This window comes from Ancylomarina sp. YFZ004 (assembly GCF_054254355.1).
In genome coordinates this window covers 346,028-403,698 of sequence record NZ_JBTCHQ010000001.1, presented here as the reverse complement: position 1 = coordinate 403,698, position 57,671 = coordinate 346,028, and the positions used below count along the sequence as shown (strand labels likewise).

General features: G+C 36.2%; 35 protein-coding genes (1 of these 35 cut by a window edge). 21 read left to right on the top strand and 14 right to left on the bottom strand.

What is annotated here, in order from left to right:
- Positions 1–272, bottom strand: the 5' portion of a protein-coding gene (locus tag ACXR6G_RS01650; protein WP_458359656.1) for a TraR/DksA family transcriptional regulator. It extends 64 nt beyond the left edge of the window; 272 of the gene's 336 nt are visible here — the first part of the coding sequence; it begins with the start codon at positions 270–272; the stop codon falls past the left edge of the window.
- Positions 273–709: 437 nt separating this feature from the next.
- Here ACXR6G_RS01650 and ACXR6G_RS01645 point away from each other — a divergent pair, with 437 nt between their 5' ends.
- The 4 genes from ACXR6G_RS01645 to ACXR6G_RS01630 all read left to right on the top strand — a co-directional run bounded on the left by ACXR6G_RS01645 (position 710) and on the right by ACXR6G_RS01630 (position 5,171).
- On the top strand, positions 710–1,861 hold the full coding sequence (locus ACXR6G_RS01645) for an iron-containing alcohol dehydrogenase (RefSeq protein WP_458359655.1): 1,152 nt from the start codon (positions 710–712) through the stop codon (positions 1,859–1,861).
- Positions 1,862–2,295: 434 nt separating this feature from the next.
- On the top strand, positions 2,296–3,114 hold the full coding sequence (locus ACXR6G_RS01640) for a sulfide/dihydroorotate dehydrogenase-like FAD/NAD-binding protein (protein WP_458359654.1): 819 nt from the start codon (positions 2,296–2,298) through the stop codon (positions 3,112–3,114).
- Positions 3,115–3,155: 41 nt separating this feature from the next.
- Positions 3,156–4,646, top strand: a complete 1,491-nt coding sequence (gene gltA, locus ACXR6G_RS01635; protein ID WP_458359653.1) for an NADPH-dependent glutamate synthase — start codon at positions 3,156–3,158, stop codon at positions 4,644–4,646.
- A gap of 66 nt (positions 4,647–4,712) precedes the next feature.
- Positions 4,713–5,171 carry a ferritin family protein gene (locus tag ACXR6G_RS01630; protein WP_458359652.1) on the top strand — a complete coding sequence of 153 codons (459 nt, stop codon included), beginning with the start codon at positions 4,713–4,715 and terminating at the stop codon, positions 5,169–5,171.
- 111 nt (positions 5,172–5,282) lie between these two features.
- Here the strand turns inward: ACXR6G_RS01630 and ACXR6G_RS01625 are convergent, their stop codons facing one another.
- Positions 5,283–5,645 (bottom strand): hypothetical protein, encoded by a 363-nt coding sequence (locus ACXR6G_RS01625; RefSeq protein WP_458359651.1) that lies wholly within the window; start codon positions 5,643–5,645, stop codon positions 5,283–5,285.
- A gap of 180 nt (positions 5,646–5,825) precedes the next feature.
- Here ACXR6G_RS01625 and ACXR6G_RS01620 point away from each other — a divergent pair, with 180 nt between their 5' ends.
- The 6 genes from ACXR6G_RS01620 to ACXR6G_RS01595 all read left to right on the top strand — a co-directional run bounded on the left by ACXR6G_RS01620 (position 5,826) and on the right by ACXR6G_RS01595 (position 24,690).
- On the top strand, positions 5,826–6,395 hold the full coding sequence (locus tag ACXR6G_RS01620; protein WP_458359650.1) for an HD domain-containing protein: 570 nt from the start codon (positions 5,826–5,828) through the stop codon (positions 6,393–6,395).
- A gap of 184 nt (positions 6,396–6,579) precedes the next feature.
- Positions 6,580–8,637 carry a hypothetical protein gene (locus tag ACXR6G_RS01615; protein WP_458359649.1) on the top strand — a complete coding sequence of 686 codons (2,058 nt, stop codon included), beginning with the start codon at positions 6,580–6,582 and terminating at the stop codon, positions 8,635–8,637.
- Between the two features lie 750 nt (positions 8,638–9,387).
- Positions 9,388–20,772: an InlB B-repeat-containing protein gene (locus ACXR6G_RS01610; RefSeq protein ID WP_458359648.1), complete on the top strand. Its 11,385-nt coding sequence runs from the start codon at positions 9,388–9,390 to the stop codon at positions 20,770–20,772.
- A 181-nt stretch (positions 20,773–20,953) separates the two neighbouring features.
- The gene (locus ACXR6G_RS01605) at positions 20,954–21,592 is read left to right on the top strand and encodes a class I SAM-dependent methyltransferase (RefSeq protein ID WP_458359647.1); all 639 of its coding nucleotides are present in this window, start codon (positions 20,954–20,956) and stop codon (positions 21,590–21,592) included.
- 293 nt (positions 21,593–21,885) lie between these two features.
- A complete protein-coding gene (locus ACXR6G_RS01600; protein ID WP_458359646.1) occupies positions 21,886–23,955 on the top strand; it encodes a tetratricopeptide repeat-containing sensor histidine kinase in 2,070 nt (689 codons plus the stop codon).
- Between the two features lie 12 nt (positions 23,956–23,967).
- Entirely contained in the window at positions 23,968–24,690 is a 723-nt protein-coding gene (locus tag ACXR6G_RS01595) for a response regulator (protein WP_458359645.1), read from the top strand.
- 168 nt (positions 24,691–24,858) lie between these two features.
- Here the strand turns inward: ACXR6G_RS01595 and ACXR6G_RS01590 are convergent, their stop codons facing one another.
- Positions 24,859–26,277 (bottom strand): SDR family oxidoreductase, encoded by a 1,419-nt coding sequence (locus ACXR6G_RS01590; protein WP_458359644.1) that lies wholly within the window; start codon positions 26,275–26,277, stop codon positions 24,859–24,861.
- 242 nt (positions 26,278–26,519) lie between these two features.
- Between ACXR6G_RS01590 and ACXR6G_RS01585 the strand changes: the two genes are divergently transcribed.
- From ACXR6G_RS01585 to ACXR6G_RS01575, 3 genes are all read left to right on the top strand, one after another.
- The gene (locus tag ACXR6G_RS01585) at positions 26,520–27,482 is read left to right on the top strand and encodes an NAD(P)H-dependent flavin oxidoreductase (protein ID WP_458359643.1); all 963 of its coding nucleotides are present in this window, start codon (positions 26,520–26,522) and stop codon (positions 27,480–27,482) included.
- Between the two features lie 249 nt (positions 27,483–27,731).
- The gene (locus tag ACXR6G_RS01580) at positions 27,732–28,193 is read left to right on the top strand and encodes a hypothetical protein (RefSeq protein WP_458359642.1); all 462 of its coding nucleotides are present in this window, start codon (positions 27,732–27,734) and stop codon (positions 28,191–28,193) included.
- Positions 28,194–28,254: 61 nt separating this feature from the next.
- Positions 28,255–28,683: a DUF6789 family protein gene (locus ACXR6G_RS01575; protein ID WP_458359641.1), complete on the top strand. Its 429-nt coding sequence runs from the start codon at positions 28,255–28,257 to the stop codon at positions 28,681–28,683.
- Between the two features lie 217 nt (positions 28,684–28,900).
- Here the strand turns inward: ACXR6G_RS01575 and ACXR6G_RS01570 are convergent, their stop codons facing one another.
- Together ACXR6G_RS01570 and ACXR6G_RS01565 are read right to left on the bottom strand one after the other, a co-directional pair.
- Positions 28,901–29,104 (bottom strand): glycoside hydrolase family 97 C-terminal domain-containing protein, encoded by a 204-nt coding sequence (locus tag ACXR6G_RS01570; protein WP_458359640.1) that lies wholly within the window; start codon positions 29,102–29,104, stop codon positions 28,901–28,903.
- Between the two features lie 83 nt (positions 29,105–29,187).
- Positions 29,188–31,434, bottom strand: coding sequence for a spermine/spermidine synthase domain-containing protein (locus tag ACXR6G_RS01565; RefSeq protein ID WP_458359639.1), 2,247 nt, complete (start codon positions 31,432–31,434; stop codon positions 29,188–29,190).
- A 769-nt stretch (positions 31,435–32,203) separates the two neighbouring features.
- Here ACXR6G_RS01565 and ACXR6G_RS01560 point away from each other — a divergent pair.
- Positions 32,204–33,325, top strand: coding sequence for a hypothetical protein (locus tag ACXR6G_RS01560; RefSeq protein ID WP_458359638.1), 1,122 nt, complete (start codon positions 32,204–32,206; stop codon positions 33,323–33,325).
- A gap of 383 nt (positions 33,326–33,708) precedes the next feature.
- Here the strand turns inward: ACXR6G_RS01560 and ACXR6G_RS01555 are convergent, their stop codons facing one another.
- The 6 genes from ACXR6G_RS01555 to ACXR6G_RS01530 are packed head-to-tail and all read right to left on the bottom strand — an operon-like array spanning position 33,709 to position 40,790.
- A complete protein-coding gene (locus ACXR6G_RS01555) occupies positions 33,709–35,211 on the bottom strand; it encodes a TolC family protein (RefSeq protein ID WP_458359637.1) in 1,503 nt (500 codons plus the stop codon).
- 22 nt (positions 35,212–35,233) lie between these two features.
- The gene (locus tag ACXR6G_RS01550) at positions 35,234–35,953 is read right to left on the bottom strand and encodes an ABC transporter ATP-binding protein (protein ID WP_458359636.1); all 720 of its coding nucleotides are present in this window, start codon (positions 35,951–35,953) and stop codon (positions 35,234–35,236) included.
- A gap of 12 nt (positions 35,954–35,965) precedes the next feature.
- On the bottom strand, positions 35,966–37,204 hold the full coding sequence (locus tag ACXR6G_RS01545; protein ID WP_458359635.1) for an ABC transporter permease: 1,239 nt from the start codon (positions 37,202–37,204) through the stop codon (positions 35,966–35,968).
- Positions 37,205–37,262: 58 nt separating this feature from the next.
- Positions 37,263–38,468: an efflux RND transporter periplasmic adaptor subunit gene (locus ACXR6G_RS01540; RefSeq protein WP_458359634.1), complete on the bottom strand. Its 1,206-nt coding sequence runs from the start codon at positions 38,466–38,468 to the stop codon at positions 37,263–37,265.
- Between the two features lie 14 nt (positions 38,469–38,482).
- The gene (locus ACXR6G_RS01535) at positions 38,483–39,703 is read right to left on the bottom strand and encodes an efflux RND transporter periplasmic adaptor subunit (protein ID WP_458359633.1); all 1,221 of its coding nucleotides are present in this window, start codon (positions 39,701–39,703) and stop codon (positions 38,483–38,485) included.
- A gap of 10 nt (positions 39,704–39,713) precedes the next feature.
- Complete coding sequence (locus ACXR6G_RS01530; RefSeq protein WP_458359632.1) at positions 39,714–40,790, bottom strand: efflux RND transporter periplasmic adaptor subunit; 1,077 nt, start codon at positions 40,788–40,790, stop codon at positions 39,714–39,716.
- Positions 40,791–41,561: 771 nt separating this feature from the next.
- On the opposite strand from ACXR6G_RS01530, the gene ACXR6G_RS01525 reads away from it, so the two are divergent.
- Complete coding sequence (locus tag ACXR6G_RS01525) at positions 41,562–43,457, top strand: helix-turn-helix domain-containing protein (protein ID WP_458359631.1); 1,896 nt, start codon at positions 41,562–41,564, stop codon at positions 43,455–43,457.
- A 477-nt stretch (positions 43,458–43,934) separates the two neighbouring features.
- Positions 43,935–44,642: an energy transducer TonB gene (locus ACXR6G_RS01520; RefSeq protein ID WP_458359630.1), complete on the top strand. Its 708-nt coding sequence runs from the start codon at positions 43,935–43,937 to the stop codon at positions 44,640–44,642.
- Positions 44,643–44,830: 188 nt separating this feature from the next.
- On the opposite strand, the gene ACXR6G_RS01515 is transcribed toward ACXR6G_RS01520, so the two are convergent.
- Positions 44,831–45,844: an aldose epimerase family protein gene (locus ACXR6G_RS01515; protein WP_458359629.1), complete on the bottom strand. Its 1,014-nt coding sequence runs from the start codon at positions 45,842–45,844 to the stop codon at positions 44,831–44,833.
- Between the two features lie 229 nt (positions 45,845–46,073).
- On the opposite strand from ACXR6G_RS01515, the gene ACXR6G_RS01510 reads away from it, so the two are divergent.
- The 5 genes from ACXR6G_RS01510 (at position 46,074) to ACXR6G_RS01490 (ending at position 53,328) form a co-directional block, all read left to right on the top strand.
- A complete protein-coding gene (locus tag ACXR6G_RS01510; protein WP_458359628.1) occupies positions 46,074–47,087 on the top strand; it encodes a GntR family transcriptional regulator in 1,014 nt (337 codons plus the stop codon).
- A gap of 26 nt (positions 47,088–47,113) precedes the next feature.
- The gene (acs, locus tag ACXR6G_RS01505; RefSeq protein WP_458359627.1) at positions 47,114–49,024 is read left to right on the top strand and encodes an acetate--CoA ligase; all 1,911 of its coding nucleotides are present in this window, start codon (positions 47,114–47,116) and stop codon (positions 49,022–49,024) included.
- A gap of 215 nt (positions 49,025–49,239) precedes the next feature.
- Positions 49,240–50,394, top strand: coding sequence for a galactokinase (locus ACXR6G_RS01500; protein WP_458359626.1), 1,155 nt, complete (start codon positions 49,240–49,242; stop codon positions 50,392–50,394).
- A gap of 132 nt (positions 50,395–50,526) precedes the next feature.
- A complete protein-coding gene (locus ACXR6G_RS01495; RefSeq protein WP_458359625.1) occupies positions 50,527–51,570 on the top strand; it encodes a UDP-glucose--hexose-1-phosphate uridylyltransferase in 1,044 nt (347 codons plus the stop codon).
- Positions 51,571–51,666: 96 nt separating this feature from the next.
- Positions 51,667–53,328 carry a sodium/sugar symporter gene (locus ACXR6G_RS01490; protein WP_458359624.1) on the top strand — a complete coding sequence of 554 codons (1,662 nt, stop codon included), beginning with the start codon at positions 51,667–51,669 and terminating at the stop codon, positions 53,326–53,328.
- A 665-nt stretch (positions 53,329–53,993) separates the two neighbouring features.
- Here the strand turns inward: ACXR6G_RS01490 and ACXR6G_RS01485 are convergent.
- The gene (locus ACXR6G_RS01485) at positions 53,994–54,494 is read right to left on the bottom strand and encodes a hypothetical protein (protein ID WP_458359623.1); all 501 of its coding nucleotides are present in this window, start codon (positions 54,492–54,494) and stop codon (positions 53,994–53,996) included.
- Positions 54,495–54,972: 478 nt separating this feature from the next.
- Positions 54,973–57,003, bottom strand: coding sequence for an AAA family ATPase (locus ACXR6G_RS01480; protein ID WP_458359622.1), 2,031 nt, complete (start codon positions 57,001–57,003; stop codon positions 54,973–54,975).
- Between the last annotated feature and the right edge of the window lie 668 nt (positions 57,004–57,671).

Here is a 57,671-nt window from a genome sequence, read left to right as displayed (position 1 = left end):
ATTTCACGACCACATTTAATACATTTACCAAAACCAGGATCACTCAAATGATTCAGTGTGTACTCCAGAGCTTTAAGCTGATTCTTCTTTTGTCGTAGAGCGGCTTCGTTTACGCTTTTGTTGTTTATAGCATCCATTCGACTGATTCGTCCGATTGCAGAATCTGGTGAAATAGGTTTTGTTAAATCGACTAGCTTAAGAATGTCATCTTTAAATTTTATAATTTTTTCTTCAATTTGATTTTTAATATTGATTTTTTCGTCTTGTGTCATGTTATTCTAATTTCAGGTTAATCAAAGATAATAGAATTAGGACGATATGATATGACTTGTAAGCTGAATTAATTCAGGTTGTAAATTGTGATTTAGCTCTAACAGGTCTTTATTTGAATTAAGTTTTTTGTCATCTTCTGAGTTTTTGTTTTGTCTATATAGTAAAGGTGTGTATTTAGTCCAGATGGGAGTGTTATAGTTTAGCAACTTCCTATACATAGGGTCTTTTAGTGTTTGAAAATATGTAAGTAATGATCGATGATTGAAATTTGACCTTTTTTAATAAGCAGATGAACTTTTTCAGTAAGCATACTGAAAGAGTCTTGCCCTACTTTTGTCAGCGTAATCATTAAGCAAGTGTTCACGATTGAAACCTAATTTCAATAGAACTTCTGTTTTGAACTGATAAAAAAAACCAAATATAAAAAAATAAAATTATGGCAAAATTTGTTGTACCAAAGGAGATTTTTCACGGACTAGGAAGTCTTGAAAACTTAAAAGGATTAAAAGGAAAAAAAGCAGTTATCGTAATTGGTGGTAACTCTGTAAAAGCAAACGGATCTTTCGAAAGAACAGAAATCTACTTGAAAGAAGCAGGTATGTCAACAGTTGTATTTTCGGGTGTTGAAGCTGATCCATCAATTGAAACAGTATTGAAAGGTGCTGATTTCTTTACTCAAGAGCAACCTGATGTAATTGTTGGTTTAGGTGGCTGCTCTGCTATCGACGCAGCAAAAGCAATGTGGATCTATTATGAGTATCCAGATTCAACTCTAGAAGAATTAGCTGCTCCATTTGCAGTAAAACCAATGCGTAACAAAGCTTACTTTGTAGCAATTCCTTCTACTAGTGGTACAGGTACTGAAATGACAGGTCTTTCTGTAATTACTGACAGAGAAAAAGGAACTAAATATCCAATCGTTTCTCACGAGTTAACGCCTGATGTTGCTATTATCGATGGTGAGCTTTGCGAAAGTATGCCAGCACACGTTACAGCTAACACTGGACTAGATGCTTTGAGTCATGGTGTTGAAGCTTACGTTTCAAACATTGCCGACCGTTACAACGATGCATTGGCAAAAGGTGCTATTGATTTAGTATTCAAAAACATTAACACAGCCCACACAGAGCCTAACAATAAGGAAGCTCGTCAGGCAATGCACGATGCATCATGTATGGCAGGTATGGCTTTTACTAACGTATGGTTGGGAATTGTTCATTCTATGTCTCACCAAATTGGTGGTACTTTCGGTATTCCTCATGGTTGTGGTAACGCAATTTTAATGCCTAACGTAACTCGTTACAACTCAAAAGTAACAGACAAATATAATGACCTAGCTGAGCTTTTTGGTAAGTCAACAGCTGAAGACTTTGCTCAAGAAATCGAAGCTTTACGTGCATCTGTAGGAGTTGTAGGTTCTATCAAGGAGTACGGTGTAAGTCAAGAAGATTGGGATGCGAAGTTGGATACATTAACGCAGAATGCAATGGATGATCCTTGTTCTCTTTTCAACCCAAGAAAACCTAAGTTCGAGGAAATCAAAGCGCTTTACCAAGCTTGTTACAATGGAACTAGTGTAACTATTTAATTTCAGATTTATCTGATTGGATTAAGGTAGAGGGGGAAGCTGTAAAGCTTCCCCTTGTTTTTTTTATTTAATTTAGTTCTATGGATGAAATCAACATATTTAATAATTATTTCTTCAATATAAAGCCTAATAGCTATATCTAATTTGTGTTTTTATTATTTATTGTGTTGATGCTTTGTTTTTTGGCTAGATATATAAATCTATCTAAAAGCCTAGTTGATTAAAGAAAAACATCGCTATTGAGTGTTAATTTAGACTCAAACTAAAATATTTTTAGACAGTAAAAAAAAACTATAAAATGAAGGGTGATTAACACTTACTCTTTACATTTGAAGTCTTAATTATTATTGATTGCATGGAGTTAAATCTCTTAGTATTCAGTAGTTTGATTGAAATTTGAAAGTTAAAATTTATTTATTTTATCATAGAAAGTGATGAACAAGATAGTTGAAAAAGAACATTTTTCAGAGAAAATCGTAAAAATCGTTGTAGAAGCGCCTTTGATTGCAAAGTCTCGTAAGCCGGGAAATTTTGTAATTCTACGTGTTGGTGAAAAAGGAGAGCGTATTCCTTTGACCATTGCTGGTGCTAATGTAGAAAAAGGAACAATTGACCTAGTTGTACAAAAAATGGGTGTTTCTTCTACCAAATTGTGTGATCTTGAAGTTGGTGAATATATTACTGACTTAGTAGGGCCACTGGGTAAGCCAACAGAGATTCACAAACTAGGTACAATCCTATGTTGTGGTGGTGGTGTTGGAAATGCACCTTTATTGCCTATCGTTGAAGCTTATAAAAAAGCTGGAAACAAGGTGATTACTATTTTGGCAGCTCGTAATAAGGATTTAATCATTCTTGAAGATCAAATGCGTGAGCATTCTGATGAGTTGATTATCATGACTGACGATGGTTCCTATGGTAAAAAAGGTTTAATTACTGAGGGAATGGAAGAAGTTATTAAGAGAGAGAAAATTGATGAGTGTGTGACTATTGGTCCTGCAATCATGATGAAATTCTGTTCTCTATTAACTAAGAAATATGAAATTCCTACTGTTGCTAGTTTAAATAGTATCATGGTTGATGGTACAGGTATGTGTGGCGCTTGTCGTGTTACTGTTGGTGGTAAAACCAAATTTACTTGTGTTGATGGTCCTGAATTTGATGCACATCAAATTGATTTTGAAGAGATGATGTCACGTCTTGGTGGTTATAAGCAGGAAGAAGTTGACATGTTTGAGAAATTTCAGAAATAGAGAATTCATTCTAAGAATAGCAACACAAAAATACCTGGACAATGGAACGGTCTGAAGAATATATAAAGAACGAGAGAAAACAAGACTGGAGAGTAGCTCTTCAGAAGAAGATAAAAGCTAAAGATCGTATGTCGATTGAGAGAGCACTAATGGCTGAAACAGCGCCAGAAGTACGTATCCAATCACAACGTATCGAAGTTAATACCGGTTTAACTAAGGAGCAAGCTTTAGTTGAGGCGAGCCGATGCATGGACTGTGTGAATCCAACTTGTATGGAAGGATGTCCAGTAAGCATTAATATTCCTAAGTTTATCAAGTATATTGAGAGCGATGATATTCTTAAAGCTGCCTCAGTATTGAAAGAAACATCTGCATTGCCAGCTGTTTGTGGTCGTGTTTGTCCACAAGAGTTACAGTGCGAGCAAAAGTGTTTTTACGTAACGAAATTAAACCAGCCTGCTGTTGCAATTGGTTACTTGGAGCGTTTTGCTGCTGACTTCGAAAGAGAGTCAGGACACGTTTCTACACCAGAAATAGTTGTTGAAAATGGAATTAAAGTTGCTGTAATTGGTTCAGGTCCTTCTGGATTATCATTTGCTGGCGATATGGCTAAATTAGGTTATGACGTTACTGTATTCGAAGCCCTTCACGAAATTGGTGGTGTATTGAAATATGGTATTCCTGAGTTTCGTTTACCAAACGCAGTAGTTGATGTTGAGATTGAAAGTTTACGTCGTATGGGTGTGAAATTCATCACTAACTATATCGTAGGTCAAACAGCTAGTATTGATGATTTAAAGGCTGACGGTTATAAAGCATTTTACGTAGGATCAGGTGCTGGTTTACCACGCTTCATGAATATTCCTGGTGAGAATGCTAATGGTATTTTATCATCAAATGAGTATTTGACTCGTGTGAACTTGATGGGTGCTGATAGCGAAGAATCTGATACTCCTGTATTAAGAGGTAAGAACGTTGTAGTTGTTGGTGGTGGTAACACGGCTATGGACTCAGTTCGTACTGCTAAGCGTTTAGGTGCTGAGCGTGCTATTATCGTATATCGTCGTTCGGAAGAAGAGATGCCTGCTCGTGCTGAAGAGGTTCACCATGCTAAGCAAGAAGGTATTGAGTTCATGACATTGACTAACCCAATTGAATATATGGCTGACAAAAATGGTCGTGTATCTCAAATGAAGGTTCAGAAAATGGAATTAGGAGAGCCAGATGCTTCAGGACGTAGAAGACCAGTTCCAGTTGAAGGATCAGAGTGTATTCTAGATTGTGAAGTTGTGGTTGTGGCTGTTGGTGTATCACCAAACCCATTAATCCCTAACTCGGTTGAAGGTCTTGATGTTTCTAAGTGGGGAACTATTGAGGTTGTAAAAGATAAGATGCAGTCATCTATTCCAGAAATGTTTGCTGGTGGTGATATCGTTCGTGGTGGTGCAACTGTTATCCTTGCAATGGGTGATGGTAGAAAAGCTGCTAAGAATATGAATATCTATTTGACTGAAAAATATCTGTCTAACTAATTGGAATAAAAAGTGTAAGTTTAATACGCACACTTATATATAATACTGATTTTAAAAATTCTTAATATGAAAGAGTTCAAATCAATAAACGACATTCTTGATTTCGCCATCAATGAAGAAATTATGGCGGCTGAATTTTATACAGCTCTTGCAGCTAAAATGAAGCATAAGCAAATTAAGGAAACATTTGAGCAATACGCTATCGAAGAGATGGGACACCGTGCTAAACTTGAAGCTATCAAGAATGGTAAGGGACAGAAATTTTCGGAGACTAAGGTTGCTGATATGAAAATTGCTGATTACATAGTTGAAGTAGACGAAGATAAAGCAAATATGACTTATCAGGAAGCTTTAATTATTGCTATGAAGAAAGAGAAATCTGCTTTCAGATTATATAGCGACTTGGCTGCTGCAACTACTGATGAAGTTGAGAAGAAGTTATTCTTAAACTTAGCACAAGAAGAGGCTAAGCATAAGTTAAGATTCGAAGTAGAGTACGATGATAATATTCTAACAGAAAATTAAAAATCTGTTCTTCACATAAAAGCCCCGATTTTGTCGGGGCTTTTTTTATACTTAGTCGATTGAGAATCCTTATGTCTTAAAGAAATTCTTTCTTATTGAGCTTAAAAATGGTTAGGCTTCAAGCTCACTGCTAATGCTATCCGATAAACGCATAGATAATTGAATGTAACGTTGTTTAAAAGTATCGTCATTTAAATAGATTGCAATCTTCTCTTGCCAGTCTTTGGCTTGATGCGAAAGATCCATAATGCGATGTTTGTTGGCCATATTATTTTTATCAGATTTTTCTTTCTCAACAACGCTGATGTATTGATTTACCCAATTTTCATAGTTGTTTAAAAACCTTGATCGCTCTATATCCTTACCTGTTTGCATATTGGCAACCGATGCCATTGCTTCGCTATCTAAAAGTGCGCTTGCACCAACTGTTACTCCTAATTTTTGTATAAATTTTCTTCTGTTGTCTTTCTTCATAAATAATATAATAAGATTTGAAGGTCTTAATATACTTAAAATAAACTGTTTTTAAAAATGAATGATCATAATCGGCACTGAAAAAGTAAAGGTTTTGTGATTTAATTGTGTAGAATAGGCTTGAGGATAAAACTTTTAGATATTTTAGGGGATCATTCATAAAATCAAACAGTTTATAAGATGGAGAAACATATACCAACCCGCAATGAAGCTTTCGAACTCGTAAAGCAATATATCAAGACAGATAGTTTAGTAAAGCATGCCTTGGCAGTAGAAGCCGTTATGCGTTATTATGCAAAAGCTCATGGAGAGGACAAGGAGAAGTGGGGTATCATTGGGTTGGTTCACGATATGGATTGGGAGGTAGCACCAGATAGACATACTATCAAAACCCGTGAGATTTTAGAAGCGGCTAATTGGCCAGAGGATTATATTCGAGCAGTAGAGGCTCATGCTTTTGAATCGTGCACCGAAGTTGAACCTCTTTCACTCTTAGAGAAAACCTTATATACTGTAGATGAACTTACGGGTTTGATTACTGCAACCGCACTGGTACGTCCATCTAAATCGATAATGGATGTTAAAGTTAAATCGGTAAAACGAACCTGGAAGACAAAGAACTTCGCTGCGGGCTGTCATCGTGAAACAATTGATAAGGGTGCTGAAATGTTGGGACTTGAACTAGGAGAGCTAATTGAGGGTGTATTAACAGCTATGCAGGGAATTGCTGATGAACTAGGCCTTGCATAATTATGAATTATAAATGATGATTTATGAATGAAGAATCTATAAGTATCGAAAATCAAATTATAATTTATAACTCTTAATTCATAATTAAAATTCCTGAGCCCTGTCATTTTTACACTTGGTAGAAAACTCTATCTTTAGCGGGAATCAAAACAACTAGCTCAAAGGAGCACCTAATCTAAATACAATGAAAAAACTACTTCTGTTTGTATGTACGGCCTTATTTTTCACGGCTTGTCAACCAAACGAAACAACAACAAAGACGACTAGTGTTGAAAAATCGAATATCGATAAATCGACAGTTGATGCAACAGTTGGTGCTTTAAAAGCAAAATACCCTCAGGCTGACGCTAGCCTTTTAGCTAGAGGAGTGAAGCATGTTGCTAATCTTTGGATTGCAAATGATGGTTCTGCCGCAGAGTTTAAAACTTTTTGTGAAGCAAACTTCGTTGCTGATAAAGATGAACGTGAGTTGGTATTCAATAAAATATCGCGAAATATCGAGATTATTACAGGCTACTTTAATAAGATCACTCTTGATTTATTAGAGCCTGTACATTTAAACACTTTTGAGAAGCACGCTATCGATAATGAGTTTGGAGCTTATAGCGTTGATGCGCATTGGCAAGATGATTTTTACAAGAATAAAATTGCATTTATTATTGCTCTAAACTTTCCTCCTTATAGTCTTGAAGAGAAAGAAGCTTTGGCTGGGAAATGGAATCGTCAACAGTGGGCTTATGCTCGTTTAGGTGACTATTTTACGGCTAGAGTTCCTGCCGAATTATTGCAAAATGCGAATAATGCAGCCGCAGGAGCGGATCTTTATATCGCAGACTACAATATTTTTGTTGGTCATTTGACTGATGCTAATGATAAACGTTTTTTTCCAGAGGATAAGGTTCTTCTTTCGCACTGGAACTTACGTGACGAAATTAAAGCGAATTATGCAAATTCGGTAGATGGACTTGATAAGCAGAAGATTATCTATCAGGTGATGCAACGAATTATTTCTCAAGAAATCCCTGAAAAAGTAATCAATAGTGGAAATTTCGAATGGGATCCCTATACAAATGTGGTATACCAGAATGGTAAAACTATTGAAGCTACTCCAGAACCTAATGAGAGATACCAGCAGATCTTAAATAATTTCCATGCTAATAAGGCTATCGACCCATATTACCCAGGTGAGAGTACTTTTATCGAAAGACAGTATGCCGGAGCAAAGGAGATTTCACACCAAAATACCGAGAAAATTTTCACTGATTTCTTAAGATCAGAGGAAACTCAAAAAGTGGGTAAATTTATTAAGGAGAGATTAGGACGTGATTTGCAGCCATTTGATATTTGGTACGACGGTTTTAAAGCGCGTAGTGGTATGGATGAGTCTAAGCTTGATGCTCAGACTAGAAAACTGTATCCTAATGCCGCAGCTCTTGAAGCTGACTTGGGTAACCTATTAAAGAAATTAGGCTTCTCTGAGGGCAGATCTAAATTTCTTGCCGACCATATTGCTGTTGATCCAGCCAGAGGTTCAGGACATGCTTGGGGTGGTGCTAAAAAAGGACAAAAAGCTCATTTGCGTACCAGAATTGGTGCTAAAGGAATGGACTATAAAGGCTACAATATTGCGATTCATGAATTTGGACACAATGTTGAGCAAACAATTTCTTTATATGATGTTGATAATTTCATCATGAATGGTGTGCCAAATACAGCATTTACTGAGGCTTTAGCTTTCATCTTTCAAAAGAGAGATATGCTACTTTTAGGTAGAAATGATGAATCTGATCAGAAAGATGCTTTGAAGAAACTGGATTTATTCTGGAGTGCCTACGAAATTATGGGTGTATCAGTTCTTGATATCCGTGTTTGGAAGTGGTTATATGCAAATCCAGAGGCAGATGCAGCTCAACTTCGCGATGCAACTATGCGGATTGCCAAAGAGGTGTGGAATGAGTTTTATGCTCCTGTTTATGGCATGAAAGATCAGACCATTTTAGCTGTATATTCACACATGCTAAATAGCCCGCTATATTTATCAAACTATGCTTTTGGTAATGTAATTGAGTTCCAATTAGAGGAACAACTTAAAGGTAGAAGCTTCCCTAATGAAGTTGATCGTATCTTTAAGCAAGGTAAATTAACACCTAACCAGTGGATGATAGAGGCTACAGGTAGTAAACTATCTACTCAGCCATTGATTCAGGCAGCTAGTGAATCGTTAAAGAGATTAGCAAACTAATCAACTTAGAATATAATTTTAAAAGGGCATCCCGTATGGGATGCCCTTTTTTTTATATGATAATAAAAAGCTTGATGAAATCAAGGATGAGTTTAAGACGTTAAGTTTTTTTTTAAAAAAACTAATAAATAGTTATGTGTTATTGTTGTTGTAGGGACAGGCAGAGGGTTTGTTTAATAGAAATTCAGATTATTTTGATTTGTATATTGCAAATTACATCAATGATTTTTTTTTAATAATGACCAATTATTCTATGTTTTAATTTAATATTGAAGCATTGTGTTATTATTTTATGTTATGTGTTACGATCTGTATTGTGAAGTTTATTTTGGTGACTTGTTGTTTTGGTTTGCTGTGGCTTTTCAATTGGTTATTAAATTATTTATTCTATTACATGTTGTTTTGTTTGTATGGTAAGTTTTGAGTTTTCGTATTTGCAATGTTACCTATAATACTTATAAATAGCATTGTAGTAATTTGTTGAATTAATTAGGTGTTTTCACTAATAGTCTCATTTTAAAGATATTGCATGTCTTGCTATTCTGTTATATTTAAAATTAAGTTATGTAGGTGTCTGGTTTTCTGAATGTTCACTATTAAGTATTGTAATTTAATATGTAAGGTTTTATTATTCGTAATATTTAATATATTGCATTGCTTTTTCGAAGTATGATATTTGTCATGTAATTGAGTTTATTTTACATCATATCGTATTTACGATAAGTACCTAACTAACTATAAATATTACATATGAAAAGAGTTTATTTATTATGTGTGCTATTGTTTTTTGCACTCCAAAGTTTCTCCCAAAAGGAGATACTGGTGGGAGAGGGTAAATACAAAGCCGAACAAAATGTCGAAGAATATATTTCAGGCAAAAGGAAATTGCTGGATGCGAGTTCTTATAAAGGCAAAAATTATGTATTGCTTCAGTTTAGGGGTATTCCTACTGAGGTCGAAAAAAAACGTTTAAAAGCTAAAGGTATTGAATTGAATTCCTATGTTCAAAACAATACTTATTATGCGCAAATTAAGAAAGGTGAGTTAGCAGATCAGCTTTCTTCCACTTCAATTATTTCAATTCATGAAATAAATGCATTGAGTAAAACATCTAAAGGAGTTTTGGAAGGGAATATTCCTGCCCATGCAAAGGTGAATGATGTTATTGCTAAAGTTAATGTTATTTACTTTGATGGAGCTCAAGTAGCGGATATCAAGAATTTTCTTCAGTCCCACAATATGAGACTAAATCATATTGCTGAAGAGTTTAATGTGATTACTATCGATATGCCTATAAAATCTGTCAAAAAATTGGCAGTTCAGCCTTGGGTTAAATGGATAGAATATATTGCTTTACCTGAAACTATCGATAATATTCAGGGGCGCACAATGAACCGTAATACTATACTTAGTGAAAATGGCTTAGGTGGTCGTAATTTAACAGGTAAAGGTATTAGCGTTGGTGTTTGGGACGGTAGTGTTCAGCAACATCCTGACCTGGGGAATCGTTTAAATGCCATGGAGTATGAGCGTCCAAGTGAACATGGAATGCACGTTTCGGGAACAGTAGCTGGTGCTGGTATAATTGATCCTAAAGCCAAGGGAATGGCTCCTGAGGCAACGCTTTATACTTATAATTTTGGTGGTCCTCAATCTAATAAAATGACTTCTCAACAAGAGATGTTATATGCAGCTAAGAACTTTGATATTGATGTGACTCAAAACTCATATGGTATTAGCCTGCGTGGGAATTGTGATTATTTAGCTAAATATTCAGCTAGCGATGCTCAATTAGATCAAATCGTTAATCAGTTTTACCCTACTTTAACTCATGTTTTCTCAGCAGGGAACAATCAGAGCGATTGTCCTCCTTCTCACTATTCAACATCAACAAAAAGATCTAAGAATGTGATTCTTGTTGGAGCTTTGGATGAAGCAACCGAAATGAGTTATTTCAGTAGCTGGGGGCCTATGGATGATGGTCGTTTATTACCTCATATTTGTTCGTTTGGTGTCGATACTTATTCAAGTGTTTATAACAATGAGTACGGTTTTATGAGTGGTACTTCTATGGCTACTCCAGCTGTATCGGGAACACTTGCTTTGCTGTATCAGCGTTACAATGAATTAAAAGGGGAAAAGCCTCTAGCTTCACTGGTTAAAGCAGCTGTTTGTAATACTGCTGAAGACAAGGGGAATCCTGGTCCTGATTATTCTTATGGTTATGGTATTATTAATGCATTAAAAGCTGTTAAAACTTTTGAGAAAAATCAGTTCGCTATCGGATCTGTTGAAAATGGTGAAGATTTCACTTTTACCATTCCAGTTCCTACCAATGCTATTGATTTAAAAGTCATGTTGGTTTGGAGTGATTACTATGGTACAGTATCAACAACTAAGGCACTTGTTAATGACCTTGATTTAACGGTTCTAAAAAATGGTAAAGAAACAAAACCATGGATTTTAGATGCTAACGATCCGACCAAAGAAGCGGTAAGAGGTATCGATAATCTTAATAATGCTGAGCAGGTGACTATAAATAAGCCTGAAGCTGGAGATTATACCATTAAGGTTTCGGGAACTGAAGTGCCAAAAGGGCCTCAGCAGTTTTCAGTGGTGTTTTATTATAACACGCAAGACTTAATGATGGTTTATCCTAATGGTGACGAGAAATTTGCACCTGGAGATGATGTTGCTATTCGATGGGAATCATCGGGATATACAGGTACGCAAACGATTGAATTTTCTGGAGACAATGGTGTTAGCTTTAAAAGTATTGCTAATAATGTTCCCAATGGAACTCAGGATTTAGTGGTTACGATTCCTGATGTGACGACGAGTAAAGGATTACTTCGTGTGGTTCAGGATGGAACTATGGATGTGTGTAATGCTGCCTTTAGTATTGCTGCTGTCCCAACAGATTTAAAAGTAACTGCTCCCGATTGTGGAACTGATGGATGGAGTTTGTCATGGGTACCAGTTGAAGGCGCTGATAAATATCAGATTCTAAAAGCTGATGTAAATCAAGGAATCTATACTAAGATTGGAGAATCTGCGACTCCGAATTTTGATTTGCCAAGTTTAACCGAAGAGCGAAATATTTTCTCAGTAGCTAGTGTTTTTGGTGAGACTGTAAGTGAGAGATCTTATGCACTGATTGTAAATCCATCTCTTCCACTTGATTTAACTGCAGCAAAGCTTCCTTTTAATGAAAGTTTTGAACACTATCCTAGTGATTTTGTACGTGTGAATAATCAGACTGGAACAAATTTTGGTTATACACCTACTGTTTTTACTTACGAACAGGCCCATTGTTTATATATGGCTGGTTCTGAAGATACTGAAGATTGGGATGCAACTGGCGATGTTTTCGAAAATAACCCAGAGGATGTTATTTCTGCTAAAATTTGCCAGCTTAATACTGCAGGTATTTCTGGAGAGCTTTGGATGAGAACTGCCGCTCAAATGTTTAATTCAGGCGAGGAAACAAATGCTAACTTTCGAGTTTTAGTTGATGGAAACCCATTAACGAATACATTAGGGAAAAGCGTGATTAACACCATTGAATCAGGTGAATATATCATGTATTGGAATCTTAGTGACTATGCCGGAAAATCATTCCCATTAGAATTTCAGGCAGCACTAAGAAATCCTAAAGATTCTATACAGTTGGGTCATATTAAAATCTATCAGCCCAAATACGATATTTCTCTTTCTGCTCTTGCTTCATCCGAAAAGGCAACAACCCTATCAGCAAGTAACGATGTAACAGTAAAAGTGAAAAATAACAGCGGACAGGCTATTTCTAATATTCCTGTTAGTTATTCGATTAATGGAGGTGCTCCTGTTTATGAGGTGATAGCTGGTCCTATTGCACCCTTTACAAGAATTGAATACACATTTACAAAGAAGGCCGATTTTTCAACCTCCGACAGAGCTTATGCTATTGTAGCTACAGCTGCATTGGCAGGCGACAAAGATGATACAAATAATACATCAGAATTTAGCACTGCTAATTTGGGTGATTATTTTTTCATGCCTGATACAAAATCAGTATCTAATACCAAGAAGGTGACTTCTGATATTTTAAAATTCACCGATGATGGGGCTAAAGTGTTGGATTATTCTAACAGTTTTAGTGGATCTGTCACATTTAAGCCTACCACAAGTGGTTCTAAGGTGAAGATTAAGTTTATCGATTTAGACTTGGAAGACAGTTACGATAATTTGGATATTCTGGATGGAAATTCGTTCAGAAGCTCACCAGTTATCGCTACGCTTACAGGTAATCCTGATACTTCTGATTTAGAATATACCGCTACAAATGACGATGGTGAAATGACCATCGTATTTACTTCGGATTCTAAAAACAGTAAATCTGGTTGGTACGCCGAAGTTACTGAGGTCGATGCCTCTGAAGTGGTAACGAACAATATCCTTACCCTTAGTAATATTACCAAGTACAATGGTTATTACCCTGAAGCGACTTCTCTTAAAATTAATGTCAAAAATAACAGTGCGACTGATGTAGAGGAAGTTTTGGTTCAATACAAAATTGATGATAACGAATGGCTAGCCGAAGAAAATATGGGTGCTATACCTGCTGGTACCGAAGGTTCTCATACTTTCTTAGTACTTGCAAACTTACTACCTGTTGGCGCAAGACATGACATTTCAGCAAGAGTTGTAAATGTTGATGATAATATGGACGATAATTTAATCACTCGAACCATAATAAATGATAATTATTGTCTTTCTTATTCAGCTGCATCTTACTCTGCGGGTTTTTTCTTTTTAACCAATGTATCTAAAGGTGATGTTAGTAATCCTACATCAACAACAGAACAAAGCAATTCCGGACCTGGTTATTACAGATCAACCGTTTTCCCATTGTATAACGATATTACAACACAATCTATTGAGGTTGAGGTTAATGGTCATGTTGATGGTGGGAAAATTGCTGTTTGGATAGATTGGAACGACGATGCTGACTACTCGAATGATGGCGATGCTTGTAGCGTTGTTACAAGTGATGGTGTTCAGACTTATGCTATTCCAATAACAATTCCTGAAGGTGCCACATTAGGACAGAAATACATGCGTGTTAGAGCAACGACAGCAGATGTTCTAGATCCTTGTTCATCGGAATATAGTAATAATGGCGAGGTTGAAGATTATATGATTAATCTGATTCCTGCATATCCAATTACCATTGATTTATCTGTAACAGAAACAGGTTTGAATTCAGGTGTTGGACTTTCAACTACTGAAGTGGTAACAGCTACCATCAGTAATAATTCTACACAGGCTATCTCTGGTTTCGATGTGGCTTATAAAATTGATGGGGGAGCAGAAGTCAAAGAAACAGTTGCAGACGAAATTGCTGCTTTTAGCACTTTTGAGTACACATTTACTACAACAGCCGATCTTTCTGTTCAGGGTTCACATTCAGTAGAGATTTACAGTCTTGCTGAAGGCGATATGGATCCTGAAAATGATAAGCTAAATAAAACGATCAATACTTCGGTAATTGCGGTTGACGGATTTTATGCCCTTAATTTCGATGGGGTAGATGATTTGGTAGATGCAGGAACTCTTAATGATGTCAACATTCAAGATTTTACTTACGAAGCATGGATCAATCCTCAGTCATATGGAGGATATGGTGGTCCAATAGGTTTCGGTAGATTGTTCCAAGGTAAAGCAGCTACTATTTTCCTTCATGGCGAAACAAATACCAATTACCCTAGTCACTGTTTAGTGGTATCTCTTGGTGGTGGAGCTGTGTATACCATGTTAAATTCTGTAGAATTAAATAAGTGGCAACATGTTGCTGTTTCGTTTAATAGCACCAGCAAGGAAGTTAAGGTTTATATTGATGGTGTTGAGGAAATTACAGTTGTTAAATCAGTACCTGGCGAAATAGCTGATAATTCTGATTCTCACCTTTATATTGGTAATAATGCGAGTTTGCAACGTGCCTTTAAAGGGATGATGGATGAAGTTCGTGTTTGGTCTGATGTGCGTTCTGTAGATGAGGTAAAGTCAGGCTTGTATAATCATGTTGCTACTGATGCAGCAGGTTTATTGGCTCAATTCAGTTTCGACGAAGGCTTTTATAATTCAGGTGTTTATTCTGGAGACATATCAGCAAGCATACAAAATGCTGAAGTCACTGATGTCGATGGTAGTATTTGGGCAGAGCCAAGCCAACTTTTACATGAGATCAAGTTTAAAGATCAAGTTTGCGAGTTGACGGATTTAGGAGGCAATCATTTTGAGACTGAAGTTCCTAAAGCAACTGATTTGGCTACTATAATTACTGAGTATAAGTTAACTTATCCGAATGTTTCAGTAACAATTAACGGTGTTGAACAAACATCGGGCATTACTGAAAATGATTATTCTAATTCGAAAGTTAGTCCTTTACAAATCGATTTTAAAGCTATTATGTTTGGAAAAGCGCTTTCCGAAACTTATAAGTATAGCATAAAATCGGAGTTAGGTGCCGAATGCGAATTGGAAACATTTAGCTTCGTGCAGGCTGCTAATTCATTATTAATTACGGATTTAATTGCTTCACCTGTTCAACAAACAATGACATTCGATGTTGATGCAGCTCTAGAAGTTACAAGTCTTAAGCCTACTTTCACGATTTCGGCAGGAGCAAGAGCTTTTGTAAATGGAACTGAAATTACAAGCGAAACAACTTCTCTTGATTTTACAGAACCAATCGTAATCACTGTTAAGGCAGCCAATGGACGAGCATCCAATAATTATTCTGTTGCTCTACGTAAATCGCAAACTATTAACTGGACAGTTGTCACTGATAAGGTTTATGGCGATTTAGATTTCAACTTAGGAGCCACTGCGACATCTGGATTAGATGTGAGTTTTGCTTCGAGTAATACCGATGTCCTTCTTGTTGCTGGTGGTGCTACTCATATTGTAGGAGCCGGTAATGCAACTATTACAGCCACTCAAATAGGTAACAACAATGTTCTTACAGCAACTGCTATTGAGAAGATATTCACAGTAAATAAAGCTGAACTTACAGCTACTGCTGATGATAAATCTGTTGATTATACATTATCTATTCCTGAATTGACTGTTTCTTATAAAGGATGGGTAAATGATGAAATGGTCGATGTACTTGATGAGCAACCAGTTTTAAGTACAATTGCTGTTCAGAACAGTTTGCCTAATGATTATGCTATCACTCTAACAGGAGGTCTTGATAATAATTACGACTTGACTTTAGGAGATGGTACATTAACCATTAACGATATTGCAGCTTATGATGTTACATTTAATGTAACAGAAGGTAGTAATGCGATTGAAGGTGCCAATATTCAAATTAATAATCAAAACCTGACTTCTGCTGCTAATGGCGAACTTGTTGTAAAGTTGATTAATGGAACATACAATTATGTGGTGACTAAGGCGGGTTTTGCTGATTATTCAGGAATCCTAATAGTTGCTGATGCTAATATAACTGAGAATGTTGTGTTAACATTGCCATTGCCCGTTTACACACTTAGCTATACAACTGATGGGAATGGAATCATTATTGGTGATAATTCTCAGGAAGTAGAGCAGGGTAGTGATGCAACTGAAATTATTACGACAGCCAATGCAGGCTATCATTTTGTACAGTGGACTGATGGTGTTAAAACTGAAACCCGTACAGATGTAAATGTTCAATCTGACATTTCTGTTGAAGCTCAGTTCGAAATCAACACTTATACATTAACTTATCATGCAGGTACAAATGGTTCTCTAACAGGAGAAACAGCACAAAGCTTGAACCATGGTGAGACAGGAACAGAAGTTGAAGCTGTTCCAGAAGATGGATATTTGTTTGTTCAGTGGAGCGATGGCGTAAAAGATAATCCTCGTACTGATGTTGGTGTTACAATGAGTCTTAATCTGACTGCTGAGTACACTAAGGTTTATGGTTTGCCTTATACTCAATCATTCGACGAAACAACTTTACCTGTTGATTGGTTAAATCTAAGTAATAATACAACTTCTGATGTATGGGAATTTAAAACCAAGACTACTGGTTTGAAAGGAAGTACTGGTAATTTTGCCATTCTTGACAGTGATGACTATGGTTCTGGCGATGGTCAAGATGCTGACTTAATCAGTCCTATCTTCGATTTATCAACATATACAGGTGTTAACCTTAAGTTTACCCATTATTTCAGAGAATACAGTTCGTCGGCAGCTACGCTTTCGTATCGTATTGGCGAAGGTGATTGGGTACAGATAGAAACTTGGACTGGTGCAAGTACTGATAATCCTGCAACTTTTGATCAAACAATTGCCGAAGTAGCAGGACAATCCAATGTTCGTTTTAAATGGAACTACAAAGGATCTTTCGCTTACTACTGGTGTGTCGATGATATTGAAATATCAGGAGTTGACCCTAATGCTAGTTTTACTTTAAATTATGTTGCGGGTGCAAATGGTTCTTTATCTGGTGTAACTACACAAACTGTAAAAGTTGGTGAATCAGGTACAGCAGTAGAAGCGACTCCTTCTGTTGGATATGCTTTTATTCAGTGGAGCGATGGCGTTAAAGATAACCCTCGTACCGATGTGAACGCAAGTAAAGATATCACTGTTACTGCTGAGTTTTCTAGAGTTTATACCTTACCATATACTCAAAGATTCGATGCCACTACAATGCCTGTTGATTGGCAGAATGTGAGTAACAACGGAGGAATTGAAGTGTGGGAATTTAAAACAAAAAGCAGTGGCTTAAGTGGAACCACTGGAAACTTTGCGATTCTCGATAGTGATGAATATGGTTCTGGTGACGGACAAGATGCGGATTTGATTAGTCCTGTATTTGATTTATCAGAATGTTCAACAGTGAATCTTAAATTCGCTCATTATTTCAAAAAATACTCTTCGTCTGCTGCTACACTTTCGTACAGTGTTAATGGCGCTGATTGGATTGTTATTGAAACATGGACGGGAGCTAATACTGATAATCCTGCTACATTCGATCAGGAAATTGCTGCAGTTGCAGGAAAATCTAACGTTCGTTTTAAATGGAATTATGTTGGCTCTTACGCTTATTACTGGTGTGTTGATGATATTGAGTTAACTGGAACAGCTCCTTCGTCAAATTATACAGTAGTTTATGAGGCTGGTTCTAATGGAGAATTAACAGGTGATCTTAATCAGACTGTTGATCATGCTGCCGATGGTACAGCAGTTACCGCAGTTGCCAATTCGGGATATTTGTTCTCACAATGGAGTGATGGAAAAACTGACAATCCTCGTACAGATGTTAATGTGACTGCAAATATTAGTGTTACAGCGATGTTTACAAGAGATTGTACACCAATAACATCTTTACCATATCTTGAAGATTTCAATGCTTCCACATCTATGCCAAGTTGTTGGTCAAATCCTGCAACAGAGAAAGGATATGTATGGGAGTATGGTACTTTTGAATATTATAGTTCTGCTAAGACGATAGGGACTACTGGAAATAATGCTTATTTTAATAGTTCAGCAAATTATCATAAAACTTCGCAAACTGCTGATTTAATTAGTCCAAAATTTGACTTAAGTGGATATTCAACCGTTTACCTGTCCTTTACTCATCTCTTTAAAAATGATGATGATGCCTCAGCTTATGCTGAAGTTTCTTATAGTATTGATGGCGAAACGACTTGGGAATCTGTTAATAAATGGGATACGACGCTTAGCGAAGCCGAAGCTTTCAATCAGTTAATTGATGGAGTTGCTGGACAATCAAATGTCAAGTTTAAGTTTACGTATCAGGGAAAATGGGATTTTGGTTGGATCATTGACGATATTAAGTTAGATGAAACCGCTCCAATTGACCAATATTCATTGACTTATGTAGCAGGTGCAAATGGAACATTAATAGGAAATCTAACTCAAACTGTAGAAAAAGGTTCTGATGCAACAGCAGTAATAGCTGTAGCTGATACCGGTTATCACTTTTCTCAATGGAGCGATGGAAGTACTGTTAATCCACGTATTGATGAGTCTGTTAATGCTGATATTACGGTATCTGCCGAGTTTGTAATTGATGAAACATCAGAGTATACCTTAACTTATACTGCAGGTGTAAACGGTTCATTAGAAGGTACTCTAGTTCAAACTGTAGAGAAAGGATCTGATGCGACAGCAGTTTCTGCCGTAGCAGACGCTGGTTACCACTTTACAAAGTGGAGCGATGGTAGTATTATCAATCCTCGTACCGATGTCGATGTACAATCAGATATGACAGTAACCGCTGAGTTTGAAAAGGATGCTGTTGTTGTTATTCAGTACATGCTACTATACACTGCCGGTCCAAATGGATTTCTAGAAGGCAATGTTGACGGAGGTATTGTGCTTGAAGTTAACAAAGGCGAAGATGGTCCTTCTGTTTTAGCTGTTGCTGATGCAGGCTACCACTTCTCCAAATGGGAAGATGGAAGAACTGACAACCCTCGTATCGACAAGGCTGTATCTGATGATATTTTTGTGGGTGCAGAGTTTGAGAAAGACGCTGTAGTTCTTTACACCTTAACTTATATTGCAGGTGCAAATGGAACACTTGAGGGCTCAACGCCACAAACTGTAGAAGAAGGATCTGATGCGACTGCTGTTAAGGCAATAGCTGATGCCGGTTATCACTTTACTCAATGGAGCGATGGAAATACTGTTAATCCACGTACTGATATCGATGTACAGTCTGATATCACAGTGACTGCAGAGTTTGTGATTGATCCAACTCCAGAGTATACATTAACATATGTAGCAGGTGCAAACGGATCATTGACAGGAACTCTAGTTCAAACTGTAAAAGAAGGATCTGATGCGACTGCTGTTAAGGCAATAGCTGATGCAGGTTACCACTTCACTAAGTGGAGCGATGGAAGTATTGTTAATCCACGTACAGATCTTAATGTACAATTGGATATGACAGTAACCGCTGAGTTTGTAATTGACCCAACACCAGAGTATACTTTAACATATGTAGCAGGTGCAAACGGATCATTGACAGGAACTCTAGTTCAAACTGTAGAAGAAGGATCTGATGCGACTGCTGTTAAGGCAATAGCTGATGCAGGTTACCACTTCACTAAGTGGAGCGATGGAAGTATTGTTAATCCACGTACAGATCTTAATGTACAATTGGATATGACAGTAACCGCTGAGTTTGTTATTGATCCAACACCAGAGTATACATTAACATATGTAGCAGGTGCAAACGGATCATTGACAGGAACTCTAGCTCAAACTGTAGAAGAAGGATCTGATGCGACTGCTGTTAAGGCAATAGCTGATGCAGGTTACCACTTCACTCAGTGGAGTGATGGTGTTAAAGCTAATCCTCGTACTGATGAAAATGTACAGTTAGATATAACAGTAGAAGCCCAATTTGAAAAAGATGCGCTTCCACAGTTTACTTTGACTTATACAGCAGGTGAAAATGGAATACTTACGGGTTCAACTTCACAAACAGTAGAGAAAGGTTCTGATGCGACAGCTGTTACCGCAGTTGCCGATGCCGGTTATCACTTTACTCAGTGGAGCGATGGAACTATTGTTAATCCACGTACCGATATCGATGTACAATCGGATATGACAATAGAAGCTCAATTTGCTGCTAATGTTTATAACTTAAAGTTCGTTGTTAGTTCTACAGAGAATTTCCTATCTGGTGTTATTATTGATATTAACGATCAAGAGTTGACGACAAATACTCTAGGAGAAGCAGAGATTAAGTTGGAAGACGGAACTTACGATTATTCGATTCTTATTGATGGCTATTCTGTTTTTAGTAGTAGTCTTACAATAAGTGGAGAAGATATGCTTGAGACAGTCACTATAGCCACAACTGGAATAGATGAAGTGTCGATTGAAGAGATTCGTGTTTATCCAAATCCTGTTATTGATCAATTGATTTTAGAAAAAACACAAAATGTAAAATCAATAAGCGTTAGAAGTATCAATGGACGAACCATTGATATTATAAACCCTAATGGTTCAGATAAGGTTTATTATAATACAAGTAATTTGTCCTCTGGAATGTATTTATTCTGTATAGAATATGCAGATGGAAAGAGAATAGTACGAAAAGTAATTAAGAAATAATACTTAATTGACTTAAATATTAGCCCTTAGGAATTTTCCTAAGGGCTTTTTTTTTGATTATAAGAGTCGTCCTGAATTGCTTTGCCTTTTTCCATGGATACAATGAGTTTCTGTGTTTCCATCTCTTTTTTCTTACTTTTGGCAGTCAGAAGAATCTAATTACCTAATCGAGTCTTTCCTTATGGAGAATCAATTTAAAAATAATGCCATACGCGGACCAATTAATTCATGGCTCTTAAGAATCATGTCGACTTATATGCATTATAAGTTTGGCGATGTGAAAAACGCCATGTTTAAAGATCATCCTGAAAGGCTTGTAGAGATTGGTTCGGGAACAGGTGAAAATATGCGCTATTTGAGAAGAGGTACACATCTTATTGCCATCGAACCCAATGTGCACATGCACGAGAGTTTGAAGAAAACGGCAGATAAGTATGGCATCAATCTAGAGATTCGTTCATTGGTTGGAGAGGCTATTGACTTGGAGGATGAATCGCACGATTTTGTTATGAGTACACTTGTTCTTTGTACCGTTAATGACCTTGAAGAATGTTTGAGACAAGTGAAGAGAATTTTGAAACCTTCAGGGAAATTTGTTTTTATTGAGCATGTTAAAGCCAGAGAGAATTCTGTCCTATCAAGGATACAGAACTTGCTTCACAAACCCTGGCACTATTGTTTTGAAGGTTGTCATACCAATCGAGATATTCAGCCTTATATTGAATCTGCAGGATTTTCTGATCTACGAGTTGAAACATATAATCTGTATTCTCCTATTGTTCCTATCATTCCGCAGATTAGAGGTGTGGCGATCAAATAAGATAAGGATTATATGATGCTATGTCAGATATTGATATGTAAACGCACAAGAATGCTTGTAAAGAATATAAAGGTGTGGTCGGGAGGCTACACTTTTTTAGCTTGTATTGAGGTTGACTATTCTCATTTAGCTTGATTTTAAGATAAGGCATTTTTTTTTATTCAGCCCCTGGGAATCTGATTAAGAAACAGATGTTTTTTGCTATTTTTGAGACCCTTAATTTATTTGATTTTGGAGTTGCTATTTACAAGGGCAGTGAGTTAAGGTATAATTATTTTAATCAGATGGATTCTATGAAATACAGTATAAATACTTATTTAGCTTTCTTAATTTTTTTATTGAGCATAAGTTCAACTTCCTTATTCGGGCAGAATCAGTCTGTAGAAGAGTTGGCTGAAGCATCGTTTATTGATATATCAAAAGATATACGTGCCAAAAAATTAGATTCCTCTTATATAGAAATTCAAAAGCTTCATAAAATTTCAACAGATAATAAGCTTCCTTTATATATAGGAAAAGCTGAAAGTTTGTATGGCGAATACTATTTGAAAAAAGGAGATAAGGATTCATCACTTTACCATTTTGAATTGGCAGAGAAAATCTTTGAATCAGAAGAAGATTTTTCAATGCAAGGTAAAATGGATGTTAAAATCGCCGTGATCTATAAAAGTATTGGCGAAATTGAACTTTCTATTAAGTTTTACGAAAAATCGACAAGCTTACTTCAAATTAATGAGGATACTTTATGGTATGGTATCGTAAGTAATAAATTAGGAAGGATATATTACCATAGACTGGATTATGTAAATGCATTAAAAAACATGCAGAACTCCATTAATGCCTTTAGACTACTTGACGATCATTCAAGAATAGGTAGTACTTATAATTCTATGGGCTTAATATATAGAGAAACCAATAATAAGGCAAAAGAAAAAGAGGTGTATTTAAAAGGTATTGAAGCCTATAAAAAAATAGATGAATCAAAGGATATAGGAGTCTTATATAATAACCTTTCGGAGTTGTACTTAGATGAGGGGAATGTAGCGCTTGGTTTGGAAACGCTAGAAAAAGCTAAAACAATTTATGAGAAAGCCAATTATGAAAAAGGATTGATAGGTTATTATTCTGTTTTAGCATATTATCATTTTACTTTGGATACACCTAATTATGAAAAAACGATAGAATATAGCATTAAAAAAATTGCACTCTCGGAAAAATTCAAATCATATATTCAATATGCCGATGGTATATTTTTTCTTGGCACATCGTACATCCATACCAATCAGTATGAGAAAGCTAAAACAATTCTAGAAGAAGGCTTAGATGTAGCTGAAGAACTAGGCTATTATGAAGAGATTAAAAATATTACATACCCATTAGCAGATGTATATAATAAGCTTGGTATGAAAAATAAAGCTTATTATACCTTGGAAAAACATATACGTTTTAGAGATAGTATTTCAAGCGAAGAAAAGATTCAAGAATTCACCAGACTCGATGAAAAATTTAAGTATGATCAACAAATACTTAGTGATAGCTTGGCGCGAGTTCAGGTAGATTTTGAATTGCGTTACAAACATCAACAAGAAATTCAAGAACAAGATAGAGCCTTGATAATCATTGGATTCATTGCTCTTTTTCTATTGGGAACCGCAATATTTATATTTATCTATGCAAGAAGAAGGAAAAAGCAAGCCAAGGAGTTAGACGAAAAGAACATCATAATCAATAAATCACTTTCTGAGAAGGAACTTCTGCTAAAAGAAATACACCATCGAGTAAAGAATAATCTTCAGATTGTATCTAGTTTACTCGATTTGCAATCCAGTACCATAAACGACGAAGCTACACTTGTTGCTATAAACGATGGGCAAACCAGAATGAAAGCCATGGCCTTGATTCACCAGAACCTTTATCAGAACAAACATATCGAAAGTATCTCGTTTAAAGATTATATCGAGCAATTGGTAATACAAGTAGGTGAGGGGAATAAGATAGAACAGGAAGTAGAACACAGTATTGAAATCGAAGATATCAATTTTGATATTGACACTGCCGTGCCGCTGGGTTTAATTGTAAACGAATTATTAACCAATGCCTTTAAATATGCTTTCTCAAAACAACATATTGGACAACTTAATATCAAATTAGAGCATAATCAGGATTATTATAAGCTCTCAATTAAAGACAATGGGAAAGGCTTACCTGAGGGTTATAATTTCGATAAGTCGAAATCACTTGGTTTAAGGTTGGTGCGCCGACTTAGTAAACAGCTTTATGGAAAAGCTGAATATACCTACGATAATGGTTCGGTATTTACCATTTATTTTAAAGATACAGTTGCCCGAAGAGAAATTTCTTAATTAATGTGTGCCATGAATAAAGTGAAGATATTAGTAGTTGAAGATGAGATTATAATTGCAGATAATATTTGCGATATTTTGGAAAACTTGGGCTACGAGGCTTTGGAACCAGCTATCAATTATACCGAAGCCATTGAAACCATTGAGAACGAGAAGCCTGATTTAGCAATTCTTGATATTCAGTTGGCTGGCAAGAAGGATGGGGTGGATTTGGCCTGGACCATTAAGAAACAGTATGATATACCTTTTATCTTCCTTACCTCAAACGCTGACCCAGCTACCATAGAAAAGGCCAAAAAGGCAGAACCTCCAGCTTACCTAGTTAAGCCTTTCAATAAGGATGATTTGTATACCTCCATTGAGATTGCCCTTTATAATTTCAGTAAAAAGAGTAAAGAAGCAGAAGAGGAAAATATTATCGTAAAAGATGCCCTCTTTTTTAAGAATAAAAATGTTTTCCATAAGATTAAGTTTGAAGATATTCTCTATCTAAAAAGTGATCACGTGTACGTTGAGATCCACAACACAAAAGGGAAACATTTTGTGCATAGGGGAAGCATTAGTTCCTTAATGGGAAAATTGCCTCCAAATTTTTTTCGAACACACCGAAGCTACGTTGTTAACCTGGATTATCTGGAAAGTATCAATGAACAAAGTGTGCTTGTAGAGGGGCATGAATTACCTATAGGGAAAACATTCAGAAACGATTTGGTGAACCAGATTAGCATTGGTTAAGAACAAAGGAATAGGTTTTTGAAACCAAACTTATAAGAGCATAATGTCTGATTCCAACGGTTTCTCCTTACGATCTGCGACCCCATATTGATAGTGTTGATTTGAAAGGGACTACCGATTTTGTAGTCCTTTTTTTGAGCATATATTCTAACAAGTATTAAGATATCGTTATTTCCCTGCTAATCTATTTAGCATTCCCTTAAAAATGAAACCATGAAATGGGTATACAATATACCAATATAGTCTACCAGATAAGCCAATAGGTCTGTATGTGGCTGTCTGGATGAGTTTACCGTCTTTAAGTTCAAATTCTAACCAGGCTTCACCTGGAATTTTCATTTCTGCAAACAAGAGTAATCTCCCTTCTGTTTTGTTGGCGTACAGAACGCGCCAAAAGTCAACCGCATCTCCTGCAGTCAGTTCTTCTTCGTTGGTTCGTCCTCTTCTTAATCCAACGCCACCAGCCAAACGATCTAAGTAGCCTCTGAATTGCCATAATCTGTTGGCATAATACCAGCCCGTATTACCACCTATACGCCATATTCTATCCAGGCATTGTTGTCTGTCGGTATAAACTCGGCTTCGTTTATCAGTCAGGCAACCAAAGCGTGGTACATTAACAAAATCCGAAATTTTAATGTTGAGTCTACCACTAATCAGAGAATCTTTCCAGCTTGAAATCACCTCATTACTTTCAATCTTAAGAAAAGCCTTTGATAAAGCTTCTTCATAAGATAGGGGGGTAATCCCGAGAATGTTATTGAGTTTATGATTCCTGCAAATCACTTCTATTTTCATGCTATTAACCAAAGCAATGGCTAATTTGTAAGAGGTTGTTGTTACAAAATAAAGCCAATATGACGAAAGGTGAGGCGTCATGACAGGAACAATATAAATTCTGCGTTTTAAGTTTCTTGCTTTAGCGTATACTAGTAGCATATCCTTATACGAAAGAATATCAGGGCCACCAATATCAAAATCTTGATTGTATGTTTGTGTATTGAACAAGCTTTTTGAGAGAAAACCGATTACATCTCTTATAGCTATAGGCTGACATTTCGTTTTTAACCATTTAGGGGTGACCATAATGGGAAGTTTTTCAACCAAGTCACGAATGATTTCGAAGGAGGCACTACCAGAACCTATAATAATTCCTGCGCGCAATGTTGTCAGATTGTATTTACCCTTACTCAATTCTAATTCAACATTTTGTCTTGATTTCAAATGTTTTGATAAAATTGATTCATTGATTATTCCACTGAGATAAATAACCTGTATCGCTTGCGTTAGTTCAATTTCTTCTCTAAAATTGATGGCTGACTGTTTTTCTAAAATTTCGTAATTACTAGATGAAGACATGGAATGAACCAAATAATAAGCAGCATCAATATCTTTTGGAATTCGTGTTAATGAGGCTGAGTCTAATAAATCAACTTGGATGACTTCGATATGGGGTAAGAGTGAGGGAGGAGGATTAAAGCGTTTTAGATCTCGAACACAACAAACAACCCTGTGCCCATTCTTAATCAGAATAGGTAGGAGTCTTTTGCCAATATAACCTGTTGCCCCAGTCAGTAGAATTTTCACCTTACCTTATTTACGTTAATTTTTTTTGTTTGTAAAATACAGTTAATTAAGATACTATTATTTCAAGGAGTATCCTAAAGTGTTCTTCCGGAAAGAAATATTGCTATTATTTAGGATAAATATGAGATGATTTTATTCTTTCAATATTGAATCGTATCATTAGAATTAAATCTTTCAAGCTGAATATTCCTTTTCATTTACAATAAATGACTAAATTGAAATAAGCTTATAAAAGGATTAAAATGAACATACAAGAATTAAAATCGAGTTTGACATTGCCCATTATTATAGCACCTATGTTCCTGGTTTCAGGAACTGAGTTGGTGATCGAATCTTGTAAAAAAGGCGTGTTAGGTACTTTCCCTTCCTTAAATGGAAGAACACCTCAGGATTTTGAGCGTATGTTGATCGAAATCACATCAGCATTAGAAAGCTTCAAATTAGAAACAGGAATAGAACCTGCTCCTTTTGCTGTGAACCTGATTGTAAATAGAACAAACTCCAGACTGATACCAGATCTACAGCTCTGCGTCAAGTATAAAGTACCATTGGTGATCACATCATTGGGAGCATCCAAAGATGTGGTCGATGCCATTCACCAATATGGCGGTTTGGTTTTTCACGATATCATAAAAAAGAGACATGCCGAAAAAGCGATCGAAGTAGGTGTTGATGGCATCATTGCTGTTGCTGCTGGAGCAGGAGGTCATGCAGGCACAGCAAATCCATTTGCTTTAATTGATGAAATCAGATCTTTTTATAAGGGTCCTTTGGTTCTGGCAGGAGCGATCAACAGCGGGAAAGACATTTTAGCAGCAGAAAATATGGGAGCTGATTTAGCTTATATGGGTACGCGATTTATAGCTACAAACGAAAGCTTGGCAACTGATGAATACAAGGCTTCATTGATTGATTCACATATCGACGATGTTTTATATACAGATGCCGTTTCGGGTGTTTATGGCAATTTCTTAAAATCTAGTATCGAAAAAGCTGGCATTGATCTTAACCAAAAAAAAGAAGAATATTTTTCTGAACTTTCGGCACAAGATGATAAAGCCTGGAAAGATATTTGGTCTGCAGGGCAGGGTGTTGCAGGGATTAATGCGATCATTACTGTGAGCCATCTACTCGATCAAATTAAAAGGGAGTATACAGAAGTTCTCATTCAAAATGTGAAAAAACTAGAAAAATTAAAAAGTTAATAAAGCATTATATTCATTTTCAAGTACTTAATAAAGCTTAATCTTATTTAGCGTTTTGTTATATCAAGAACAGCTTGCCTGAATGGAACAACTGGTAAAATCGTTTCCAGCTTGTCATTTGTCATCTATACACTAAGCTCTTATTGGCTTCATACTCATTGTTTTTTTTTATTTAACTGTCAGGTTTTGTAACTTGTTGCGACTATTGGTTTGTAAATCAGAGTTGTTAGATCACTAAAATCAAACAAAATGAAACATGTATTTCTTGCAATCGCAATCTTAATCGGTCTTTCTGCAGCAGCTAATGCTCAAACGACTACAGAAAAGCTTAAGAAAGAAAAATCAAAAATGGAACAGAAAGCCCATGTATGTACAAAGGCGTGTGCCAGCGGTGTTCATATGTATGCACACGGAGAGAAAGAGCATAAGTGTACAGCCGAGTGTAAAAAGGCCAACACTAAAATGGAGAAAATGCAAATGAAAGCTCATGTCTGCACAAAGGCGTGTGCCAAGGGCACCTGTATTTATGCACACGGAGAGAAAGGGCACAAGTGTACAGCCGAGTGTAAAAAGGCAATGATGGATTCTGCTTCGGAGAAAATGGAAATGAAAGCCCATGTCTGCACAAAGGCGTGTGCCAAAGGTACCTGTGTTTATGCACACGGAGAGAAAGGCCATGTTTGTACTAAAGCATGTAAAACAAAGATGTAAGGACTAGAGACTTGGCAAGAGACAGCCTTCTGTTTTTTATAATTACCAAATAAAATTCACTATGATACTTAAAATTCAAAAAGGCCTTGTGGGCGGAATTACTGGAACAGCCGCTATGTCTCTATTCATGATGCTGGCACCCTTGATGGGAATACCCAAAATGAATCCAGCCCAAATGCTTTCAAGTATGATGGGGTTTCCAATACCGGTAGGTTGGCTGATGCACTTTATGATAGGCGTAACATTTGCCATGGCTTATGTATTCCTATTAATAAATCTGGTATCTAAAATTAAAAGTAGAATTCTAAAAGGGACAATCTGTGGATTGGCCATATTCATCTTCGCTCAAATTATGATGGGCATAATGGGAGCGGTAATGGGAGGTATGCCACCCATGGAAGGGAATATGGTATTAATGATGATAGGGAGTATCGCTGGGCATATCATTTTCGGAATTGTTGTTGCGCTGGTTATCAAAGAAGTTGCTTAGAACCAGTTTCAAATATTTAAATTAAGGTTTCTGATAATGAATCAGAGACCTTTTTTCTTTCTTCAGTATAAGCATGACCGATGAATATTTTCAAATTTGAGAACAGAATAGCGGACTAAAGCCAGTGGGACCGTAAAAAATAGATACAAAAATGGAGCTACCAATTGATATCGGGAGCTCCATTCTCATTTTAATCACATTTACATTATCTACTCTTTCAGATTAAAGTGATCAGTCTGGAAAGCCAACCGTCACCATGTGCTAACTTAACGGTTAGCTTATCATTTGCTAGAACTGTATTCTCTTCTTTTTTATAATCGATGGCAATACGGTTGGTATCGTCATCATCGCGGTAAAGGATCATTTTATATTTCTCTTCACCCAAAAAGGATAGGTTAAAAGCCAGATCGAGCTTGCCCAATCTTAGTTTGTCGAAGTATTTACGATAAACACAAAAATCCCAATCATGATGACTGGGATTTTTGTTGTTTATTCATGGTACAATTAGTCCTCTGTTTTAAGAGGCTTACGCAATAGGAAATAGGCTATCAGGTAGAAGATGATGGCGAGTATTAAGCCGCTTGAAAATCCGTAATTGAAAACAGGTATCAAAACCAATGTGCTACCTATAACCGAAGCTGCTCCATTTATGGCAAATCCCCAGTCAATCAGTTCACCCGTTTTCGCACTTCCTTTTACAAATGGCATTCCCATAAAGAAACCCAAAGGTGCAATAAGTGCACAGGTGATGATAATCCGCCAGATTATACCCAAGCCTGCTAGCGATGTGGTTATATAAGGGAATACTAGAATCTCCGCAATGAGCCATAAAGCAATAAACAGGAAGGGAATATGCTTCTTAAATTTTGGACTCATCAAACTACCAACTCCCGAACTGGCAAGGAGTACAAAGAGTATGGTCATAAATGTGTAAGAAGAGGAACCAATAAATAAGGTGTATTTTTGTATTAAAACGACCTCTACAGCCATAAAAGCAATCCCAATTGTGAAAAAATAGAACCATCCTGCAGCTTTGAGTTTTGACCCCTTTTTGAAGTAAGGCAGTAGGTTAAGTGGTAATATAAGAATTGCGACAATAAACAGAATAACCAGTATTATTACTTTAGCCAGTGGGAATCCCTGGAATTCATAAGGCATAAGTCGCTTCTTGATCTTTTCTATAGAAAGATTTTTCATCATGCCCAGTTGAGCTATAAATGGTTGATTGTCGTAGCAAGGTGATATATTACTTGGTAATTTTGCTTGTTGCTGCTGCCAGCCATTTACGATAATTTGATTGATCATGTTGTTTTTTACAGAATCAACAGCTGGGTACATTAGTCTGTAGTACGGGTAGTTCTCTTTATTTGCTTCATAAATGGCATCATGAATAAGTTCTTTACTTAGAGCTTGTTTCCCCATCAGAATTATTTGACGACGAAATGTGGGGAAATTATAGACTGCTATGTGAGATTTAGGATTTTCAATACCTTCACGCTTCAGTGCTTCCAATACTTCTGAAACCATTCTCGGAACATAAAACTGGTGTTCCATTAACAGATAACCTTTAGTCGATAAGGCTTTGTAATAATCTTGAAAAGCTTCGGTTGTAAATAGATAATTCTCGGCAAGGGCAAAGGAACCTGAAGCTAGAGCCGCGAAGCTGTTTGAGCTCCGTGAGTAGATGACATCAAAATGATTATCGAAACGTCGCACATAGGATCGTGCGTCTTCGCTTACGACTTTCACACGAGGATCGTTATAGATGTTACCTGAAAAATCTTTTAGAAAGCCCTTTGTCATCATTTTATTGATATGGGGATTGACTTCCACTGCATGTACTTCAGTAGCACCATCCTGTAAGGCTTGCAATACATCACCGCCTGCTCCGGCACCTAGTGACAAAAATCGACAAGAGTCGAATTGGCTTGTTAGATTGTGAGCATGAATTGTGAATTGAACTTTAAGGGAATCAGGACGATCAAAATTACCATCAAATTTAAATACGGGTGAATTGGCTGCATCGTCGATGTTTAAACCCCAGTTTTCTTCATCGTACTTAAATATTTTTAAGCGAGCCATGGCATCCCAGTGTGTGTAAATCACTTCTGCTCTTTCTTTTTTAGGTCGAGTCAGAAGTTCTGAACTATATGGCAAAGCAGTAAAGCTGGCAAGAAGAAGAATGATAGGGATGATTTTAAACCAGCGGGGAATGCATAATAATGCTGAAAGAAGGACAGGTAATGTGATCATCAAAGCAGCTTTGTCAGTCCCTATTGTATTCATCAGTAGGACAGAAATAACCACACCCATTGCTGCGCCAATTAAATCAGCCATATATAGGCGAGGCATATCTCTATGTGCTTTTCGGAAGATACTACTCAAAACAATACCGCCTGTAAAAAACGAAGAACCTAAAATAAGTATGGTGGCAATAAGTTTTAGTACCATCCAATTATCACTTAATAATTGAGTGAAATCAAGTTGTAAATGAAGAACCAGTGGGGGACCAATCAACATTAGTCCAGCCGTAATACTTAATAATCCACCGTAATTATTGATGTTTGTCAGCCATTTACTCATACGCAAGGATAAAGCTCCGAGTCCTAAGCCCAGAATACTTACACTCAATATGAGGAAAGCAAAGGTGTAAAAATATTCCGCTGAGAAAATTCTCGACCAAATAATCTCCATTGAGATTAAGGCCAGCGATAGGAGAAAGACGATTAGATTTTTGTTTGTGAGTTTCATTGACATGTAAATTAATGGAGTTTGGGTTAATTAGAACTCAATAAGGGCAATAAATAGGCCTAAGTGTTTATTAACTTAATAATCAGACTAATTACACATAAGTAATTTTATTATTGCTATTGTTTATGTTCGGTAACGGGCAGCGTATTGTTCATAATTGAACAGATTTATTGCGATGAATTGTCATTCTATTAGGTACACTAGCCTGATAGGGATGGCTAAGATCTAATTTAAACAGTATTTTGATGGGATTGCAAAATCTCTATACTCGAAACCTGAACATTGTAGTTCTGAAGGAGCTTCTACGGAACTTCAGTAGTAGCGTTTTTTTTAGTATTTATATCCACAAATAAAGCATTGCTGCTTCAGATTTGTAATCCGGGTTTAAAGAGTTGGTGATTTTCAATTTCTTTATACTACACGCATGTTAAGAGTTTTATATTCTAATATTTATATCATTAGACTTTTGTTGTATTCCACAGGGCAATAGCTATATTACCTGAATTTAAGTCTTATAGGATTGAAACTATTTCATTTGAGCATTTAAAAAGAACGAGGCCTTTTCGCTTATTTTCGGATGAATTTTCACTCACTACCCAATACATCATAAAAATTAGAAATACTGATGTTAGCTTTAAAAGTTCTAAATTTAGCCAGCCTTAAAAAGCAAGGGTGATATTGCTATGAATTCTGTATTTTACGCCCCAATTTTGATTTTTCGCTTAGAAAAACGAAATTAACCAGTTAAATTATAACATTACGAGTAATTATGACCATTCAGATTGTAGAAGTTCAGAAACAGAGTCATCGCAAAGTTTTTGTAAACTTTCCATATAAGTTGTATAAAGGTAATGAGTTCTGGGTTCCCCCTTTAAAATCAGGAGAACTGGAATTATTGATGGAAGATAAAAATCCTGCCTTTGATTTTTGCAAGGCAAAATTTTGGTTAGCCTATCAAAATGGAGAAGTTGTAGGACGTATTGGTGCCATTGTGAACATATTGGCCATCGAAAAGCAGGGTGAAAAGATTGGAAGAATTACCCGTACGGAGTTTGTTGATCAATTTGAAGTTTCAGAAAAGCTTTTTTCGGTGGCAGAAGAGTGGCTAAAAAAAGAAGGAATGATTGGGGTCAGTGGACCTCTGGGGTTTTCCAACTTGGATCATGCTGGACTCTTAATCGAAGGTCACGAGTGGCTTCCTTCCATGGCTTCGGATTATCATTTTGAATACTATCAAAATCATTTTCAAAGATTGGCTTACGAAAAGGAAATTGATTGGCTTGAATTTAGAATCAGCCTGCCTAAAACACCTCCTGAGAAAGCCAAGCGTGTTGCCGAGTTAATTAAGAAAAGATATGGTTTACAGACTGTAAGCTTCACGACCAAAAAAGAACTTGATCCCTACAAGGAGAAAATATTCAAAGTGTTTAATGATGCCTTTGCCGATTTATTCGGGACATTCAAATTGCCCGAAAAGCTCATCAGGTTTTACATCGCGAAATATTTCCCAATTCTTAATCCCCGCTATGTAAAAATCATTTTAGACAAAGAGGATAAATTAGTAGGCTTCATTATTGCTTTGCCTTCTTTATCGAAGGCGCTACAAAAAGCTAAGGGTAAACTATTGCCTTTTGGATGGTGGCACCTGAAAAAAGCCCTTGAACATCCTACCGAAATGGATTTAATGCTTACGGGAGTTGATTACGATTGCCAAAAGCTGGGCTATGTATCCATACTGATGAGTGAACTGTTGGAAACATCGAACAGCGATGGGTTGAGATTTGCAGAAACAACCGGAATGCTTGAAAATAATCATGTTGCCATTCAGTTATGGAAGTCATTCGATCATGTTCAGCACAAACGCAAACGCTGTTATCGAAAAATGTTTTAGTCTTCCGAGATTCCCATGATCAGCAACCAATACCTAAGGATGCCTCGTGTGATATTCTGAATAATTATGAAGCTGACTCTACGAGCCGGCTTTTTTCATCCTAATCTTTTTATTGCCTGCTGTCCCCACTTTTCGGCCCTTACTACTCTTGGTTGTTGGGAATGAAAAGTGCTTTTGCTTGTTTGCTCTGAAACAAGGTTCAAAGCTCCTGTAAATAACAGGCTTAAGGGACAGACAAGCTTTTGCAGTCAACAGTAAGTAGTCTATAGCAAGACACTGCCCTTGGTTCCATTTAAAGAATGGATCAAGGGCAGTGTTGATTGTGAGAGTTGATGTCAACGAAATTAATAAATCTACTGAAGCAATTCTTAAGCTTCCTTACCTTAATAAATCACATCCTGATTTTTCTCGAAATCGTAAAAAGTTTTACGCATAAGGTCAGCCAATTTTAGTTTGTAATCGATAAAAGCTCTTAGGTGCGATTCGTTGGTTTTGTCTAAACGTTCACGATCAAGTGCCAGTGTTTGACTATCGATATCGCCATTTGAAAACCTGTTCTGTGATATGGAAAAACTTTTTTCAGCTATCACTTTGTTCTTTTTTAACAGCTCTAATCGCCTTAGAGTGCTGTGTACTTCGTTTACTGTTCTGATCACCTGACTTTCAATTTCGACAGTTTGAGCTTCTTGCTGATAAACACTTTGTCTGATTCTTGCTTTTACAGCTTTTACACGTGATCGGTTTTCCCCCCAATCGAGAATAGGAATTTTCAGCTTTAATAGGACTCCAAAGTTGGCAGGTCTGTCTTTTAGAGTTCCCCATGTTCCATTAATGGCACCTCCCAAATTCTTTTTGATATCGTACTTATCCATGCCAACAAAATCATAGTAGGCTTCTAAATCACCCGATATGGTTCCTTTCGATTTAATGCGTTTTAATTCAATATTGGTTAGATCGATTTGTAGTTGTTGTTCTTTCAGTTCTAATCTGTTTTCCATTGCCTTTTTCAAAGCGATCTTAATGTCAATTTCTATAGGCTCGTAATCAAAATTACTTTTTAATTCAATGTTTTCAGACAGAGGGAGGCCTAAAACTTGCTTAAACACATTGAGTTGTGAAGAATGGTTTACTGTTGCAAGATCGTATGTATTTTGTGCTTCTCCCAAATCGACTTCCATTTGTAAGGCTTCAACTTCTCTAATTAAGCCCGCTTTGTATTTGTTTTGAGCAATTTTATAGGCTTCCGTAAGTCGGTCCATCGACATTTTAGTAATGCTCATATGTTCTTTTGATGCATTTAGGTCGTAAAAGGCTTTGCTTACTCTATAAATTAAATCAAGTTCATTTCTTTTTAATCGTTTGCTGGTTAAATCGTAATTCAAACGTGCCTTCTCATATTCAGATTTTATAGAGTTGTAAGCGTATAGAGACTGAATAGGTTGTGTTAATCCGATTCTGGTCTGTAGTTTCAAGAATTTTTCATCCTGATCGTAATCATCGGTATTGTATATGCCCGAACGTACAAACAGGCGTCCATCAGTAGGTAAGGGTTGATCGATGGTCAGACTTCCAGAGTAGGACAGTTGTTTGTTCGAAAAATAAGTCATACCCTCGCTATCCTGAAAATCAACAATTGATTCTGAGTAATTCGGAGCTGTTATATCCATATTGATATGAGTCTTGAAAGAACTGTTTGCAGCTTTTAGTTGATATTGAGCTGCATTTAACCCCTCTTTTAACATCAGCATTGTGTAACTCTGATTTTTGGCAATCTTAATACTGGTTTCTAAATCCAGTTTAATAACTAAAGTTTCTTGAGCCTTAAGTGTGATGTTGAAGGAGAAAAATAGAAGTAAAATGGCTGTTATTCTTTGTAGATTTATCATTTTTTTGCTCTTTTTGAACGGCTTATATTTGAGTTAGAATGGCGTTGCTGGGACTAATAATTGTTGTATTGAGTGCATCTTTGGTGATCAGGCCGTCGCGAATGATAATGCCACGGTCTGCCTGTTCTGCAATTTCGGGTTCATGAGTAATCAGAATAATGGTATTGCCTTCCTGATGCAGCTCTTTAAAAATCCCCATAATTTCGAATCCGGTTTTAGTATCCAAATTTCCTGTAGGTTCATCAGCAAGTATAATCCCTGGATTGGTAACCAGAGCACGAGCTATGGCTACGCGCTGTCTTTGTCCACCCGACAGTTCGTTAGGTTTGTGATTCATTCTATTTTCTAAACCCAGCCTTTTCAATGCCTTTTTAGCGAGATCTTTCCTAAGGTGTTTTTCAACGCCTGAATAGATTAAGGGTAACTCGACATTTTGCAAGGCATCCAGCTTGGGTAGAAGGTTAAAGGTTTGGAATATGAAACCAATTTTTTGATTACGAATCTCAGAGAGCTCATCGTCTGTGCGAGATGAAATATCGATGGAATCGAAGAGGTATTGTCCCGAACTAGGTGTATCCAGACATCCCAGAATATTCATAAGTGTCGATTTCCCAGAACCTGATGGTCCCATGATAGACACAAATTCGTTGGTCGCAATGTTGAGATTGACGCCTCGTAGAGCTTCAACCTCCATTTCTCCCATGATATATTTTTTTCTTAAGTCTTTAATTTCGATTAGCATGATTCAGGGGATTTATTCGTAACGAATGGATTCAATAGGACTCAAACGGGCTGCTTTTCGTGCTGGTAAATAGCCAAAAGTGACACCCACAAGTACTGAAAATAAAAAGGCTATAAGAACTGAGTATAATGTAACACTTGTTGTAATAGCTGTGGATAATGAGATGGTAATAGAGAGAGTTAAGCCTAAAATAACGCCTATAATTCCCCCTGTAATACTTAGCACCAGTGATTCGGTAATGAACTGTGAAAGAATATCATCTTTCTTTGCACCAATGGCTCTACGGACACCAATTTCTCTGGTTCGTTCCATTACTGTAGCTAGCATAATGTTCATAATACCAATGCCACCTACCAATAAAGAAATAGCAGCAATCGACCCAAGGAGAATATTATAAATGCGTCGTTCTTTTTCTTCCTGTTTCAATAATTCAATTGGGATTACAATACTAAAATCCTTATTGTTGAAATGATGACGGTTTACCAGGTTCTCAACAATTTTAGATATTTGGGTAATGTTCTCAGATCCTTCTAGTTTTATCGTTATTTGTTTTAATTCGCTGGAAAGTAATTTTTCTTTATCGAATCGTTTGTGAAAAGTAGAAAGAGGGATGTAGATATCTGAATTTAAATCCCGTGAAGCAAGTTCACCTACGGTTTCAGTAAAAAGAGATTTGCTCTTCAATACTCCAATCACTTCCAGCCATTGGTCATCAACCTTAATGCTTTGTCCTATAGGATCGTCAATAGTGAAAAATTTTGATGCGATATCCATCCCAATCACGCAAACCTTTAATTGCCTGTTCTGGTGATCTTTGTTAACAAAACTCCCACTTTCGGTTGAATAGTTGAGTATTTCTGAATAACTGGGCGTTACACCAATCAAGGTTGCTTTAACAGATTTGTCTTGGTATTTAACGTCGGCTTTTTTCTCTGCTTGTGGGGCTAAATCAACAATCTGAGGAACTATATTTCTAATAGCCCGTGCATCCTTGAGAGATAAGCCTGGAGAAAATTTGGCACGCATACTTTCCAATTCTTTATCTGAAAGATCCATGTCACGAACGATAATATTATTGACACCTAATTGTTGGTATTTTTTGATGGCCTCACGTTTGGCACCTTCACCAATGGATAGCATGGCTATGACTGAAGCTACGCCGAATATGATACCCAGCATGGTCAGAAAGGATCTGAATTTGTGCTCTCTCAAGCCGTTAAAGGCAGCTTGTACGTTTTCTTCTAATTGCATAAAGATTCTATTATTTTGACAATTAATTGGGATGTTTCAGTGATGTGATCTTAAGGGTTTAAGCTTCTTGTTCACTTGTTGGCTCTTTCTTTCTGTTGGCCTGAAATAAGGCTTGTCCCTCTATTTGTTTGCCAAGTATAAGCGTGTAATTATTATTTGAAAAGCCTATTTTGACTTCCTGCTTTTCACCCTTTTCTGGGAAAATGTAGTATTTACCCTTTTCGCGTAGTAAACAATCGTTATGCACATATATCACATTTTGATAATCGGCATAAAGAATCTGACAACTAACAGTCATTCCTGGCTTTAATCGTTCGTCATTATTAATGATTGTGATTTCAGCATCAAACACCTTAATCTTGCTGTCTTGCTCTTTAGGTTTACTGAGTTTGCCTAATGAGCTGATCTTCCCTTCAAATATAACTTCGGGTAGGGCATCTAATCTAACCTTAACCTTTTGTCCTAATTGTACTTTTTTATAATCAAGTTCATTGATACTGGTTTTCACCTTCATAGAATTGATATCTGGAACAAGTGCAAAAGACTGATTTAAGAAGATTTCATCACCAACCTTATAATTCTGTTTGGATCTTCTGTTTTGCTTGAGTTGAACAATACCATTTATTGGACTGACTATATCCAGTTTTTTGATGGCGATGTATGCTTGCTCAATCTCCAGTCTAATTTGATTTACCTTTAATTTTTGAATTTTAATTTGATTTTCTTTGATGATCTTTTGGCGCTGAATGTTACGAATGGCTTTTGTTCTGTTAATCTGAACCTGTTCAAATTCAAGCTTCTTGATCTTTCTTTTTCGTGGAGACTCAAATTTAAAAGTTTCCATCTCGAGCTCTTTCAATTCATAATTGGCCTGTTCTTCTTCAAGGGCTATTTCTAAGCTTTGCACTTGATTATCCTGCTCAATTATTTGTTTGTTTAAATTGGCTTGCTCCAGATTATATTGCGTTTCAAGTTCAATGATTCTTTTACCAACTGTTGCTTCATCTATTTTAGCAATCTTATCACCAAGCTTTACAATGGTACCATTGTCAACCAATTCGATAATTTTAAATCGAAAGCCATACCTAAATCCGATTGATGGCATGTTGATACTGACAGCATTAATGGCTAGTAATTCACCAGTTTCTGTTATTGAAGCATTAAAACTGCCCTTTTGGATTTTAAATTCAGAGTCTTTATTAGTCTTGCTGCAGGAAATGAAGAATAGCATTCCCGCCAGTAATAAGATTTTTACTTTTTCCATAATGAAATTGGGGTTTATAATTCGTCCTGCTTATTCTTTGATTCATTTTCAGGAAAGGGATTCGATAATGCGAGCTGATCTCCTTCTTTTATGCCTTCTTTTATAATGATATAATCGCTATTTGAAGCACCTATCCCCACATTTGTTTTTTTGAAGCTACTTCCTGATTTTAAGTAAACCCAGTGTAGGTTTTTTTCAGAATACAAGGCGTCTAGGGGTATGAGAAGTTCATCTTTTATTTCGTCAATCATTATTTTACAGCTAACAGTCATTCCTGGTAGCAATTTTGGTGATGTTCCATTAATTAGGGTCTCTATGGGAAAAACCTTGATCTTATCTTTACCATTTTTGCTTTCGGCTAAATTGGCAATTTTAGTTACTTGTGCAGAGAAAATGGTATCAGAGTAGGCATCTAATTTAATCTCAACCTTTTGTGAGGAACGTATCTTTGAAATATCAATTTCGTTAATCTTTACTGTAGATATAATTTGACTTAGATCAGGAAGACTAATCATAGGATTACCCGACCAAGTTTGATCCCCAACTTGCCATTTATTGTTAGTGCTCCAGTTTTTTGTTAAAATGGCTATACCTGGCGCTGGGCTAATTATGGTAAGACTTTCAAGTGCATCTTTAGCTTCAATTACCTTAGCTTCTAATTGTTTAATTTTAAGGAGAGACTGTTGTAACTCTTCGTGCTGAATTTTTTTCGTGTTTAAGATTTCTCCTTTGGCTTTACCCAATGATATTTTAGCTTTTTTAAGTTTAAGCTCAATCTCTCTTTTTGTTATTTCAGCTTCATATTCAGCCAGCTCGAAATTTATTTCGGAAATGCGATGTGAGATTTCTGTGATCTTAAAATTCGATTCTAACTCTTCCAATTTGGAGGCTTGCTCAGCCTTGTTCTTTTCCAACTCTGCTTTAGCAATGTCCAATTCATTTTCCGATTGTTCAATGGCTTTACCGACTTCAGAGGGATCGAATATCATCACTGTGTCACCTTTAATCACTTCTGTTCCGTCGTCAATAATTTTGATGATTTTAAGATTGCCAAAACGCCATGAAATGGCTGGCGAAGAAATATTGATCGAATTAGAGGCTTTTAGTTCTCCTTCTTCAGTTAAGCTTATGGAGAGATCACCCTTCTTTACTTTGTAGAGTGAAATATCATCTTTTCCATCAGGAGAACATGCAGTGCAAATGAGAATTAATAAGAAGATGCTTAGTTTATTCATTGGAGGTATCTTATTTCAGGATTTGATTTTTGTGTGGTTTTATAAGAGCTACTTTTTCTTCAGCTTTAAATCCGCTTTTTACGATAGCTTGAATGGCATTTTTATAAACGATTGTAATAGGACGTTTTTCAAACTTCTCTTGCTGTGCAACATATACCACTTGAATGCTATCTTCTGGGAAGACGGCCAGTAAGGGTATGATATAGACATTAGGGATTGATTTTGTTATAATATCGCAGCATACAGATTGCCCTGGTTTGGCTTCGAAGTTTATCGAGTCTATTTTAGCAATGACTTCAAATATTTTAACTTCTGAATTCTCTTCAATAGGTTTTCCTATTGGGGCTTTGTTTTTAATTACTCCTGTAATTATTTCATTGGATCTGGTTTTGCCTTCAAAAGGAAAATCTTTTTCTATCTGTTTACACTCTTGTTCAGTAAGAGAGAATTTGACTTGATAGGATGCAGTATTTGGAATTTTAGCTATTGCCATACCTCCCCAAACAATATCTCCTTCATTCATTAATTTATTACTCCGGCGTTGTTTTGCACGTAAAAATGTACCAGAACTTGGGGCTGTTATAATGAGTTGGTTTAGAAGTGATTTCGCACTACTTAATTGGTTTTCGGCTTGTTTAATTTTAATTGTCTTCTGACTGAGTACCGATTTATTGATCTTTTTTAAACTATTAAGTCGGTTCACCACTTTTTGTTTTTCTAGCTCAGCTTTTCTTAGTTCGAGACCGATAATTCGTTTGCGAGAACTTGAGACAAATTTTTGCTGTATGCTATCTAATTTTTTAATGGCTTCACTGGCTTCGATGGTTTCTTTTTGGGCGATCAGTAGCTGTGTGTCTAGATTTAATTGCGCTTCAGTTTTTCTGTATTCAGCTTTGGCATTATCTAAATCAGACTTAGCTTGTTCATACTTATTTGCAATTGCCTTGGCTTCGAGAATGCAAATTGTATCACCTTTTTCAACCCATTTACCGTGTTTAATCAGATAGGATATGCTTGCATCAGCTCTTAAACGAGGACATGAAATATTTAGGGTACTTGAGGGCTGAAGTTCACCAATAACAGTCAAATTATCTATGAAGTCGTTATGCTCAACCTGATGTGTGTATATATCATTTTGTTTAGAATGGCATGATGTGATTGTGAAAGATAAAAATAGAATTTTGAGGATTAGATTTTTTTGTTTTGAAAAGATTGTCATACAGGGTTGGGTCGGGTTAAAATCATGACTGATTATCTTATTGTTTATGTTTGGTATACTTATTGTTATTTAAGTCATTGCTTACTAGTGCGTTGTTGTGTTTTCTGTATTTTACAAATAATAGGTCCTTACAAGTATAGTTAAATCGTTTTTAATAAATATTAATTTAACTTTTTTTAATATAATGTTGGGTTTTGAATAAGATTATGTATTCCAGTATTTTAATGTGTTGTGTGTGGTTTGTTGTATATGTTAATTTTAAAACTAAAAAAAGCTACTCTGGAAGGAGTAACTTTTGTCTTTTCTTTGAATTCAGGATCTAGTTTATCTGTGGGCAGGCGAGATGGTGAAACAGGATTGAAATCTTGCATCAAACTCTGTTTTTAAGTTGTAATGTAACCATTGAGGGGCTTATGAATATGCCAGCTTTAAATGTGTATTTGTTTGTATATAAGTCTAGCCCTGACAGATGTTTTATCCAGGTTTCCATTTTTTTTTAAAAAATCACACTATTGTGTTGTTATTCTATCAAACGGTTGACAATAAGGTGGAAAGGGATTGTTTTGTTACTCCACAATTCTGTAACTTTGTTTTTGAGGCATTATTCTTGAATAAATTACCGTTAATTATTTATTTAATATGGAAAATCGATCTTCCTTATGCGACCAATTTTTAAAGAAAATCCATCAGAATATCGAAGATAATCTAGGTGATGAGAATTTTTCGGTATCAAATTTGGCTGAAAATGTAGGATTAAGCCGATCGATGCTACATAGAAAACTTATAAAGTTAACTGGTAAATCCGCTAGTGATCTGATCAAGGAAACTAGATTGATCCGTGCCAAAGAGCTTTTAGAGAATGACGTTGCAACTGTCTCAGAAATTGCCTACCAAGTGGGTTTTAGAAGCCCCAGTTACTTTAATAAAGTGTTTAAAAAATGCTATAAAGTTTCGCCAGGTGATGTTAGAAAAGGAATAGCTGTTCATGCCGAAGAACAACTTGTTGATACAGAGCAGAATAAAATATATTATTTGGGATTTAAGTTTTTGAAATCGAGAAAATTCGGCTTGGTTCTCATTCTGACATTGACTTTAGTGGTCGTGGGATTATACGTTCTTGAAGCTATCCATGCTAATGAAACATCAATTGCTGTTCTTCCTCTACATAATTTAACTGGACAAGCCGAAAATGACTATTTTGTTGATGGTATGCACGATGCGCTTATTGGAGAACTGGGCCAGTTTGCTTCTCTTCGTGTGATTTCAAGAACCTCAACTCTCCGCTATCGCGAACATAACATGCTATTAAAAGATATTGCAGAAGAACTCGGCGTAAATTGTATTGTGGAGGGTTCAGTTTTCGGTGTAGATGACAGTATTCGAATTTTAATTCAGCTGATGGAAGTCTTTCCAAAAGAGCGCCACATGTTAGCAAATGAATATCGCGATGGCATATCCAATGTACTGGCTGTTCAGTCTTCTGCAGTGAAAGATATAGCACAAAAAATCAATATTGAACTTTCAGCAAAAGAAGAGCAACGCCTTACAAATTCACGAACAGTAAATCCTGAAACTTACAAAGCATATTTGCGCGGGATGCATTATTTAAATCAGGGAACAAAAGAGTCATTTGAGAAAGGCATTAATTACCTGCAGCAGGCTATAGACAGAGATCCGGGAGATCCTTTTGCCTATGCTGGTTTGGCAGTGGGATATGCTTTAGTGGGGCATGGACAGCTTGACTCGAATGATGCATTTCTACGAGCTATGTCTGCTGCCAATAAGGCTATTAAATTGGATCCCACAATTGATGAAGCTTACAGCGCCTTATCCATTCTTTATTTATACCAGGTTTGGGACTGGTATAAGGCTAAAAATGCCTTTGAGAATGCCATTGCCAATAATCCCAACAGTGCAATTGCACACGCCCACTTTGCCTGGTATTACATTCTTTTTGATGATTTTAAAAAATCGATTTATCATGCTAAAAAGGCAGTTATGCTGGAACCTTTCTCAGCCTCTTACACGGCGTGGCTTGCCTTATTGTATTACCACAACAAGGAATATGACAAGGCCGAAATATGGGCAAGAAAAGCACTGGACTTAAAAGATGATGTGCCATACGGGAACCTAACTCTGGGATGGGTATTTCTTCAGAAAAAGATGTATCAGCAAGCGATTGAGTATCATGAAAAACTTCCAGTCAACGGAGCCTATTGGAAAAGCTTACGTGCATACGCCTATGTGAAGGCTGGTCAAAGGGAGAAAGCATTGGCAATATGGAATGAATTTGAAGAGTTTTCAAAAAAAAAGGAGGTCAATGCGTGTTATCGGGGTATGATAGCTGCTAGCTTGGGCTTCACCGACAAAGCCTTTGAGCTGTTAAATGATGCCTGTAATAATAAAACTTATCCCATAATCTATATTAATTTCTATCCGTGTACCGAAGACATTAGGAATGACGACAGGTATAACAAGCTACTACAAAAAATGAATCTACCATGGGAAGAGGTATTGATTACGTCGAATCAATAAGCCTGTTTATTTCCTCAATTACATTTCACATTCGGATAGCATTTTAAGGGTAAAATTTCATTATTCTTAAAAATGCAACCTAATTACCATGATTCAACATTCTTAATCTTTTTTTTACAAAAGCATGCAACCAGACTATTAGGCTTTTATGCCTATTAGTCTGTTTCTTTGTATTCTAACATGATCAGTTAGTGATGGCCTTCAAGAATATGAAAAAACTGATGAAATTGAAATTAACCTTAAAAAATGGAATTATGCAAAGACTAAAAGTAACATGGCATTTTCCTTGGCGAGAATGCAAACAAACTCGTCAGGGAAGTGTTTTGTAATTGGCTGGTAAATCATTTTTAAATATCAGAAGTGCTCATTTTTGTATTAAGCTACTTCAATACAAAATTCACCTAAATAAATCTACTAGCTAAAACAACACATCGTTGATTTCCAACGAGTGAAAATTAATAACAAAAAAACAAAGACATGAAAGCAACAACGATCCTGATTCTGTTCATGTTTGTTGCATTTTTTTCAACTGGACAAATTCTGAATAAAACCAATATTCTAAAAGATGTAGACGTGAAGCCTCCGGTATTTACTGGAATACATGGAACGGTGGAGGTTTTAAATGAGGTGGTAACTGCCTCGATCTACGATTATTTAAGAGTAAAGCTTGAATATCCGAAAGAAGCCGAAAAGATATGGCGCGAAGGCACAACAGTCATCCAATTTACAGTTCTACCCAATGGTGAATTAGACGACTTTGACGTTTTAGCCAGCATTTCTTCTGATATTGACAGTGAAGTAATAAGGGTTTTGCAATCGAGTGATGGCATGTGGAAACCAGGACAAAACAACGGTACTCCTGTTGCAATGGAAAAGGAAGTCGCTATTACTTTTAAGATGGAATATTCAAACCATTTGAGAATGGCTCAGAAATTATATCAGCGAGGGAATAAAAAGCTGTTAAAGGATAAGCACAAAAGGGCCTTGAGATTATTTGATAGAGCATATGTTTACCAACCATTTAGTGAAACCATATTGTTTACAAGAGGATTAACGCGATTTAATGTTGGTAATGAGACGGGGGCATGTGAAGACTGGAACCGCTTAAAATCTCTAGGAAGCGATCTAGCCGATGCATACTTGATGAAATATTGTGAGATGAATGAAATTGCGGTAAATAATTAGTACTTGAGACTGAAAGAAAGAGTCTGCTTGATTTGATAAGCTATAGAGTCTAAACCGTCAATTAAGAAGGTCAAACAACACAAGCCATTCCTAAATTAGAATGGCTTTTGTTCGTTTTTATGACAGATCATAACCACTTCAATGGGTAAGACTTCCGTTTTATAGATCAGATTGAGACGATCTGTTTCCTAGAAGTGGAGTTTATAGCGGGTTTGATGCTTGTATACTTCTCCAGGATGAATTAAGCCATGTGAGAAATTATCTTGGTTTGGCGCATCAGGATAACCTTGTGTTTCAAGAGCAAGTCCTGAAAAGGGACCAAATTTATTATTCCCTTCAATATTAATATACTTACCTGTGTAGAGCTGTAAGCCCGGGAAATCTGTTGAAACTTCCATGCTGATATTTGATTGTTCTTCGTAAACTTCAGCCACTTTTCTAAGCGTTTTGCCTTCCGTTTTTAATACAAAGCAGTTGTCGTAATTTTCTACAGAATCGATATCCTTACTAATCTTCTTTTGAGTTCTGAAATTGAAAGCTGTATTGTTAACATCCAGATACTTACCGGTAGGAATCAGTTCTGTGTTGTTTTCAAGTGTTTGATTCGAATCAATTTGAAGTTCATGATTCAATATGTTCTCTTCTCCACCTGTAAAGTTGAAATAAGTGTGTGAGGTTAGATTGATTGGGCTGGTTTTATCGCAAGTGGCAGAATAATAGATGGCTAGTTCGTTTTCATCATTTAATTCATAGATGACTGTTATTTTCATGTTTCCAGGAAAATCTTCATCTCCATCAATACTTAATAAGCTTAATTGGAGTCTCGTTTCGCCCACAGTTTCAGCATCCCAAACTCGTTTATCAAAACCAGAATAACCGCCATGTAAGTGATGCTGCCCATGATTTGTGGCTAGTTGAATATCTTTACCATCAATAGTCACTTTACCTTGATTAATTCTATTGGCATATCGCCCAATAATGGCTCCGAAATAGGGGTAATCCCTCAGATAGTTTTCACTTTTATAGTCTTCCAAAGAATCAAAACCCAAAATAATTTCTCTGTCTCCCGATTTTAAAGGTAGTGTTAGGGAAGTTAGGATGGCTCCGTAATTCGTGATTTTTGCGCAAACGCCATTATTGTTTGAAAGAACAAAATGCTTGATCTTATTATCTTTATGGGCAAATTCTTGAACTTGAATCATCAGTTGAGGGGCTTGTTTTTAATATATAGAATGTTAACTTTGAGATGGATTTTTAATTACTCTCCATCTTTTAAAAGGCCGAAATTATAAGAAAAACTTCAGAATCAAGCATGTTATACAAATTAATTGTATCATACTGGTAGCTACCTGTAGTTAAAAATGTATCTTTGTAAGATCAAATAATTACTCTAAGAATCCAATCTCAATCCTGAGAATTTAAACGATCAATATGTTGAATCAAATCTTTAAGATATCTACCGATTCCGGAATTCCCAAATATAAACAAATGATTAATTCTTTATTGGAAGCTATTGAAGCTGGTTTGATTCACAAAGGTGATCGTTTGCCTTCAATCAATGCCATTTGTAAAGAATTCACCTTATCGAGAGATACCGTTTTGGTTGCTTTTAATGAACTTAAAGCTCGTGGCGTAATCTCATCTGTTCCGGGTAAGGGCTATTATGTAGAGAGTACTGTAACCCAGTTTAAACATAAAATATTCTTGCTTTTTGATGAGTTAAATGCCTTTAAAGAAGTTCTTTATAACTCATTCCTTGAGAGTTTGAAAGGACAGGCTGTAGTTGATATCTATTTTCATCATTTTAATCGACAGGTTTTTAAAGATTTGATTGAAGCGAGTAATGGGGCTTATACGTCTTATGTGATTATGCCTGCGAAGTTTAACGATGCGCATTCTATTCTGAAGCAGTTGCCACAGGATAAGGTTTATATTTTAGACCAAACCAATGCCACTCTTGTGAAGCATTACCCCTCGGTTCATCAGAATTTTGAAAAGGATATGATTTCTGCTCTAAATTCCGGAATGGAAGATCTAAAGAAATATCAGAAGCTATTTTTGGTTTTTCCAGGTGGGAAAGAGCCTATTGGTCAGATGAAAGGATTTAACAAGTTCTGTGATAAGCATGGTGAGCAATGGGAGTCTGAAGTGATTTCAAGTCTTAAGCATCATCAAATTCAAAAGGGCGAAGTTTATATTGTGCCATCCGATAAGGATTTGGTTTCCCTTGTGAAAACAGCGAAGTCAGAAAAGCTTGAGTTGGGAGTCGATTTAGGAATCATTTCTTATAATGATACACCCTTGAAAGAAGTCGTGGCTGATGGTATTTCAACGATATCAACAGATTTTGAATTGATGGGTACTCTGTTGGCTGATATGGTATTAAATAAAAAAAATAAGCAAATAGAGAATGTTTCGTATCTTGTTTCTAGGAAGTCGTTTTGACTTAGTATGAACAAATACCAAGACATATGAGTAACTATCACATCAAGCATCTCGAGGAGTATTTTCAAGTCTATAGAGAATCAGTAAAAGATCCGGAGAACTTTTGGGAAGAAATTGCAGAAGAGCATTTCCTTTGGCGAAAGCGATGGGATAAGGTTCTTTCCTGGGATTTTAAAAAGCCTGATGTGAAGTGGTTCGAGGGGGCTAAATTAAATATTACAGAGAACTGTATTGATAGACATCTGCAAATTCGGGCAGATAAAGTTGCTATAATTTTTGAGCCCAACGATTCAGATGAAGCAGCTCAACATATTACTTATAGACAACTTCACGAGAGAGTTTGTGCTTTTGCCAATGTTTTAAAATCAAAAGGAATCGAAAAAGGGGATAGGGTTTGTATCTATTTGCCTATGATTCCTGAGCTGACCATATCGATGTTGGCTTGTGCTCGTATCGGAGCCATTCATTCAGTCGTTTTTGCAGGCTTCTCTTCAACTGCTTTGTCTACTCGTATAAATGACTGCGATTGTAAAATGGTCATTACTTCTGATGGCTCATATAGAGGTCCAAAAACACTGGATCTAAAGGGAATTGTAGATGAGGCTTTGGAGTCTTGTTCTTGCGTGGAAAGTGTTTTGGTCGTGAAAAGAATTCACTCGGACATTAATATGAAAGAAGGTCGTGACCACTGGTTACAGTCATTGTTAGATAAAGCTAGTACGAATTGTCCTGCTGAAATAATGGATGCTGAAGATCCTTTATTCATACTCTATACATCAGGCTCAACAGGAATGCCTAAAGGGATCGTACATTCCATTGCAGGTTATATGGTTTATACCGCTTATACTTTTAAAAATATATTTCAATATAGAGAAAATGATGTGTATTGGTGCACTGCTGATATCGGCTGGGTAACGGGACATAGCTATATTGTATATGGTGCGCTTGCAAATGGAGCGACGACACTTATGTTCGAAGGTGTTCCTAGTTATCCAGATTATGGTCGTTTTTGGTCTGTGGTTGAAAAGCATAAAGTGAATCAGCTTTACACAGCACCCACAGCTATTAGATCTCTGGCAAAAGAGAATTTGAATTATATTGAGAAATATGATTTGTCTTCATTGAAAGTGTTGGGGACAGTAGGTGAACCTATCAATGTTGAAGCCTGGGATTGGTATAACGATAATATTGGTAAAAAGAAATGTCCGATTGTTGATACTTGGTGGCAAACAGAAACAGGAGGCATCATGATCTCTCCAATTCCATATGTAACGCCTACCATTCCAACTTATGCGACTTTACCTTTTCCGGGGATTCAACCTGTATTAATGGATGAGCAAGGGCTCGAGCTTAAGGGAAATCAGGTTGAAGGTCGTTTGTGTATAAAATTCCCATGGCCTTCTATGGCTCGAACGATATGGGGAAATCATCAGCGTTATAAGGAAACTTATTTTTCAACCTTTGAGGATAAATATTTCACAGGTGATGGTGCTCTTAAAGATGCTGTCGGTTTTTATAGAATTACGGGTAGGGTTGATGATGTGATTATTGTAGCAGGTCATAATTTGGGAACCGCTCCAATTGAGAATGCAATCAATGAGCATCCGGCTGTAGCTGAGTCAGCGATTGTCGGTTTCCCTCATGATATTAAGGGCAAAGCTCTCTATGGTTTTGTTATTTTAAAAGAGGTTGGGGAATCCCGAATCCACGATAATGTTCGAAAGGAAATTAATCAGATAATTGTTGAGCATATAGGTCCAATAGCTAAGCTCGACAAAATTCAATTTACTCAAGGCTTGCCTAAAACGCGTTCAGGTAAAATTATGCGTCGCCTTCTAAGAAAAATCGCAGAAAAGAACTTTGATGATATGGGTGATATTAGTACGCTTCTTAACCCTGAAGTTGTTCAGGATATCAAGGATAATTGTATCGAATAGTTTGTTTTATAATTGAATCTTATATACAGCCTGCCTTTTGCTTTTATGAATGGCAGGTTGTCTGTTTTAAACTAATTAATGACATTAATTTAAAATTAGAGTGTCTTGTTTAGAATGAGTATAAGTATCTATTTATAAACAAAGAAAGAATCTCCTTTGGATTCGTTAAAACTATTTATATATTTACCGACCAGTACCAACCAGTATGATTAATTATGCAGCTTAAAAAATTAAAAGAACAATTCTTTCACCTTTATGGCAAAGGTGATTGTAAAATATATTTTGCCCCAGGCCGAGTGAATCTAATCGGAGAGCATGTGGATTATAATGGCGGACGAGTTTTTCCTTGCGCATTGACACATGGCACTTATCTGATTTTACGAGAAAGGGAAGATGATTCCATCTTCTTTGCCAGTGAAAACTTCGAATATAAGACCAGAATTTCTACTGATCAGATTAAAAAAGGAAATAACGAATGGGTGAAGTACCCGATGGGTGTTTTGGATCAGTTTCAGAAGAAAGGATTTAAAGCTCGAGGAATGGAACTCTTGTTTTCGGGAAATATACCCAATGGTGCTGGCTTGTCATCATCTGCCTCAGTTGAACTGGTGATGTCGGTTGCATTTAACGAATTGGTTGAAGCGAATTTAGATCAAATTGAGCTTGTGAAGATGTCTCAAAAGGCTGAAAATGATTTCGTGGGTGTCAATTGTGGTATTATGGACCAGTTTGCCATTGGGATGGGAGTTAAAAATCATGCTTTAGCCTTGAATTGTGAAACGCTAGAGTATGATACCGTACCTCTTAAGATGGATGCTTATAAGCTAGTGATTGGAAATACCAATAAGCAAAGGGGACTGGCTGATTCAAAATACAATGAAAGACGATCTGAATGTGAGCTTGCGGTTGAATTGATTAGCCGAAAGCAGAAAATTGATTTCTTGTGTGAACTAAATAACGAGGAGTTTAATAATCTTGAATCTTTATTAAGTAACGAGGTTATTAAGCGTAGAGCAAAACATGTTGTTACGGAAAATCAACGTGTATTTAAGGCGATTGACGCTCTAAAAAGAGGTGAACTTGAAGAATTTGGTCTTTTAATGAATGCTTCACATGATTCACTTCGTGATGACTATGAGGTAACAGGAGTTGAACTGGATACGATGGTAGAAGAAGCTCGAAAGATTGATGGTGTCTTGGGATCAAGAATGACCGGTGCTGGATTTGGAGGATGTACGGTAAGTCTGGTTAAGGATGAGGCTGTGGAAGTTTTTATTAAAACGGTTGGTGAGAACTATAAGAATCGAGTAGGCTTGGAGCCCGATTTCTATGTCGCTGAAATTGGAGATGGAGCAAGAAGGATTGAATAAAGTTGATGCGGTAATGTGTTGATTTGTTAATGTGATGAAGAAATCATTCGTTATCAGTTATCAGATTATCGATAACTGAAAACCGACAACCGATAACCGATAACCAATAGGCGAAAATAGATAAGCGAAAATATGTCAGAATTTAATCTGGAGGATCATCCTCATCGAAGATATAACCCTTTAACAGGGGAGTGGGTTTTAGTATCACCACATCGTGCCAAACGACCTTGGCAAGGACAGGTTGAAAAAATTGCAGAAGAGAAACGTCCTAAGCATGATCCTGAATGTTACCTATGTCCGGGTAATGATCGAATAGGAGGTGAGATTAATCCTAATTACGCAGATACTTTCGTTTTTACAAACGACTTTGCTGCATTAAATTTAGATGCACCCAAAGGAGGCGTGAATGAAGACGATTTGTTTCGTGCAGAAAGTGAACAAGGCATTTGTCGAGTGATATGTTTTTCGCCACGTCACGATTTAACCATCCCTCAGATGGAAGTCTCTTCAGTAAAAAAAGTTGTTGACTTGTGGCAGGAGCAATATCTTGATCTTGGTAAGCGAGAAGAAATAAATTACGTTCAGATATTCGAGAATAAAGGGGCTGTAATGGGTTGTAGTAACCCACATCCACATGGACAAATTTGGGCGCAATCTTCAGTGCCTGATGAGCCAGCAAAAGAATCGCTTAGGCTAAAAGCTTATTACGACAAGCATGGGAAAACATTGCTTGAAGATTATCTAGCGAAAGAATTGGAAAAGCAAGAACGTATATTGGTAGAGAATGATCACTTTGTTGCTTTGATTCCCTATTGGGCAACCTGGCCTTTCGAAACCATGATTATTTCTAAAAGAGCGATTCAGCATTTGGGTCAAATGAGTGAGGATGAAAAAACAGCTCTAGCTGCAATTTATCGAGATTTAACCATTCTATACGACAATTTATTTGAAGTGTCTTTCCCTTATTCTGCAGGTATTCATCAGTCTCCAACTGATGGTGAAGAACATCCGGAATGGCACTTTCACATGCATTTTTACCCACCTCTATTAAGATCTGCAACAGTTAAGAAGTTCATGGTAGGTTACGAAATGTTAGGGAACCCTCAACGCGATATCACGCCTGAAACCAGTGCGGAACGATTAAGAATGTTGCCTAAGGAACATTATAAAGGATAATAGGCTGTTGAATGTTTGTCATAATTATTAAATTTATGGCTGAGTTTAAATAAAGTGTTGAATTGATATTTAAATTAAAGTTCAAAATATAAGAGTATGGAGAATACATTTTCATTTCTAGATTACACGATTTTCATCGTTTATGGAATCGTTATTATTGGCGTAGGTCTGTGGGTATCTCGCGATAAAGAAGGGCATCAGAAAAATGCTGATGATTATTTTTTAGCAAGTAAATCATTACCATGGTGGGCCATTGGAGCTTCCTTGATTGCTGCAAATATTTCAGCAGAACAATTTATTGGCATGTCAGGTTCTGGTTTTGCTATTGGTTTAGCCATTGCATCCTATGAGTGGATGGCAGCGATTACTCTGATAATTGTTGGTAAATATTTCCTTCCCATTTTTATAGAGAAAGGCTTGTATACCATACCTCAATTTGTTGAACAGCGTTACTCAACCAATCTGAAAACCATTTTAGCCGTTTTCTGGATTGCTCTATACGTGTTTGTAAACCTAACATCGGTACTTTATTTAGGAGCTTTGGCCATGGAAACCATCATGGGTGTTCCCATGATATATGGCATCTTTGGTTTGGCCCTGTTTGCGGCAAGTTATTCTCTTTATGGGGGCTTATCTGCTGTGGCCTGGACTGATGTTGTTCAGGTTGTTTTCCTAACTTTAGGAGGCTTGGTAACAACTTATTTGGCTTTGAATCATGTTTCAGGAGGTGAAGGCGTTTGGGCTGGTTTCCAACATATTTACGAAGTAGCTCCTGATAGTTTTCATATGATTCTCGATGAGGCGCATACGCAATATGTGAACCTTCCGGGTATAGGTGTATTGATTGGTGGTATGTGGGTTGCGAATCTTTATTATTGGGGATTCAACCAGTATATTATTCAACGAACGCTTGCTGCTAAATCATTAAAGGAATCGCAAAGAGGTATCGTATTTGCAGGTATTTTAAAGCTGATTATTCCTTTGATTGTTGTTATTCCTGGTATAGCTGCTTATGTGATGGTGAATGATCCTGAGATTATGGCTCGCTTGGGTGATGCAGCTCAAAATAATATGCCAACGATGGATGCAGCTGATAAGGCTTATCCTTGGTTGTTGCAGTTTTTACCTAATGGCTTTAAAGGAATAGCTTTTGCGGCATTGGCAGCGGCTATTGTTTCCTCATTGGCATCCATGTTGAATTCAACTTCTACCATTTTTACAATGGATATTTACAAGCCTTATTTTAATCCTAAAGCTTCTGATAAAAGAACGGTGAATGTGGGGCGTTTGTCAGCAGCTGGTGCTTTAGTTATCGCTTGTATGATAGCGCCATTGTTGGATGGTTTGGATCAGGCTTTTCAATTTATTCAGGAATATTCAGGTGTTGTGAGTCCGGGAATTCTGGCTGTTTTCATTCTGGGTCTTTTCTGGAAGAAAGCAACCAACAAAGCAGCTATCATTGGTATTCTGTCTTCTATCCCAATTGCCATGTATTTTAAGTTAGGACCCAAAGGATGGGTTGAAGGTAGCGCTCTGGAAGGCTTGTTTCCATCATTGCCATTTCTCGATCAGATGGGATTGACCTGCCTGATTGCCATAGCAATCATTGTTTTTGTCAGCTTATTGCAAAACAAAGGTGCTGATGATGCGAAAGGGATTGAAATTAGCAGAGAGACCTTTAAAACAGGTAAAACATTCAATATTATATCCTATGCGATTATCATCGTTTTGGTTGCTCTATATGCTTTGTTCTGGTAGTAATACCAAATTAATTTAGAATTGGATAAGCATTTAGTGTATAAAGGATTTAATGGTTTGGCTGCTTATAAGATCTAATTACATTTGAGCTTATTCAATTTATATATACTGATTCGTTTTAAAATAGGTGGTTTCTTAATTGATTCCACCTTTTTTTGTTCCTGCTTTATCCAGCTAATCTGATATTCTATTTGGGCGTTCTTTCGCTCCTTGAGCGGAGTCGAAAGGCAGGTTTTCCGCTTATAGTCCTCGCCATCATCCTCATGTTATCACACAAGCTTAAGCTTTTTACCAGGCTCATCACTTATGCCGAAATTATAGATAAGGCTGTGGGCTAATCGCTGCACCCCTTAACGCAAAACCACATGCCTATATTTGCCCATTGTTGCCGCAAGATTAGCTCAGCGTGAGCTACCACTATAAAGAATAAGGGCTGATGCCAGAGAGGAATCAGCCCTTTAATTTAAGTTTTAACGGTCTTGCTAAGTTTTCGTGGGCGATTTAAAAGATTTAGCCTTTCAAACCGCGCGGAAGCAAGCCGCATATATTTGTTTATATTTTTTGCAAACCAAATCTAGGTGGCTTGCTGGTGTTTATTAATTGAACTAAACTTTCAAGTTGCTCATCCGCGCCCATGAAATTTAGCTTTTGTTGTGTAGCGTTTTTTATCTCATTTTTTTATAAGTCCATTTAATACCTATATCCTTCGAGAGAATTAGCTCTTCTTTATTTAGTTTAACTATGTGGGTAAGGTCGTCATTTCCATAGAGGTGTATCGTTTTAATCAAGATCTTGCCATTGCTTAGAATTAATTCTGGAATTTCATTAACTTCTTCTATACCATAATTTTCATTAATTTCCATCTCAGATTTATAGTCAAAATAGTCTTCATAGCTTCCTTGTCCAGAACTCTTAAATGACATTATTCTCACGTAGAAGCCATCTATTTCTTGTGACTTTACTATTTCTTTATTCTTAAATGTTTTAACAAAATATTTCCCCTCTTCAAAACTCCACTCTTTTATAAGGCTGTCTCTCTCATATTTCACCAAAATCCATGTCGCAGATATTTCTTCTGCAACTTTTGAAATATCTTCCTTGGTGTCAGATTGCCCAAACATTAAGGTTGGGATGAAAATGGAGAGTATAAATATTATTTTTTTCATTTGAATTTTTATCTATTCCAAACCTGGTGTATAAATTGAATTCATTGATATGGTAAATGCTACACAACTAGTTAATAACAAGCATGTGGCTGTTATTTATCCTATATCTTTATTAAAGGTGTTGTTATACCTCAGTATTGGAGGGCTAAGAACACCTTATTATGATATTGAACAAAGCTATGAAAACTAGTTTAATATTTTTACTGTTAGTTAGCATGGTTTTTATTCAGGTGCATTCCATCTTATGGGCTTAGTAACAAAAAATCCTCCTAAGTGTGAACTCACGAGGATTGTTGCTTTGGCTGCATTGAATCAGCTATTTTTTAATTGATTTCACCTTTTTTTTTGTTCCAGATTTGGTTAGCATAATAATGCAAAAGGGTTTATTCCACCAAGGAGTCAGCCCTTTTACTTTGAGTTTTGATTTTAACGTTTAGTGTAGGGTGCTATGCACTATACACATTGTTAACTACTTTTTTTAATTATTAAAGAGTTTGTGTATTTGTTTATATAATGGGATAAAGTCTTTAAAGTCTTCCTTAGTTAAATCAATCAAAACTCTATCAATAGATGATTTTACATTCTCTTTTATTTTATAATAATCAATATTATACACTTGTTCCTTTGTTACTAGTTTATTGTCTATTAAGATCTCATCACATAATAAATTTTCAACTTCAACTAGACTTTCGAATTTACCTTTTTTAATATCACTTACTAAGTTAGTATGGCGTTCAGGAACAGGTAGTAGTAAACTATAGAAACACTCATGTTTTTCTCTTTTCTTATAGAATCCGCTAGTCAGATCACCTAATATCTCACTGTTCTTCCAATTATTTCCTTTTTTCAAATGATAAAAATTTTCGGAACCCTCCTTATCAAAATCAAACAATCCAATTATTTTTTTATTTTCATAACCATCAGTATTATTCATCCTGAGTTTTCCGGCTACTGAACCAGCTGACTCAGCTCGCCTTATTGTAAAATAACATTCTTTCTTAAAGACGTCATTAAAATTATCTTTTGTACAAAGAATGTTCTTAGATTTTAAGTAGGCTATTTTATATATAGAATCGTATTTGTCTTCAACTATTAATATAGGCTTTTCATATTCTTCAATGAGATATTTAGCGTCTTTAAGTTCCTCTAAGTAAGATGACATTTTAGCATTAATTTCCTCAATAACGAGTTTTTGATTTGTTGTCGATAAGCTTGAATTTGCTATTTCATGAGCTTGGGCATGAAGTTTGTTTTGTAAGTTTTCAATTATTCTAGCCTCCAATATTACCCCTAAGTCGTCACAAGTATTTTCCCATTCATTATTCCTATCATTAAACCTTGTTACTTGAGATGTGTTTTCTGTCTCATTATTTTTCCAAACCCTGTACAATGAGATATTACTAGAAGAATCAAGATCTTTTAATCTACTAAAAGCAATTTCTTTCTTACTATTTGTGTTTAATTTACTGTCATTTAATATTGAAAGTTCTTTTTGAGTATACTCTTTTTTTAGAGATAAAAATTCTTTAGTATGTGAGGTGATAAATATTTGTTTTTCTTTAGAATACTTAAGTAGAAATTCGTCACGAATTTTAATGATATTTTTCGTTTCATATGAGTTTTCAGGTTCTTCAAAACCCCAGATTATGTTCTTTTTAGAACTTTTAGAGATTTCGTCTAGTATTTCAGGTATAAATCTGGCTTGAACACCGTCACCACGATCGAATAGGGAAATATCATTTTCAGTTCTAACGGATAATGTTCTGAAGAAATCGACTAAGGTTGATGGAATATAAAAATTTGCATCAACACCACTACTCAGTTGAAATTTTTCAAATAATTCTGAAGTTTCAGTTTTTAATATGTTATTAAAATTACTAGATGAAACCGAAAATTTGTTTTGTTTCTTTTTGTCTTCTTTTTCGAATAGATATGTTTGAAGTTTTTCAAAAAGATGGTTGAAGTATTGTCGATCCTTGATTGCTGGTACATATTCGAATCGAAAACTATTAATAAATAATGTTACCTGAGCGTTCCCTTTTAAATCTGTCTGATATATGTACTCTCCTTCAAAATTATTTTTTTGAGAATATGATTTTGAAACCCAAAAACTAGTAGGCAGACCTCTTTGCTTTTTCTTGTTGTTAAAAAATAGTTTAATTGATACAATTTCATCAGATCTTCTAAAGTCTTTTGCTTTTTCAATTATTCCTTGATTTTTTAAATCTGCAACTCTTTCTAATTCATCTTCTTTTCTTTTTACTAGATCTAGGTCAAACCTATTTGCTACAATTTTTGAAAAGTCTCTGGATTTTTCAAATTTAACTCCTGGCGAAATTTCATCATTAAAGAACAAATTTAAAGCTCTTAAAACATTGGATTTCCCAGAGTCATTTGCTCCTGAAAATACATTAAGATCTTGCAAATTTTCTATAATTACTTTTGCATGACCTTTTCCTCCATCAAATGATCTAAAGTGTTTTATTTCAATACGCTCAATTATATCCATTAAAAGTATTTGTTTTTCGATTGTAGTTAACTAGTTAATAACAAGCATATGGCTGTTATTACTCCTGTATCTTTATAAAAGCTGTTGTTATACCTCAGTATTGGAGGGATAAGAGCAGCTTATTATGATATGAAAACAAAGCTATTAAAATTAGTTTAATGTTTTTACTGTTAGTTAGCATGATTTTTATTCAGATACATTCCATCTTATGGACATAAAAACAAAAAATCCTCCTAAGAATGAACTCACGAGGATTGTTGCTTTGGCTGAATTGAATCAGATATTTTTTAATTTATTCTACCTTTTTTGTTTCAGCAGCTTTGGCTAGGATTATAAAGGAAAAGTGCTTGCTGGTCCCGACTTGTCGGTAGTTTTTCTATTTCAATATAGAATTTCAACTTGGATTGATTCTTTTCACTTTTAAAGTTCCTCAAGGCTCACTTTGCATTCTTAAAACATCACGGAATATAAATTCAGTCTGAGAGGTTATAATTTAAAGCAAATTCTTGCCTACTCAACTCTTGTTCGATATTCCTCAGGGAGTAAACAATATTCTACAGTAGAAGAGCACATACTTAGCTCTATTAATGTTATTTGTGTCAATGTGTCGTATTGAATACACACAAATATTAGACATACGTATTTATTGTGTTTCAGCCGTGAAATAA

Coding starts and splice junctions, on each gene's coding strand:
- ACXR6G_RS01490 (WP_458359624.1), top strand. CDS start 51,667: ATGGAGAATACATTTTCATTTCTAGATTACACGATTTTCATCGTTTAT.
- ACXR6G_RS01615 (WP_458359649.1), top strand. CDS start 6,580: ATGAAAAAACTACTTCTGTTTGTATGTACGGCCTTATTTTTCACGGCT.
- ACXR6G_RS01565 (WP_458359639.1), bottom strand. CDS start 31,434: ATGAAACTCACAAACAAAAATCTAATCGTCTTTCTCCTATCGCTGGCC.
- ACXR6G_RS01535 (WP_458359633.1), bottom strand. CDS start 39,703: ATGAATAAACTAAGCATCTTCTTATTAATTCTCATTTGCACTGCATGT.
- ACXR6G_RS01625 (WP_458359651.1), bottom strand. CDS start 5,645: ATGAAGAAAGACAACAGAAGAAAATTTATACAAAAATTAGGAGTAACA.
- ACXR6G_RS01545 (WP_458359635.1), bottom strand. CDS start 37,204: ATGCAATTAGAAGAAAACGTACAAGCTGCCTTTAACGGCTTGAGAGAG.
- ACXR6G_RS01620 (WP_458359650.1), top strand. CDS start 5,826: ATGGAGAAACATATACCAACCCGCAATGAAGCTTTCGAACTCGTAAAG.
- ACXR6G_RS01580 (WP_458359642.1), top strand. CDS start 27,732: ATGAAACATGTATTTCTTGCAATCGCAATCTTAATCGGTCTTTCTGCA.
- ACXR6G_RS01560 (WP_458359638.1), top strand. CDS start 32,204: ATGACCATTCAGATTGTAGAAGTTCAGAAACAGAGTCATCGCAAAGTT.
- ACXR6G_RS01645 (WP_458359655.1), top strand. CDS start 710: ATGGCAAAATTTGTTGTACCAAAGGAGATTTTTCACGGACTAGGAAGT.
- ACXR6G_RS01525 (WP_458359631.1), top strand. CDS start 41,562: ATGGAAAATCGATCTTCCTTATGCGACCAATTTTTAAAGAAAATCCAT.
- ACXR6G_RS01540 (WP_458359634.1), bottom strand. CDS start 38,468: ATGGAAAAAGTAAAAATCTTATTACTGGCGGGAATGCTATTCTTCATT.
- ACXR6G_RS01575 (WP_458359641.1), top strand. CDS start 28,255: ATGATACTTAAAATTCAAAAAGGCCTTGTGGGCGGAATTACTGGAACA.
- ACXR6G_RS01520 (WP_458359630.1), top strand. CDS start 43,935: ATGAAAGCAACAACGATCCTGATTCTGTTCATGTTTGTTGCATTTTTT.
- ACXR6G_RS01550 (WP_458359636.1), bottom strand. CDS start 35,953: ATGCTAATCGAAATTAAAGACTTAAGAAAAAAATATATCATGGGAGAA.
- ACXR6G_RS01640 (WP_458359654.1), top strand. CDS start 2,296: ATGAACAAGATAGTTGAAAAAGAACATTTTTCAGAGAAAATCGTAAAA.
- ACXR6G_RS01510 (WP_458359628.1), top strand. CDS start 46,074: ATGTTGAATCAAATCTTTAAGATATCTACCGATTCCGGAATTCCCAAA.
- ACXR6G_RS01515 (WP_458359629.1), bottom strand. CDS start 45,844: ATGATTCAAGTTCAAGAATTTGCCCATAAAGATAATAAGATCAAGCAT.
- ACXR6G_RS01480 (WP_458359622.1), bottom strand. CDS start 57,003: ATGGATATAATTGAGCGTATTGAAATAAAACACTTTAGATCATTTGAT.
- ACXR6G_RS01610 (WP_458359648.1), top strand. CDS start 9,388: ATGAAAAGAGTTTATTTATTATGTGTGCTATTGTTTTTTGCACTCCAA.
- gltA (WP_458359653.1), top strand. CDS start 3,156: ATGGAACGGTCTGAAGAATATATAAAGAACGAGAGAAAACAAGACTGG.
- ACXR6G_RS01605 (WP_458359647.1), top strand. CDS start 20,954: ATGGAGAATCAATTTAAAAATAATGCCATACGCGGACCAATTAATTCA.
- ACXR6G_RS01500 (WP_458359626.1), top strand. CDS start 49,240: ATGCAGCTTAAAAAATTAAAAGAACAATTCTTTCACCTTTATGGCAAA.
- acs (WP_458359627.1), top strand. CDS start 47,114: ATGAGTAACTATCACATCAAGCATCTCGAGGAGTATTTTCAAGTCTAT.
- ACXR6G_RS01595 (WP_458359645.1), top strand. CDS start 23,968: ATGAATAAAGTGAAGATATTAGTAGTTGAAGATGAGATTATAATTGCA.
- ACXR6G_RS01555 (WP_458359637.1), bottom strand. CDS start 35,211: ATGATAAATCTACAAAGAATAACAGCCATTTTACTTCTATTTTTCTCC.
- ACXR6G_RS01485 (WP_458359623.1), bottom strand. CDS start 54,494: ATGAAAAAAATAATATTTATACTCTCCATTTTCATCCCAACCTTAATG.
- ACXR6G_RS01495 (WP_458359625.1), top strand. CDS start 50,527: ATGTCAGAATTTAATCTGGAGGATCATCCTCATCGAAGATATAACCCT.
- ACXR6G_RS01585 (WP_458359643.1), top strand. CDS start 26,520: ATGAACATACAAGAATTAAAATCGAGTTTGACATTGCCCATTATTATA.
- ACXR6G_RS01600 (WP_458359646.1), top strand. CDS start 21,886: ATGAAATACAGTATAAATACTTATTTAGCTTTCTTAATTTTTTTATTG.
- ACXR6G_RS01630 (WP_458359652.1), top strand. CDS start 4,713: ATGAAAGAGTTCAAATCAATAAACGACATTCTTGATTTCGCCATCAAT.